General features: G+C 46.2%; 46 protein-coding genes (2 of these 46 cut by a window edge). 24 read left to right on the top strand and 22 right to left on the bottom strand.

The window, feature by feature from the left end; all coding sequences use genetic code 11:
- The 6 genes from ACKI3C_RS03565 to mce all read right to left on the bottom strand — a co-directional run.
- Window positions 1-1,307, bottom strand: the 5' portion of a protein-coding gene (locus tag ACKI3C_RS03565; RefSeq protein ID WP_407402110.1) for an alpha-amylase family glycosyl hydrolase. The gene continues 340 nt to the left of window position 1, outside the view; only the first 1,307 of its 1,647 coding nucleotides appear in the window; its start codon is at window positions 1,305-1,307; the stop codon falls past the left edge of the window.
- A gap of 73 nt (window positions 1,308-1,380) precedes the next feature.
- Window positions 1,381-2,607, bottom strand: coding sequence for a sodium ion-translocating decarboxylase subunit beta (locus ACKI3C_RS03560; RefSeq protein ID WP_407402128.1), 1,227 nt, complete (start codon window positions 2,605-2,607; stop codon window positions 1,381-1,383).
- A gap of 76 nt (window positions 2,608-2,683) precedes the next feature.
- A complete protein-coding gene (locus ACKI3C_RS03555) occupies window positions 2,684-3,394 on the bottom strand; it encodes a biotin/lipoyl-containing protein (protein ID WP_407402108.1) in 711 nt (236 codons plus the stop codon).
- A 32-nt stretch (window positions 3,395-3,426) separates the two neighbouring features.
- Window positions 3,427-3,747: an OadG family transporter subunit gene (locus ACKI3C_RS03550; protein ID WP_407402106.1), complete on the bottom strand. Its 321-nt coding sequence runs from the start codon at window positions 3,745-3,747 to the stop codon at window positions 3,427-3,429.
- Window positions 3,748-3,770: 23 nt separating this feature from the next.
- Window positions 3,771-5,342 (bottom strand): acyl-CoA carboxylase subunit beta, encoded by a 1,572-nt coding sequence (locus ACKI3C_RS03545; protein ID WP_407402104.1) that lies wholly within the window; start codon window positions 5,340-5,342, stop codon window positions 3,771-3,773.
- 35 nt (window positions 5,343-5,377) lie between these two features.
- Window positions 5,378-5,797 (bottom strand): methylmalonyl-CoA epimerase, encoded by a 420-nt coding sequence (gene mce / locus ACKI3C_RS03540; RefSeq protein WP_407402102.1) that lies wholly within the window; start codon window positions 5,795-5,797, stop codon window positions 5,378-5,380.
- A 313-nt stretch (window positions 5,798-6,110) separates the two neighbouring features.
- Here mce and dnaK point away from each other — a divergent pair, with 313 nt between their 5' ends.
- From dnaK to glgP, 3 genes are all read left to right on the top strand, one after another.
- Complete coding sequence (gene dnaK / locus ACKI3C_RS03535; protein ID WP_407402100.1) at window positions 6,111-8,033, top strand: molecular chaperone DnaK; 1,923 nt, start codon at window positions 6,111-6,113, stop codon at window positions 8,031-8,033.
- A gap of 323 nt (window positions 8,034-8,356) precedes the next feature.
- Window positions 8,357-10,036 (top strand): glycogen/starch synthase, encoded by a 1,680-nt coding sequence (locus tag ACKI3C_RS03530; protein WP_407402098.1) that lies wholly within the window; start codon window positions 8,357-8,359, stop codon window positions 10,034-10,036.
- Between the two features lie 22 nt (window positions 10,037-10,058).
- On the top strand, window positions 10,059-12,626 hold the full coding sequence (gene glgP, locus ACKI3C_RS03525) for an alpha-glucan family phosphorylase (protein ID WP_407402096.1): 2,568 nt from the start codon (window positions 10,059-10,061) through the stop codon (window positions 12,624-12,626).
- A 191-nt stretch (window positions 12,627-12,817) separates the two neighbouring features.
- Here the strand turns inward: glgP and ACKI3C_RS03520 are convergent, their stop codons facing one another.
- The 6 genes from ACKI3C_RS03520 to ACKI3C_RS03495 all read right to left on the bottom strand — a co-directional run bounded on the left by ACKI3C_RS03520 (window position 12,818) and on the right by ACKI3C_RS03495 (window position 21,513).
- Entirely contained in the window at window positions 12,818-13,369 is a 552-nt protein-coding gene (locus ACKI3C_RS03520; RefSeq protein WP_407402094.1) for a 5-formyltetrahydrofolate cyclo-ligase, read from the bottom strand.
- Window positions 13,369-14,850, bottom strand: a complete 1,482-nt coding sequence (locus tag ACKI3C_RS03515; protein ID WP_407402092.1) for a S41 family peptidase — start codon at window positions 14,848-14,850, stop codon at window positions 13,369-13,371. The genes ACKI3C_RS03520 and ACKI3C_RS03515 overlap by 1 nt, the downstream gene beginning before the upstream one ends.
- Window positions 14,851-15,027: 177 nt before the next feature.
- Window positions 15,028-15,486 (bottom strand): deoxycytidylate deaminase, encoded by a 459-nt coding sequence (locus tag ACKI3C_RS03510; protein ID WP_407402090.1) that lies wholly within the window; start codon window positions 15,484-15,486, stop codon window positions 15,028-15,030.
- A gap of 171 nt (window positions 15,487-15,657) precedes the next feature.
- A complete protein-coding gene (locus tag ACKI3C_RS03505) occupies window positions 15,658-17,697 on the bottom strand; it encodes a M3 family metallopeptidase (protein ID WP_407402088.1) in 2,040 nt (679 codons plus the stop codon).
- 27 nt (window positions 17,698-17,724) lie between these two features.
- Window positions 17,725-19,926 (bottom strand): tetratricopeptide repeat protein, encoded by a 2,202-nt coding sequence (locus ACKI3C_RS03500; protein WP_407402086.1) that lies wholly within the window; start codon window positions 19,924-19,926, stop codon window positions 17,725-17,727.
- A gap of 129 nt (window positions 19,927-20,055) precedes the next feature.
- On the bottom strand, window positions 20,056-21,513 hold the full coding sequence (locus tag ACKI3C_RS03495) for an aminoacyl-histidine dipeptidase (protein WP_407402084.1): 1,458 nt from the start codon (window positions 21,511-21,513) through the stop codon (window positions 20,056-20,058).
- Between the two features lie 162 nt (window positions 21,514-21,675).
- Between ACKI3C_RS03495 and ACKI3C_RS03490 the strand changes: the two genes are divergently transcribed.
- The 9 genes from ACKI3C_RS03490 to tatC all read left to right on the top strand — a co-directional run bounded on the left by ACKI3C_RS03490 (window position 21,676) and on the right by tatC (window position 28,700).
- A complete protein-coding gene (locus ACKI3C_RS03490) occupies window positions 21,676-21,846 on the top strand; it encodes a hypothetical protein (RefSeq protein ID WP_407402082.1) in 171 nt (56 codons plus the stop codon).
- A gap of 29 nt (window positions 21,847-21,875) precedes the next feature.
- Complete coding sequence (locus ACKI3C_RS03485; RefSeq protein ID WP_407402080.1) at window positions 21,876-22,472, top strand: OmpH family outer membrane protein; 597 nt, start codon at window positions 21,876-21,878, stop codon at window positions 22,470-22,472.
- Between the two features lie 315 nt (window positions 22,473-22,787).
- A complete protein-coding gene (gene hflX / locus ACKI3C_RS03480; protein ID WP_407402078.1) occupies window positions 22,788-24,020 on the top strand; it encodes a GTPase HflX in 1,233 nt (410 codons plus the stop codon).
- Between the two features lie 724 nt (window positions 24,021-24,744).
- Entirely contained in the window at window positions 24,745-25,014 is a 270-nt protein-coding gene (locus ACKI3C_RS03475; RefSeq protein WP_407402076.1) for a Cys-Xaa-Xaa-Xaa repeat radical SAM target protein, read from the top strand.
- A gap of 122 nt (window positions 25,015-25,136) precedes the next feature.
- Window positions 25,137-26,357, top strand: a complete 1,221-nt coding sequence (locus ACKI3C_RS03470) for a radical SAM peptide maturase, CXXX-repeat target family (protein WP_407402074.1) — start codon at window positions 25,137-25,139, stop codon at window positions 26,355-26,357.
- 2 nt (window positions 26,358-26,359) lie between these two features.
- Window positions 26,360-27,358 carry a CXXX repeat peptide maturase gene (locus ACKI3C_RS03465; RefSeq protein WP_407402072.1) on the top strand — a complete coding sequence of 333 codons (999 nt, stop codon included), beginning with the start codon at window positions 26,360-26,362 and terminating at the stop codon, window positions 27,356-27,358.
- A 14-nt stretch (window positions 27,359-27,372) separates the two neighbouring features.
- Window positions 27,373-27,648: a CXXX repeat peptide modification system protein gene (locus ACKI3C_RS03460; protein ID WP_407402070.1), complete on the top strand. Its 276-nt coding sequence runs from the start codon at window positions 27,373-27,375 to the stop codon at window positions 27,646-27,648.
- 7 nt (window positions 27,649-27,655) lie between these two features.
- Window positions 27,656-27,919 carry a twin-arginine translocase TatA/TatE family subunit gene (locus ACKI3C_RS03455; protein ID WP_407402068.1) on the top strand — a complete coding sequence of 88 codons (264 nt, stop codon included), beginning with the start codon at window positions 27,656-27,658 and terminating at the stop codon, window positions 27,917-27,919.
- A gap of 13 nt (window positions 27,920-27,932) precedes the next feature.
- Window positions 27,933-28,700 (top strand): twin-arginine translocase subunit TatC, encoded by a 768-nt coding sequence (tatC, locus tag ACKI3C_RS03450; RefSeq protein WP_407402066.1) that lies wholly within the window; start codon window positions 27,933-27,935, stop codon window positions 28,698-28,700.
- 2 nt (window positions 28,701-28,702) lie between these two features.
- Here the strand turns inward: tatC and ACKI3C_RS03445 are convergent, their stop codons facing one another.
- Window positions 28,703-31,003 carry an inorganic phosphate transporter gene (locus ACKI3C_RS03445; protein ID WP_407402064.1) on the bottom strand — a complete coding sequence of 767 codons (2,301 nt, stop codon included), beginning with the start codon at window positions 31,001-31,003 and terminating at the stop codon, window positions 28,703-28,705.
- A 276-nt stretch (window positions 31,004-31,279) separates the two neighbouring features.
- On the opposite strand from ACKI3C_RS03445, the gene ACKI3C_RS03440 reads away from it, so the two are divergent.
- From ACKI3C_RS03440 to ACKI3C_RS03425, 4 genes are all read left to right on the top strand, one after another.
- Window positions 31,280-32,965, top strand: coding sequence for a Na/Pi cotransporter family protein (locus tag ACKI3C_RS03440; RefSeq protein WP_407402062.1), 1,686 nt, complete (start codon window positions 31,280-31,282; stop codon window positions 32,963-32,965).
- 125 nt (window positions 32,966-33,090) lie between these two features.
- On the top strand, window positions 33,091-33,768 hold the full coding sequence (locus ACKI3C_RS03435; RefSeq protein ID WP_407402060.1) for a response regulator transcription factor: 678 nt from the start codon (window positions 33,091-33,093) through the stop codon (window positions 33,766-33,768).
- Window positions 33,769-33,846: 78 nt separating this feature from the next.
- A complete protein-coding gene (locus ACKI3C_RS03430; protein ID WP_407402126.1) occupies window positions 33,847-33,906 on the top strand; it encodes a hypothetical protein in 60 nt (19 codons plus the stop codon).
- Window positions 33,907-34,001: 95 nt separating this feature from the next.
- On the top strand, window positions 34,002-34,997 hold the full coding sequence (locus tag ACKI3C_RS03425; RefSeq protein ID WP_407402124.1) for a sensor histidine kinase: 996 nt from the start codon (window positions 34,002-34,004) through the stop codon (window positions 34,995-34,997).
- A gap of 128 nt (window positions 34,998-35,125) precedes the next feature.
- Here the strand turns inward: ACKI3C_RS03425 and ACKI3C_RS03420 are convergent, their stop codons facing one another.
- The 5 genes from ACKI3C_RS03420 to ACKI3C_RS03400 all read right to left on the bottom strand — a co-directional run bounded on the left by ACKI3C_RS03420 (window position 35,126) and on the right by ACKI3C_RS03400 (window position 44,164).
- Window positions 35,126-35,650: a hypothetical protein gene (locus tag ACKI3C_RS03420; RefSeq protein WP_407402058.1), complete on the bottom strand. Its 525-nt coding sequence runs from the start codon at window positions 35,648-35,650 to the stop codon at window positions 35,126-35,128.
- 179 nt (window positions 35,651-35,829) lie between these two features.
- On the bottom strand, window positions 35,830-38,442 hold the full coding sequence (alaS, locus tag ACKI3C_RS03415; RefSeq protein WP_407402056.1) for an alanine--tRNA ligase: 2,613 nt from the start codon (window positions 38,440-38,442) through the stop codon (window positions 35,830-35,832).
- Between the two features lie 86 nt (window positions 38,443-38,528).
- The gene (gene metF / locus ACKI3C_RS03410; protein WP_407402054.1) at window positions 38,529-39,488 is read right to left on the bottom strand and encodes a methylenetetrahydrofolate reductase [NAD(P)H]; all 960 of its coding nucleotides are present in this window, start codon (window positions 39,486-39,488) and stop codon (window positions 38,529-38,531) included.
- Window positions 39,476-42,952 carry a methionine synthase gene (metH, locus tag ACKI3C_RS03405; RefSeq protein ID WP_407402052.1) on the bottom strand — a complete coding sequence of 1,159 codons (3,477 nt, stop codon included), beginning with the start codon at window positions 42,950-42,952 and terminating at the stop codon, window positions 39,476-39,478. The genes metF and metH overlap by 13 nt, the downstream gene beginning before the upstream one ends.
- Before the next feature lie 9 nt (window positions 42,953-42,961).
- Window positions 42,962-44,164 (bottom strand): hypothetical protein, encoded by a 1,203-nt coding sequence (locus ACKI3C_RS03400; RefSeq protein WP_407402050.1) that lies wholly within the window; start codon window positions 44,162-44,164, stop codon window positions 42,962-42,964.
- A 132-nt stretch (window positions 44,165-44,296) separates the two neighbouring features.
- Here ACKI3C_RS03400 and ftsY point away from each other — a divergent pair, with 132 nt between their 5' ends.
- Both ftsY and rimO read left to right on the top strand, forming a co-directional pair.
- Window positions 44,297-45,250, top strand: coding sequence for a signal recognition particle-docking protein FtsY (gene ftsY / locus ACKI3C_RS03395; protein WP_407402048.1), 954 nt, complete (start codon window positions 44,297-44,299; stop codon window positions 45,248-45,250).
- Entirely contained in the window at window positions 45,247-46,545 is a 1,299-nt protein-coding gene (rimO, locus tag ACKI3C_RS03390; protein WP_407402046.1) for a 30S ribosomal protein S12 methylthiotransferase RimO, read from the top strand. The genes ftsY and rimO overlap by 4 nt, the downstream gene beginning before the upstream one ends.
- Before the next feature lie 3 nt (window positions 46,546-46,548).
- On the opposite strand, the gene ACKI3C_RS03385 is transcribed toward rimO, so the two are convergent.
- Both ACKI3C_RS03385 and ACKI3C_RS03380 read right to left on the bottom strand, forming a co-directional pair.
- A complete protein-coding gene (locus ACKI3C_RS03385; RefSeq protein WP_407402044.1) occupies window positions 46,549-46,842 on the bottom strand; it encodes a hypothetical protein in 294 nt (97 codons plus the stop codon).
- Window positions 46,826-47,455, bottom strand: a complete 630-nt coding sequence (locus ACKI3C_RS03380) for a 3'-5' exonuclease (protein WP_407402042.1) — start codon at window positions 47,453-47,455, stop codon at window positions 46,826-46,828. Before ACKI3C_RS03380 ends, ACKI3C_RS03385 begins: the two co-directional genes overlap by 17 nt.
- Window positions 47,456-47,643: 188 nt before the next feature.
- Here ACKI3C_RS03380 and ACKI3C_RS03375 point away from each other — a divergent pair, with 188 nt between their 5' ends.
- Complete coding sequence (locus tag ACKI3C_RS03375; protein ID WP_407402040.1) at window positions 47,644-47,985, top strand: MerR family transcriptional regulator; 342 nt, start codon at window positions 47,644-47,646, stop codon at window positions 47,983-47,985.
- Between the two features lie 55 nt (window positions 47,986-48,040).
- On the opposite strand, the gene ACKI3C_RS03370 is transcribed toward ACKI3C_RS03375, so the two are convergent.
- Entirely contained in the window at window positions 48,041-48,490 is a 450-nt protein-coding gene (locus tag ACKI3C_RS03370; RefSeq protein ID WP_407402038.1) for a DUF3127 domain-containing protein, read from the bottom strand.
- Window positions 48,491-48,740: 250 nt separating this feature from the next.
- Here ACKI3C_RS03370 and carA point away from each other — a divergent pair, with 250 nt between their 5' ends.
- The 3 genes from carA to ACKI3C_RS03355 are packed head-to-tail and all read left to right on the top strand — an operon-like array spanning window position 48,741 to window position 53,778.
- Window positions 48,741-49,820, top strand: coding sequence for a glutamine-hydrolyzing carbamoyl-phosphate synthase small subunit (gene carA / locus ACKI3C_RS03365; protein ID WP_407402036.1), 1,080 nt, complete (start codon window positions 48,741-48,743; stop codon window positions 49,818-49,820).
- Window positions 49,821-49,859: 39 nt separating this feature from the next.
- Window positions 49,860-53,081 (top strand): carbamoyl-phosphate synthase (glutamine-hydrolyzing) large subunit, encoded by a 3,222-nt coding sequence (gene carB, locus ACKI3C_RS03360; protein ID WP_407402034.1) that lies wholly within the window; start codon window positions 49,860-49,862, stop codon window positions 53,079-53,081.
- 1 nt (window position 53,082) lies between these two features.
- A complete protein-coding gene (locus ACKI3C_RS03355; RefSeq protein ID WP_407402032.1) occupies window positions 53,083-53,778 on the top strand; it encodes a tRNA1(Val) (adenine(37)-N6)-methyltransferase in 696 nt (231 codons plus the stop codon).
- On the opposite strand, the gene ACKI3C_RS03350 is transcribed toward ACKI3C_RS03355, so the two are convergent.
- Window positions 53,775-54,698 carry a tRNA-dihydrouridine synthase gene (locus tag ACKI3C_RS03350; RefSeq protein ID WP_407402030.1) on the bottom strand — a complete coding sequence of 308 codons (924 nt, stop codon included), beginning with the start codon at window positions 54,696-54,698 and terminating at the stop codon, window positions 53,775-53,777. The two genes, ACKI3C_RS03355 and ACKI3C_RS03350, sit on opposite strands and share 4 nt — an antisense overlap.
- Window positions 54,699-54,911: 213 nt before the next feature.
- On the opposite strand from ACKI3C_RS03350, the gene ACKI3C_RS03345 reads away from it, so the two are divergent.
- Both ACKI3C_RS03345 and ACKI3C_RS03340 read left to right on the top strand, forming a co-directional pair.
- Window positions 54,912-56,078 (top strand): hypothetical protein, encoded by a 1,167-nt coding sequence (locus tag ACKI3C_RS03345; RefSeq protein ID WP_407402028.1) that lies wholly within the window; start codon window positions 54,912-54,914, stop codon window positions 56,076-56,078.
- Between the two features lie 76 nt (window positions 56,079-56,154).
- Window positions 56,155-57,671, top strand: partial view of an OmpP1/FadL family transporter gene (locus ACKI3C_RS03340; protein ID WP_407402026.1) — the 5' portion only. Its footprint extends 67 nt past the window's final position; only the first 1,517 of its 1,584 coding nucleotides appear in the window; it begins with the start codon at window positions 56,155-56,157; its stop codon lies beyond the right edge, outside the window.

Below are 57,671 nucleotides of genomic sequence, written 5' to 3'. Positions count from 1 at the left end.
TATTCCCTAAGTTCGATGGCTTTGACCGAAGACTTTCCGGTGAGCCATTTGCGAAGCGAGGGGATGCTCCAAAAGTCGAATATCGTGGTGCGTCCGTCGAGTCCGCTGAACCCTTCGGCATCGGTGCCGCGCTCGCCAAGTTCTTGGCCAGCATAGACGAGGAACGGGCTCCGGTCGAGCATCGCACTCACCACGAGGGCCGGACGTCCTGCTAACGCGTCTCCACAGAACTGCGGTGAGGGCAGACGCAACTCATCGTGGTTTTCAAGGAAGTTGAGCATGTGGTCGCCCATGTGTTCTAGTTGCTGCCAGCAACGAGTAATCTCATGGGTTGATGATTTGTATTTCAATATATTGAACAGCGTGTCATAAAGTGTTACTTTATTGTATAGCAAGTCAAACAATCCATAGTTGACGTAGTTGTGATAAAGTGCGGTGTCGTAGATTTCGGCAATAAATATAATGCCAGGATACTTGTTCTTAACCCGAGAGATAGCCCAGTGCCAAAATTCGACTGGTACCATGTGAGCCATGTCGCACCTGAATCCGTCGATGCCCATGCTGGCCCAGTACATGAGAATGTGCAGCATCTTGTTCCATGTAGATGGCGTGGGGTCAAAATGACGGCTACCGTTCCATGGGTCAATGCCATAGTTTAATTTCACGGTTTCATACCAGTCGTTGATGCCAGGAGATGCATGGAAGCAGTCGTTGCCTGTGGCACGAGCGGGAAACTCAATGTACTCGTCCTTGCCGGTGCCAAGATCAACGCTGGGGCTAAACTGCTGGTCAGTTATATAGTAGAAATTATTGTTAGGAGTAAAGAACATGCCTTTGTCGTCGTTCTGTCCCAGACCGTCAACTCCTGGCAAGAACACATCGCTGTGATACTCGCGAGCCACGTGGTTAGGGACAAAATCCATAATCACCTTGAGTCCGGCACGGTGTGTGCGATTAACGAGTTTTTGCCATTCGTCGATGCGTTTGTCAACTTTCACGGCAATGTTAGGGTCAATGTCGTAATAGTCGCGTATGGCGTAAGGCGAGCCTGCTTTTCCCTTGACAATGTGAGCGTTGCAGGGACTTATGCCATTTTTTGTATATCCCACAGTGGTAGCATGCTCAATAACGCCTGTGTACCACACATGGGTTGCTCCAAGTGCTTTGATTTCTTTGAGCCTAGCACTTGTGATTTCGTTCATTTTGCCCACTCCGTTAGTCGCAATATCACCATTGGCAACACATGTCGTGCAAGTGTTAGTAAACAAGCGTGGGAGTAACTGATAGATAATGATTTTATCAGACATGTCTTTGATTTTTTTGAAAAAGGGCGAGACTATGATAGTAGCCTCGCCCTTATAATATAAGGTGTACTTTATATTATCCGAGGAAGCTCAGAAGAACACCGGCAGCAACAGCCGAGCCGATCACGCCAGCCACATTGGGACCCATAGCGTGCATGAGCAGGAAGTTGCGAGGATCAGCCTTTGCGCCTTCAACCTGGCTGACACGTGCAGCCATGGGCACAGCGCTCACGCCAGCCGAACCAATGAGGGGATTGATCTTCTCCTTGAGGAAAAGGTTCATCACCTTAGCCATGATAACGCCTGAAGCAGAACCGATACCGAATGCAACAATACCCACACACAGGATACCCAGAGTCTGGAAGTTCATGAACGAGCTTGCAGTTGCGGTTGCACCCACGGTGAGACCGAGGCAGATAACCACGATGTTGTTGAGCTCATTTTGTGCAGCCTTGCTCAGACGCTCAACCACGCCGCTTTCCTTCATCAGGTTACCAAGCATGAGGCAACCGATGAGTGTTGCAGCCGAGGGAACTACAAGAGACACGATGATAGCCACAACGATGGGGAAGATGATCTTTTCTTTCTTGCTCACTGTGCGAAGCTGTTTCATGCGGATCTTACGCTCCTTGTCAGATGTAAGCATTCTCATGATGGGCGGTTGAATTACGGGAACCAATGCCATGTAGCTGTAAGCAGCCACAGCAATGGGACCTAGCAATTCAGGAGCCAGCTTCGAAGTCAAGAAAATAGCAGTGGGGCCATCAGCACCACCGATGATGCCGATAGAAGCAGCCTGTGCGGGAGTGAAGCCGAAGATGGGGAGATCAAGCTGAGTCACAAGGAACGTAGCGAAGATGCCGATCTGTGCGGCAGCACCGAGCAAAAGGCTCTTGGGATTAGCAATAAGTGGACCGAAGTCGGTCATCGCACCCACGCCAAGGAAAATGAGACAGGGGTAGATACCGGCCTTGACACCGATGTAAAGGATGTCGAGCAGGCCACCGTGAGACATGATGTAACCATAGTCATGATAATGGTCTCCACCTTCCTTGAGGAACTCGTTGTTCCACATGTTAGAGTCAAACAAACCTGCTCCAGGCAAGTTTGTGAGAATCATACCGAAGGCGATGGGCAAGAGCAGCAGGGGCTCATATTCCTTCTTGATAGCCAGGTACAGCAGGAAACAGCCGATGCAAAGCATTACGAGGTTTTTCCAGCCTTCGCCCTGGAAGAATGAGGTGAACCCCATCTCGCTGGCAAAACTCGCCATGCTTGAGCCCAGGCTGAAGTCCTCGGCCATCATGGGGAAGGCACAAAGCAACAGAGCCGCAAATGCAAATAGTCTGAAATACTTTTTCTTTTGCATGACTTGTCAATTAATCAAGTTCAACCAATGCCTGGCCGCTTTGCACTTGCGCGCCAGCCTCGACGAGCACAGCCTTCACGGTGCCTGCAAATTCGGCAGTGATGCTGTTCTCCATCTTCATTGCCTCCATGAGGCATACTGTCTCACCGGCCTTTACAGCCTGTCCTGCCTTAACAAGCACTTTGGTGATGGTGCCGGGCAGGGGAGCCTCTACGACTTTAGCGCCGGGAGCGGCCTTGGGTGCTGCGGGGGCAGGTGCAGGAGCGGGAGCCGCTGCTGGTTTTGCTGCAGGCTTGGGAGCCGGTGCAGGAGTGCCAGCCACTGCGTCGGCAACCATTTCCACAAGCAGGTCGCCCTGGTTCACGCTCTGGCCTTGTGTGACAGCGATGCGCTGAACAGTACCGTCGCAATCGGCAACGATATCGTTAGCCATCTTCATTGCCTCGATCACGAGAAGCACTTCGCCTTTCTTTACGCGTTGTCCGTCGGCAGCAACGATCTTAGTCACTGTGCCAGGGAGTTCAGAGTTGATATTCTTGGGACCACCAGCCTGTGCGCCCGATGCAGAGTTACGGGCCATTGTGGGAGCAGCTGCCTTGGTCTGAGGCACCTCAACTTGATAGGCTTGGCCATTTACGGTAACTTCGAGTGTACCTGCGCCTTTTTCTTCAACTGTTGCGCTGTAGTCTTGGCCACCGAGTTTAAATTTGAATTCTTTCATTATTTTGATTTACAAAAGTTTTAATACTGAAATCACAATCTCTCATTGAGCACTGCATGCCAAGCCGATTGAGCCTTCTTTATGGTTAAGACGCCGCTTTCCTGATCGCCTTTGCTCTTTTGGTAAAGGTAAAGAGCGGTCGCTACGGCAGCCTTGTCCAGTTCGCTTGCTTCTTCGAGTGACTTGACAGGAAGTTCGGCGATACCTGCTTTTGGAGCATTGGTGCTTGATGCTTTCTTAGCCACAAGATTGAATACTTGAAGCACAAGCACGAGCACAACGAGAATGGCAAATACCACACCCACTCCGATGCATGTCATCAACCAAGTGCTGCTATCAATTGTTAAAAGCATATTCACTTAATTTTAATGTTTGATTACAAAGGTATGTTACCGTGCTTCTTGGCAGGGTTAGTAAGCTTCTTGTTTTCCAGTTGGGCAAGAGCGCGGATCACGCGGAAACGAGTGTTGCGGGGCTCGATAACATCATCAATGTAGCCATAGCGTGCTGCATTGTAGGGATTGGCGAACAAGTTGGTGTACTCGTCCTCTTTCTCCTTGATGAACGCCTTGGCCTCTTCAACCTTGCCTTCTTCCTTGAGAGCCTTGGCTTCCTTGGCATAGAGCACAGATGCGGCACCGCTAGCACCCATGACTGCAATTTCGGCTGAAGGCCATGCATAGTTGAGGTCGCCACGCAGCTGCTTGCAGCTCATCACGATGTGGCTGCCACCGTAGCTCTTGCGCAGTGTAACTGTCACCTTGGGCACTGTAGCCTCGCCGTAGGCGTAGAGCAGTTTAGCACCGTGGAGGATAACTGCGTTGTACTCTTGTGCAGTACCGGGAAGGAATCCGGGAACGTCAACGAGAGTGACGATGGGGATATTGAATGCATCGCAGAAACGAACGAAACGAGCACCCTTGCGTGAAGAGTTGCTGTCGAGCACACCTGCGAGCTGCTTGGGCTGGTTGGCTACGATACCTACGGTCTGGCCATTGAAGCGAGCGAAACCGATGATAAGGTTCTTTGCATAGCTGGGCTGTACCTCAAGGAACTCGCCGTTGTCAACGATGCCAGCGATAACCTGGTACATGTCGTAGGGCATGTTGGGGTTCTCGGGGATAATCTCGTTGAGGAAGTCCTCTGCACGGTTAATGGGGTCATTGCACTCGGCAAGAGGAGTCTTCTCCAGGTTGTTCTGGGGGATGTAGCTGAAGAGCTGCTTGATGAGGGCGATAGCCTCTTCCTCGTTAGAAGCAGTGAAATGAGTTACACCTGACTTGGTAGCGTGAACAGTTGCGCCACCGAGTTGCTCTTGTGTCACAACCTCGCCGAGCACTGCCTTGACCGGACCGGGGCCAGTGAGGAACATGTAGGAAGTGCCTTCGCACATGAGGGTGAAGTCGGTGAGGGCAGGAGAGTACACTGCACCGCCGGCACACGGGCCCATAATTGCTGAAATCTGGGGAATCACGCCCGAAGCAAGGATGTTGCGCTGGAAGATCTCGGCATAACCAGCAAGAGCGTTGATACCTTCTTGAAGACGTGCGCCGCCAGAGTCGTTAAGACCGATAACGGGTGCACCCACCTTCATCGCCATGTCCATGACCTTGCAGATCTTGGCAGCGAGCATCTCCGAGAGAGAACCTGCGCTCACTGTGAAATCTTGTGCAAACACATAAACGAGACGGCCGCTGATTGTACCAGAACCTGTTACAACACCGTCGCCCAGGTAGTGCTTCTTGTCCATGCCGAAGTTAGTGCAACGATGCTCAACGAACATGTCCATTTCCTCGAAACTGCCTTCGTCGAGCAGCATTGCGATACGCTCACGGGCAGTGAACTTGCCCTTGGCGTGCTGTTTTTCGATTGCTTTTTCGCCACCGCCTATGCGTGCTTTCTCACGCTTAGCGATAAGCTCTTGTATCTTTTCAATCTGACTACTCATTTTTGAATGATGAAATTTTTAATTTCTTAAGTGAATTATTTGTTGGGGTCCTCGCAAAGTTCTACCAGAGTGCCGCAAGTTGTTTTGGGGTGCAGGAAAGCGATGTTAAGTCCTTCAGCGCCCTTGCGGGGAGCCTGGTCAACAACGCGGCCACCCTTCTCCTGTACTTCAGCGAGAGCGTTGGCAACGCCGTCTTCAACTGCGAATGCGATGTGCTGGATACCTCCACGACCACCGTTCTTCTCGATAAACTTTGCGATAGCGCTGTCGGGGCTTGTTGCCTCAAGGAGCTCAAGTTTAGTCTGTCCCACTTTAAAGAAAGCGGTCTTTACGTGCTGGTCTGCTACCTCTTCAACTGCGAAGCATTTGAAACCCAGTAAGTTCTCGTAGAAAGGAATAGCCTCTTCCAAGCTGGTTACAGCTATACCCACGTGTTCAATGTGTGAAATTTGCATAATTTTGTTTTGTTATTAAAAATTTGGTTTAAAATAATTATCAATAAATAATGTGCAAATTTACAAATTTTTATTGTGACTAGGGCGTTATTTGCCGAAAAACTTTGCTAAAACGTACTATAAATGCCACATTTTTTGTTTTGACTGACCTTTAGTCGGAATGTTTTGCCGCTTTTATGACATAGTGTCAGTGTGGGTGTCATGCATTTTGCATTAATCTCTTTGGCACACGTTTTGCTAAACTATGGTTGTAACCTGCTTGTGCGGGTAAAATGAAATTGAATAATAACAAATAAAAAATATAATTAAGAAAATGGGAAAGATTATTGGTATCGACCTTGGAACCACCAACTCGTGTGTTTCAGTATTAGAGGGTAAAAACCCTGTTGTTATCCCTAACAGTGAGGGACGTAACACAACTCCTTCGGTTGTGGCATTTAAGGACAATGGCGAGCGCATCGTGGGCGACCCTGCTAAACGCCAGGCCATCATGAACCCCACCGGCACCGTTTTCTCAATCAAACGTTTCATGGGTGAGACTTATGACCATGTTACAAAGGATGTAGAACGCATGCCCTACAAGGTAGTTAACAACGGCAGCAACCAGCCTCGCGTTGAGATTGGCGGACGCCAGTACACTCCTCAAGAGATTTCGGCAATGGTTCTCCAAAAGATGAAAAAGACCGCCGAGGATTACCTGGGCACTACTGTTGACGAGGCAGTAATCACCGTTCCTGCTTACTTCAACGACGCACAGCGCAAGGCAACAAAGGAAGCCGGCGAGATTGCTGGCCTCAAGGTTCAGCGCATTGTAAACGAACCCACTGCTGCTGCACTTGCTTACGGTCTTGATAAGGACGCTAACGACAAGAAGATCGCGGTGTTTGACCTCGGTGGCGGCACATTTGATATCTCAATCCTTGAGCTCGGCGACGGCGTGTTTGAGGTTAAGTCAACCAATGGTGACACTCACCTCGGTGGTGATGACTTCGACCAGCGCATTATCACTTGGCTTGCCGAGGAGTTCCAGAAGCAGGAAGGCATCGACTTGCGCAAAGACCCCATGGCACTTCAACGCCTTAAAGAGGCTGCCGAGAAGGCTAAGATTGAACTCTCAAGCCAGTCTTCTACTGAGATTAACTTGCCTTACATCACCCAGCTTGATGGTATGCCCAAGCACTTGGTTAAGACCCTCACACGCGCTCAATTCGAGCAGTTGTGCGACGAACTTATCCAGGCAACTATTCGCCCCTGTGAGCAGGCACTTCGCGATGCTGGCATGTCAACCAGCGAGATTGACGAGGTTATCCTCGTGGGCGGTTCAACCCGTATCCCCGCTATCCAGCAAATCGTAGAGCGTTTCTTCGGCAAGGCTCCTTCTAAAGGCGTTAACCCCGACGAGGTCGTTGCTGTGGGCGCTGCAATCCAGGGCGGTGTGCTCAGCGGTGATGTTAAGGATGTGCTTCTTCTTGATGTTGTTCCCCTGTCAGTGGGTATCGAGACTCTGGGTGGCGTGATGACGAAGCTCATAGATGCCAACACTACAATCCCCACTCGCAAGAGCCAGGTGTTCTCAACAGCAGCCGACAATCAGCCTGAAGTTGAAATTCACGTTCTTCAGGGCGAGCGTCCCATGGCTAAGGACGACAAGACTCTCGGCCGTTTCCACCTCGATGGCATTGCTCCCGCTCCCCGCGGAATTCCTCAGATTGAGGTGACATTTGAGGTTGACGCTAACGGTATCATGAACGTGAGCGCCAAGGATAAGGCTACTGGCAAGGAACAGAGTATCCGCATTGAGGCTTCTAGCGGCCTGAGCGACGCTGAAATCCAGCGTATGAAGGACGAGGCAACTGCCAATGCTGCTGCCGATGCAAAGGAGAAGGAACGTATCGACAAGATCAACCAGGCCGACGCGTTGATTTTCCAAACAGAGAAGACTCTCAAAGATGCTGGCGACAAACTGCCCGCCGACACAAAGGCTCAGATTGAAACAGCCCTCAACAAACTCAAAGATGCACACAAGGCACAGGATCTTGCTGCTATCGACACTGCGAGCGCCGAACTCACAAAGCTCTTCGAGCAGATGTATCAGGCAGCAGGCGGTGCGCAGGCAGGCGGCCCTCAGGGTCCCCAGGATTTCAGTGGTTTCCAGGGCGGTGCACAGCAGCCTGGCAGCGGTAACAACGGTGGCAACAACGATGCCGAGGACGTTAGCTATGAAGAAGTGAAGTAAGAAGCTCTTTTCAAACGATTATATTGAGCACGCGAGATGGAATGTCTCGCGTGCTTTCGTTGTATTAAGCCGTCTTGCGTGCACGCACTGTGCACACGCACGCGCAAGGAAATTGTCGAGATATATTGAAATTAATGCAAAGTTGTTTAGTAAAACGATTGCATAAATGTGTAATATGTTGATTTTCATATGTGTTTTGTTGATATAGATTCCTTTTTGCCATTGTATGTATAAGGTTGGTTTAATTGCCTGTTTGTCAGTGATATAGTTATATTTGTCAATTTACGGTTCAGAAAAGTCGTGTAATACAAATATATTAAAGCATGACTAATCCAGATTTTTTTTGTAATTTTGCAAATAATTTTGAAAGAGTATATATGCTTGATTATTTGTTTGAAACGAGTTGGGAAGTGTGCAATAAAGTAGGAGGTATCTATGCTGTATTGTCCACAAAAGCCCACACACTTCAACAACTCTACAAAGATAAAGTAATTTTCATTGGTCCTGACTTGTGGAAGGAAGGCAATGAATCTCCATATTTCATTGAACGCAAAACGCTTATGGCATCATGGCGCAAGAAGCCATGCTTGCCATTTGGCATTAAAGTGAGGGTAGGACGCTGGAATGTTCCTGGTAGCCCCATTGCCATACTTGTTGATTACAAAGACCTCTTTGCTTCAAAGGATTTGTTTTATGGCAAGATGTGGGAACTCTATGGCGTGGACTCTCTTCATGCCTATGGCGACTATGACGAGTCGTGTATGTTTGGTCTTGCGTCGGCTATGGTGATTGAAAGTATAGTAAACTGGTCGAAGCCCAAGGGCAAAGTGATAGCACATTTCGACGAATGGACCACCGGCATGGGATTGCTTTATGTGAAGCATCATCTGCCCACGGTTGCAACCGTGTTTACAACTCATGCCACTAGTATAGGCCGCAGCATTTGTGGCAACGGCAAGCCGCTGTATGACTACATGGCAGGGTATAATGGCGACCAGATGGCAGGCGAGCTCAACATGCAATCGAAGCACTCGCTAGAAAAAGCCGCAGCACATCAGGCCGATTCGTTTACTACCGTGAGTGAGGTGACAGCCCGCGAAAGCATGCAGCTGCTGGAACGTGCCCCCTTTGTAACGCCAAACGCGTTTGAGCAAAATTTTGTTCCTGCCGGGAAGAAGTTCACCCAAGTGCGTGCTGCCGCCAGGAAAAAATTGCTCGACGTGGCACGTGCTCTGACGGGAGTGCGGTTGGGCGACGACACAATGCTCGTGGCAACTTCAGGCCGATGCGAGTTTCGCAATAAGGGCATTGACGCTTACCTTGATGCAGTGAACGTGTTGCGGTCAAAGGTGAACAATGACGGCAAGCGTCATGTGGTTGCATTTGTTTTGGTACCTGCATGGGTAGATGTGCCTAGAGAAGACTTGCTGAACGCAATGCAACGTGATAACGACTCGGAGCAAATGCCCAAGCCTGTCATCACGCACACGTTGCATAACCATGGTGCCGATCCCATAGAGAACAAAGTGCTTCAGCTAGGTTTCAACGGATCGAAGCAGGACAAGGTTTTTGTGGTGTATATTCCCTCATATCTGAATGGTACTGATGGAGTGCTCAATATGGCATACTACGACGTGCTTGCTGGGCTTGACTTGACGGTGTTCCCCTCTTATTATGAACCATGGGGCTACACACCCATGGAGAGCTCGGCATTTGCAGTGCCCACCATCACTACTGACCTTGCAGGATATGGGCAATGGATTCTTGATACCTATGGCAATGATAGTAGCAAGAGCGGTGTTCAAGTGATTCATCGCACCGACTCAAACTATGACGAGACTGTTCATTCAATAGCTAACAGCATGTACAGTTTCTATCAGAAACCAAGCGATGAGGTGAAAGCACTGAAAGAGGCCGCCCAGAATGTAGCGAAACAAGCGTCGTGGGAGAACTTCATCTCTTATTACCTTGATGCTTATAAGCATGCAGTAGAAAGAAAATAAAGTAATAATTAAATAAAGTTTTATGAAACTTCAAGTTAACAACACTAACGATTTTGTGTGGAGAACACTCACAGTAAAATCGGCTCTTCCTGGAAAATTAAAGAAACTGGAAGAACTTTCTAAAAACCTTTGGTGGGTATGGAATAGCGAAGGAAAGACTTTGTTCCATGACCTCGACCGCGACCTGTGGCGTGCTACAGGCGAAAACCCTGTGCTGTTGCTGCAACGCATCTCAAGCGATCGTCTTGACGAGATCCTTCAAGACAAGGAGATGATGGAACGCATTGACAGTGTCTATGACAGCTTCAAGGCTTATATGTCTGTTCCCATGCGTGATGACCTTCCCTCTATATCTTACTTCAGTATGGAGTATGGATTGTGCAACGCGCTCAAGATTTATTCAGGCGGTCTCGGTATTCTTGCCGGTGACTATATTAAAGAGGCAAGTGACCGTTGCGTCAACATGACAGCAATCGGTTTCTTGTATCGTTATGGCTATTTCACCCAGACACTGTCGATGGATGGCCAGCAGATTGCTAATTATGAGCCCCAGAACTTCAACCAGCTGCCTCTCGAACCGGTTGTCGATGAGAACGGCCGCCAGATGGTACTTGAAGTTCCTTATCCCGGACGCATCATATATGTGAACGTGTGGCGTGTAAATGTTGGTCGCATGAGTCTGTATCTCCTTGATACTGACCTTGATCCAAACAGTGAATTTGATCGCCCCATCACTCACAAGTTGTATGGCGGCGACTGGGAGAACCGCATCAAGCAAGAATATCTTCTCGGTATAGGCGGCGTGTTGCTTCTCAAGCGTCTGGGCATCAAGAATGACCTCTATCACTGCAACGAGGGTCACGCAGCGCTGCTCAACCTGCAACGCCTTGTTGACTATGTTCAGGAAGAAGGACTCAGCTTCAACGAAGCTCTCGAGGTTGTTCGCGCGACATCACTCTACACTGTCCACACTCCTGTGCCTGCTGGTCACGACTACTTTGAGGAGGGCCTCTTCGGCAAGTATATGGGCGAGTTCCCTGCTAAACTTGGTATTAGTTGGAACGACCTTATGAATATGGGCCGCGAGAATCCCGACACTAACGAGCGCTTCTCAATGAGCGTGTTTGCACTCAACACCACTCAAGAATCTAACGGTGTGAGCTGGCTGCACGGCGAAGTATCAAAGAAGATGTTCCAGGGCGTATGGAAAGGCTACGCTCCCGAGGAGTCTCACGTGGGTTATGTAACTAATGGTGTTCACATGCCTACATGGGCCGCTAGCGAGTGGAAGAAATATTACACCGAGACATTTGGTGCCGACTTCATGAACCATCAGGAAGACGAAAAGGCGTGGTCTCCCATCCTCAATGTACCCGACGAGGAGATTTGGGACCTGCGCATGCAACTCAAGAACAAGTTCATCAACTTTGTTAAGCGTGATTTCACTGCTAACTGGTTGAAGAACCAGGGTGATCCCACTCGCATCATGTCGATTGTGGACAAGATCAACCCCAACGCGCTTCTCATCGGTTTTGCCCGCCGCTTTGCAACATACAAGCGTGCATACCTCTTGTTCAACGACCTTGACCGTCTGTCACGCATCGTTAACAACGAGAAGTTCCCCGTTCAGTTCATCTATGCCGGCAAGGCTCACCCTGCCGATGGAGCTGGTCAGGACCTCATCAAGCGCATCATAGAGATCTCCAAGATGCCCCAGTTCCTTGGCAAGATCATCTTCCTTGAAAACTACGACATGACAGTGTCTAAACGTCTCATAACAGGTGTTGATATCTGGCTGAATACTCCCACACGTCCTCTTGAGGCATCTGGTACATCAGGCGAGAAGGCCGAGATGAACGGTCTGCTCAATTTCTCTGTACTAGACGGATGGTGGTATGAAGGTTACCGCAAGGGCGCAGGTTGGGCTCTCACTGCTAAACGCAGTTACACTGACCAGGGCCAGCAAGACAAACTTGACTCGGCAACTATCTACTCAATGCTTGAAAATGAGATCATTCCTCTGTACTTTGCCAAGAACAGCAAGGGTTATTCTCCCGAGTGGATACAGTACATCAAGAACTCTATTGCGCACATTGCCCCCAACTACACAATGTCTCGCATGATGCGTGACTACTTCGACCGCTTCTACAACCCCGAGGCAGCAAGAGCAAAGGAACTCATGGCTAACAACTATGCAGTGGCTCGTGAAATCGTTGAGTGGAAGGAAAATGTTGCCGCTCGTTGGAATGACGTTAATCTGGTTGGTGACATCGAAATGTCGGATGTACTGCTCAATGTTAACGCGGCATCTGATTCACAGATGCAACTTAACGCTACACTGCGTGTCAACACAGCAGGCTTGGGCCGTAGCATTAAGGTTGAGGTTGTTGCTTACAAAGATGAAGATGGCGACAGCAAGTTCTACAAGGCAATTCCTGCAACTGTTGTTGCTGAAGACGGTGATGTTCTCACTTTCAATGTGAAGTATGACTTGCGCAACTCTGGCGTATATCGCTACTCATTCCGTATCTTCCCCTGGAATGACAAGTTGGCACACCGTCAGGATTTCGCTTACATGAAGTGGGTATAATGTAGCCACCTCATAGAATATAGTTAAGGAGACATTTCACAACGAGATGTCTCCTTGGTTTATTTTACAAGCTGTTGTTTCCCTCACAGAAGAAAATACAGGAACGGATAAGATGAAATATGCCCAGTATTGTGCGATGTATGTAGGTGAAGCAAGAAAAAAGGGCGACTGCACCTAGCCCCCTTTTTTTATCAGACTGTAATAATATCGAATTGGTGTTTTGATGCAGTTACTACTGCATTCAGACGCTTGTCGTGTTCTTCAACAGGCACGTTTTCAACTAGTTGAAAATCTAATGCTACGCCGATGGTGTAGGCGCCAGTAGTATCTAATAGCCTGTCATAGTAACCTTTTCCTCGACCTAGTCTGTGGCCTTGCATGTCGAGGGCCACAGCCGGCACTATTATCAGGTCTATGATATCAGGATTTACCGTGGCTCCGGTGGGTTCGCTTATGTTGAACCGATTGTCATTTCTTAATTCCTTTCCTAGCGGAACTATATCAAGCACATCGCCATTAACGCGAGGAAGATAAATGTTCTTCATTTCTTTCCACCGGTCTATAACATCGTGAGTGGGAAGTTCATCGGGCAGGGAATGATATAGCAGGATATTGCGTGACGACTGAAATGGGACAGAGGCCTCTATGATTTCAAACACACGGTGTGACTGCACCTGCATGTATTGTTGCGATGCCTGTGCTTTGAGGTTTCTAATAACTGAACGAAGTTGCTTCTTGTCCATTATTTATCAGAGATGGGATAGGCCGCCTTGTGCTTATTGAATGCCTTGAGCGCCGCTTGAATTGTCTTGTCATCGCGATTGATAATAGAGTAGTAGGCTTCAGAGCCAAATACCGTTCTTGCCACAAGGGCTTTAATCTGAGTGACGATTACATCGCGTGATTGGTTGATATAATACCACCTAGCAGGCACGCCATTTTGGGCTGCATAGGTTACAAAGTCATTAAGCAATGCCTCGCTCGACGGCTCCATGCGCAAGAATTGCTTATAATCCTTCATTTTGTTGAGCGCTGCACGGTTTACTTCGACATACTTGAAGGCAAACTTCTGGATAAGCCCAGCATTGGCAACCTCGATGTAGTAACTTGTGATGCCTGAAGTGTCGCGAGGAACAAACACATCGGGAATAATACCGCCGCCACCATAAACTGTGCGTCCATGCAGTGTCTTGAATATCTGCGACTTATCCACTTTGATGCTGTCTTGGTTGTAGATTTCGCCATTAGAGTATCGGTCGAAGACCTCGAACTCATAGTTCGTTCCGCGCTTGTAGTCCTTCTGTATGCAGCGACCCGAAGGCGTATAGTAACGAGCAATAGTGAGACGGATTGCACTCTGGTCGGGGAGGTCGATTTGAGTTTGGACAAGTCCCTTGCCAAATGAACGCCGTCCCACAATGAGACCTCGGTCATTGTCCTGCATCGCGCCTGCAAAGATCTCGCTGGCACTGGCCGAGTATTCGTCCATAAGCACGATAACCTCGGCATCATGGAACTGACCCTCATTGTCGCTCCAGAACTCGGAGTCAAGTTTCTTCTCGCGACCTTTGGTGAAAAGGATTAACTGATTTTCATGCAGGAATTCATTAGCCATGCGAATGGCGATTTCCATATATCCGCCTCCGTTTCCTCTCAAATCGATGAGGTAACGCTTGGCGCCTTCTTCCTTGAGCAAGTTGAGGCCAGTGATGAACTCGCTGTGAGTGGTGCGACCAAACTGGTTGACTTTGAGGTAGCCTGTTGTGCGGTCGATCATGTAAACGGCATCGACCGAGTTAATGGGTATATCGCCGCGAGTAACCGTAAAATTAAGTATCTTGCTGCCGTTGCCACGCTTGATTCCCAGTTTTACCGAAGTGTCTTTCTTGCCCCTAAGAGTCTTCATTACCAAACCATTGTTGATTTTTGGACCCACAAAATTAGAGTCGTTGACAGTGACAATGCGGTCGCCAGCCTGTATTCCCACCTTCTCCGAAGGACCACCAGGAATCACTTCGCTGATGCTTATGGTGTCGTTAAGGATGAAAAATGAAATTCCTACGCCACAGAAACTGCCGTTCAGCTCATCATTGGCAGCTTGTAAGTCTTCCTTGGGCAAGTAAACCGAATGAGGGTCGAGGTTGCCTAGGATTTGAGGAATAGAACTCTCAATAAGGTCATTAAGATTAACGGTGTCAACATATTCGTTGGAAATGAGATTCAAAATGGTGTTAATCTTCCTGTCATTGTCAATAGGGTATTTGCCCCCTGTAAATTGACTGCCTATAATTATACCAATCACCGCTGAGATTGCCATTGCAAGGGGCAACCACAGTAGAGCGGGGCGAGTGGTCTGTTTGTTATTCATGTGTGTATTGTAAGATACTTGGGACATTATTAATTAGAGCTCTTTTCTTATATATTTTCCATCAACACATTCGAGTTGGATGCACTCGATACCTGCACGCTTGAGGAGTTCTACGCCATCGGTAATGCGATAATACTCGCCGAACACGACTCTCTTTATGCCAGATTGAATGATGAGCTTGGAGCATTCAATGCAAGGCGAAGTGGTCACATAAAGCGTTGCGCCGTAGCTGCTGTTGTTGCTTTGGGCCACTTTGGTTATGGCATTGGCCTCGGCATGCAACACATAGGCTTTGGTGTGGTCGTTCTCGTCCTCGCATACATTTTCAAAGCCGACAGGCGTTCCATTATAACCGTCGCTGATGATCATCTTGTCCTTGACGATTATTGCTCCCACTTGTCGTCGCTGGCAATAAGAATTCTCGGCCCAAATTTGAGCCATGCGCAGGTAGCGAGAATCAAGTAAATCTTTTTTAGTGACGGTTGAATCCATTGTTATTATATATGTGCAATTTGTTAAGTTTTAACGATTTACACATTTAAAGTGTGGCAAAAACATCTAGATGTGCAAAATCAGGTACAAATTTAATGAAAATTTTCAGATAAAAAGAAAAGGACAACATAAAATATTGCCCTTTTTAATGATTATTTTTTTTGAATGTGGTCAGTTTATTGCTATGCCATCTCGTGCCAGAAGTGCATCGATGCGAGGTTCACGTCCTCTAAATCTCTTATACAGTTCCATGGGCAACTCGGTTCCGCCCCTTGACAACACGTTGTCGAGAAGTGATTTTGCTGTTTCCTTGTTGAAAATTCCGTCTTCTTTGAACTTGGCGAAAGCATCAGCGTCAAGCACTTCGGCCCACTTGTAACCATAGTAACCTGCGGCATAACCTCCGGCGAAGATGTGTGCAAACTGCGGTGAAATCTGACAGCCATCGACTGCGTTAAAGACTTTAACTTCATTAAGTGCTTCGTTTTCAAACTCCACGACGTCGCCATCTACTGGAGATGAAATGGTGTGCCACGCCATGTCGAGGAATCCAAATCCCAGTTGTCGCATGCAGGCATAGCCAGCACCATACTGCGACGAGGCTATGATTTTGTCAATAATCTCCTGGGGAATACTCTCGCCTGTGACATAATGGCGTGCGAAACTATCCAGGAATTCATGCTCGCGCATGTAATTCTCGTTGAATTGAGACGGCATCTCTACAAAGTCGCGGTACACGTTGGTACCAGATGTTGACTCGTATTTGCATTGGGAGAGCAGGCTATGCAGTCCATGGCCGAATTCGTGCAAAAATGTTTCCACCTCGCGGTGAGTGAGCAACGACGGTTTGGTCTCGGTGGGGCGAGTAAAGTTCATCGTGAGGGTTACAAGCGGCCTGATATTAGTTCCTGACTCATCAAATGACTGCTCGCGGAAATTGGTCATCCATGCCCCGCCTTGCTTGGTGGCACGGGGGAAAAAGTCGTTATAAAGTGTTCCCACAGCATTGCCATGCTCGTCGGTAACGTCATAAACCTTTACTTCAGGATTAAACACCTGCGCATTCTTATTTTCAGTAAATTGCAGGCCGTAGAGTTTTGTTGCAAGACCGAAGACACCTGCTGTGACATTACTCAACTCGAAGTAAGGACGAAGCAGTTCGTCACTGATGTCAAAGAGTGATTCTTTTTCCTTGTTGGAGTAGTAAGCATAGTCCCATGGCATGATTTCCATTTCATGGCCTTCGAGTTTTCCTGCAAAGTCTTTTAGTCTTTTCAGTTCAGTTACTTGTGCCGGACGATAGGCATCCTTCAACTGGTTGAGCATGCTGTAAACGTTGCCGGGACATTGTGCCATTGTTTTCTTTAACTTGTAGTCGGCAAACGATTTGTATCCTAGCAAGTTGGCAATCTTCAATCTGATATTAGCAATTTCCTTGTATATGTCGCTATTGTCATATTGTCCTGCCATGCAGCGGCTGTTGTAGGCCTTGTAAAGAGTTTCCCGCAGGTCGCGTCTTGACGAATATTTCATGAATGCCATGTAACTGGGTGCCTGCAATGTGATGAGGTATTTGTCCTTGCTGCCGTGGGCCTTGGCATCGGCCACAGCTGCTTCAAGCGCGCTCTCGGGCAATCCTTCCACGTCGTCGTCACCGAGCCATAATTGGTATTCATGTGTGGCTTTAAGCAGGTTTTGCTCAAATTTGAGAGTGAGTTCAGTGAGTTTTCTTGTTAATTCCCTGTAAGTGGTTCTCGCGTCTCCGGCGAGGTCGGCCCCGCTGCGAACGAAGGAATCATAGGTCAACTGCAACAATCGGGCATCTTCGGTGTCAAGGGTTTCTTTCACAGGTGATTGATACACAACCTTTACGCGGTTCCACAATTGAGGGTTTAGCGTGATGTTGTTGCTGTGCTCTGACAGGATGGGTGCCATCTTGTCGGCCAGCGTCATCATCTGCTCGTCGGCACATGCCGATAGCATGGGGTAGAAAATGCCTAGCACTTGTGACAGTTTGCTGCCAGAGCGTTCAAGTGCAACGATTGTGTTATCGAAATCGGGCATCGATGTGTTATTTGTTATATTCTCTATCTCCTGATCATGCTCTTTGATTGCTTGCAGTATTGCTGGTTCATACTGGTCGATAGTGATTTTGTCGAAAGGTACTAGACCATTCTCCAAATACAGGTTGCTGAAAAATATATTTTCCATGAAAACCAAAGTTTTATATTATATAGTTTAAATAGTTTCTTTATTTAGCAGAGCATCTACAATCAGTGCCATGTCATCATCGCTCACACCTCGGTCATGAAGGTGTTTAGCGTCATTGAAAAAGGCATCGCGGAAGTCTTGCTTGTTGCTTTCCATTTCAAGCGACTTGTTATAGTTGTCAAAAGCCTCGGGGATGTGTTTGCTGCACAGCAGCACATGAGCTCGGTTCATGTAGTCCTGTGCCGAAGCCTTATCCTCATTGATTATTTTCTCATAATAGTTCAATGCACGCTCGTCGTTGCCTGTGATAAAAGAGCACCATGCTATGGGACGCCATGCGCGGTGTTTGGCTCCGTTCATGAAATCGGCTTTATAGTAGTATTTCAAGGCCTCGTCAACGCTTCCCAATTCAAGCAAGCAGTTGCCTATGCTTAATACGGTGGACACGGCATCGGGTTGCAGTTGTTCCACTTTCTTGTAGCACTCAATGGCTTTGACGTATCGGTTTGTGGCACGGTAACAAGCAGCCATGTGTTTTAAAGTCCACACGTCATCATCGTGAGCGAGCAGGTATCTCTTGTAGTATCGCAATGCCTCGGTGGTGTTGCCTAGGTTCTCGTGGCAGAATCCGAGTTTCTGGAATACATGCGGATCAACATTGCTGTTGCCTTCTAATATCAACATATAGTGATGAATAGCATCATCATAGAACTTGTTGTTGAAGTAGAATTCGGCTATTATCGAAATTGTTGATTCCTTGCTTGCATAGGGGTTGAGTACCTCGGTCTTGGTGATGTCCATATCTTGGTCAAAGATCGGGGCGAATTCCCTGCGTCGAGAGAAGAGCTTGAAAAACCTGTATAGATCCTGAAGGTGCAAGTTGGCTATGTATTCACGTTGTTTCTCGGTATCGGGCAACTCGGTGCTTTTCATTTCTTTCAGGTCGTGATACTGTGCTTGCACTTGATTCACCATCATCTGCCGTTGGCTTTCGGGTATCGATGCCATAGACAAGCAGAATGAGTAGCGGTCGCTGTTGCACAACGGAGCTTCGCTGATGATATCGGCAAGTGCGATGCCTGCAAAGGTTTCTTGCACGGTAGAGTGGTTACTGTGGAAGGGCAAGAACCAGTTAGACATCGTCTTGAAGAACGGGAAAGACTTGAGATGCGAGAAAGTGGAGATAAACACGTCGTTTCCAGCCATCTGCATTTCGTTGAATTCTTCCATTTTTTTCTGCAATCCCTTGTTCTCGAGCATGTCTTGCCATTCGGGGTTTGCCTCGAGGTCTGACATGTCGATGGGAGAGTTCTTGTCTTTGATTTTCCGCAAGAGGTCGGGCGACATGTTCATCAATCCCGGCATGAGGTCGTCGCGCACGCGGCGGGTGATGTTCTCGGTGTTGCGTGACCTGGCAAGCAAGAATTGCAGTGTGGCGAGGTCTCGTGAAAACAGTGGCATGTCGGCAACTTGGGCAACGTGCTGGCGTATGGCATGCGACTTGCGCACTCGATTGTTATATATATATAATGAGAGAACAAGATAAATCAGAGCCCTTATCTGGACTTCAGAATTATCATTCAAAACATAAGTTTGAGCCAAAACATCAACCTTGTTTTCATCATACACCGTCATCAATCCCAAAAACAAACCAGATAAAACAAGGCATTTCAAATGAATAGGAGTAGAGTTGTCATTGACCAATTCTTTCAGCAATGCCACGTCATCAAGGCTGATTGAGAACGAACTCCACAGTTTGTTGAACAATTTCGTCTCACATTGCTCGCATTCACGCAGTTGCAGCCTTATAGCCTCTTTGTTTTTCGGCTCATCGGGAACCGACTGCAACAAATCATACTTGTGCACGCATTGTTTCCATTGCTGTATTACAAGGGAAAGTGGTGTTCCATTGAGTTCGCGCCGCCGGGTGTGGAACAGCAACGGAGAGTCGTTTTCTTGATGCAAGACAATGCAGCGGTCGGTAATTGAATATAGAGATTCGATGATGTGAAGCAACACTGTGTCGCGTTGCGGATCCAGGATACCGCGCGAGAGATACTGAAGCATGAATTTGTAAGACATCTTCAGTTTTTCCACTTCTTCCTTAAGCAAGGTTGCGCCAGTGCCGTCAATCAAATCCAAGGTTTCGTTCAGTGCGTCATTGATGCGCGACTGCTCGAGCAACCCGTGTATCTTATCTTTTAGTTTTATTGCTTCTCTATAATCCATTATTATCAACTGTTTTATTGCATCTTTGCAAAAACTGTGCCAAATTGCGTGAGAGAAATACTATTATCCACCATATAGAAATAGACGGGAGTCCATAAATGAAATCCCGCCTATTATCTAAGATGTTACTTATTCTTTAGTCACTGCCTCGATGATGCCCAGAGTGAAGTCCCAAGACTTCTGCACTGCGGGGATGTGGCAACGCTCGCTAGGAGAGTGCACGCCCAGCAATGTGGGTCCATAAGAGATCATGTCAAGGGTGGGAAGCGCCTTCAGGAACAAACCACACTCAAGACCAGCGTGAATTGCTTCAACCTTGGGCTCTACGCCATAGAGGTCGGACCACACCTTCACAGCAGTTTTGAGGATCTTGCTGTTCTTGTTGGGAGCCCATCCCTGGTAGCCGTCGCTGTGGCGCACCTTGCCGCCACCCAGTTTGAATACAGTCTCAACGCGATGGCAAGCGTCATATTTGCGGCTCTCAACTGCACTGCGTTGTGAAGTGACAACCTCAATAACGCCTTCTTCCTTCATCTTGATGCTTGAGAGGTTGGTTGAAGTCTCGGTAAGTCCTTCAAGTTCGAGGCTCACTGAAAGCACACCGTGAGGAGCTGCATATACGGTGTTGATGATGCGTTCAGCATCTTCACGTGCAATCACCTTGGCGGGAGCGTCAACGCTCTCGATAGTGCCAAACAAGTTTGGCTCGCTGTTCTTGAATTCTTCCTTAACAGTTGCAACGAAAGTGTTGAAAGCAATCGACAGTTTTTCCTTATCGAAGTCCTTAACGCCAATCACAGCCTCGGCATCGCGTGCGATAGCATTGCGCAGGTTACCTGCATCTACATGTGCCAGCTCATACTCTACGCTGCTGCGCAGGTCCCAAAGCAGACGGGCAATGAGGCGAGTCGCGCAAGCGCGTTCAGTATTGATGTCGGTGCCGCTGTGACCACCATTCATGCCTGAAAGCTTGATCTCAAAGTAAACCAGGTCCTCGGGAGCTGCAAGGGGCTTGTAATCAAATGTTGCAAGAGTGTCGATACCACCGGCGCAGCTCATAGTGATGATGCCGTCGTCCTCGCTGTCGAGGTTGAGCAGGTAGTCGCCTTTGAGCATGCCTTCACCCACATTGCTTGCACCAGTGAGGCCAGTTTCTTCGTCAACAGTAAAGAAACCTTCGATGGGACCAGCTACGATAGCAGGGTCGGTGAGGACTGCAAGTGCGATAGCCATACCCATGCCGTCGTCAGCACCGAGTGTTGTGCCGTTAGCGCACACCCATTCGCCATCAATGATAGTCTCGATGGGGTCGTTGTCAAAGTCGTGCTTAGAATCTTTGTTCTTCTCGCACACCATGTCCATGTGAGCTTGCAGGATAATGCCCTTTACATTCTCCTTGCCGGGAGCGGCAGGACGGAACATAGCCACATTACCGATTGCGTCAACTTTGTGCTCAAGATTATGCTCCTGTGCAAAGCCGATTAGCCACTCACGAATTTTCGCCTCTTTCTTTGAAGGACGGGGCACTTTTGTGATCTGGTCAAAGATGTTCCAGACGAGTGCCGGTTGAAGGTCTTTAATTGTCATAAATCTTGAATTATTTAAGCGTTAAAAATGTTAGTTATCGTTTATGTCAATAAAATTTTGTTAAATTAACTATTTACAAGTGTAAAGTTACAAAAAAGTTTTGAAATAAATCGCAAAAAGTCGCAAACAATATATATATTTGCATATAATTTTAACGCAACAATGGAAACTTTAGTATTTACGGTAGCATTATTGGGTCTCGCAGTGGTGTTGCTGGGTGTAAAAATTTTCTTCGTTAAAGGCGGGAAATTTCCTAACACTCACATCCATGCTAACCCGGAAATGAAGAAACGTGGAATCACCTGTATGCGTGACAAAGAGTTTTATGAATAATAAAAAATTAAATAAACATATTAACTGAAATGAAATTTTATAAAATTACCCTATCAATCGCGATTGTGGCAGCAATGTTGTTTGGCGCCACTGCATGCAATGAGAAGCAAGACAATTCAGCCGCTAAATCGACAGCTGCAGCTGGTGGAATGAACATCCGCTATGTTGACGAGGACTCTATCATGGCAAACTACAACCTTGCAAAGGATTTCAACGAGGCAATGCTTCGTCGCCAGAACCAACTCGACGCTGCACAGCAGCAGCGTGGCAATGAAATCAACAAGTTCGGCACTGCAATGGAACAAAAATATAAAAACAACGGTTACCTCACCGAGGAGAGCCTTCGCGCTGACCAGGCAAAGCTCCAGAAGATGCAGAGCGATGCTCAAAGCTATCTGGGCAACCTCCAGCAGAGCATTGCTACCGAACTTGAGCAGAGCCGCACACAGGTGCTCGACTCTATCAACAACTTCATGAAAGAGTATGCAAAGCAGAAGGGCTATGATATGGTTATCTACAAATCAGCCGCTCTGTATGTAGATGAGAAGTTTGACGTTACCAAGGACGTTGTTGAAGGCCTTAACAAGCGCTACGTGAAAGTAGGCAAGGAAGAAGAGAAAAAGTAATTATTGATAATCAATAAACTATTTTTCAGAATTAATAGAACTCACCTATAGTCGTCGCGTGGAGTGAATGTCTCGCTTGAGGACAAGGACTGCATGCGACGACTTTTAGGTGAAAACACTTGTCACATAAGGTGGGTTCTATTAATTATGTCGAGGCGATTTTGAGAGATGTTTTGAGTAGGTTTTTGGTATGAAGAGGGAGCGAAGCGAGCTTCGTGACCGATTGAATGTCAAAAAGATACCATAACAGACTCAAAAGTGACCGAAATAATTAATTATCTTTTCTCATAATTAATAGAACCCACCATTACATCTATGGGACTTATTGATGATAGTAAAAGAGTAAACGATTTTGTTGAAGAGACGGCGGTTCTTGTGGGACTCATTACCCCACAGCAGAACGAGAGCAAAGCCAAGGAATATCTTGACGAACTCGAGTTCCTTGCCACGACCGCCGGAGCCACTACTGTGAAGAAATTCACACAGAGATGTGACTCGCCCAACAGCACATCATTTGTGGGCAAAGGCAAGTTGGAGGAAATCGCAAATTATGTGGAGGAAAACGAAATCGACCTCGTAGTGTTTGACGATGACCTTACCCCCAAGCAGACATATAATATAGAAAAGGTGGTAAAGGCCAAGGTTCTTGACCGTACAACGCTCATTCTTGACATCTTTGCAAAGCGTGCGCAGACCGCTAATGCCAAGATGCAGGTAGAACTTGCCCAGTATCAATACCTATTGCCCAGGCTTGCCGGCATGTGGACCCACCTTGAACGCCAACGAGGCGGTATCGGTATGCGTGGTCCAGGTGAAGCGCAGATTGAGACCGACCGTCGTATTATTAAGACAAAGATTTCCCTTCTCAAGGAAAAACTCGTGGCTTGGGACAAGCAGAAAACCATTCAGCGCAAGAACCGAGGCAAACTCACACGCATTGCGCTGGTGGGATACACTAATGTGGGCAAGTCAACATTGATGAATGTCCTCAGCAAGAGCGACGTTTTTGCCGAGAACAAACTCTTTGCAACCCTCGACACCACTTGCCGCAAGGTTGTGATAGAGAATCTGCCATTCCTGCTCACCGACACCGTAGGGTTCATTCGCAAATTGCCTCACCACCTGGTAGAGTCTTTCAAGACAACACTCGACGAGGTGCGTGACAGCGATATCCTTGTGCACGTCGTTGACATCTCGCATCCTCAATTTGAAGAACAGGTTGAAGTGGTGAACAAGACCTTGCAAGAGGTGTGTGATGCTGGCGACAAGGAAATGATCATGGTATTTAATAAGGTTGACCAGTTCTCTTATGTACCCAAAGATGAGGATGACCTGACGCCACGTCTGCGTGAAAACATACCTCTCGACGAACTCAAGGAAACCTGGATGGCACGCATGGCTGGTAACTGTGTATTCATCTCGGCCAAGTACAACCAGAACATGGAAGAGCTGAAAGACCTTGTTTACAAAAAAGCCAAGCAAGTGCATGCCCAGCGTTTCCCCTACAATGATTTCTTGTACCAGACCTACGAGGATCTAGAAGGATAATCAAAGCTATAATATAAAAGAAAACAATTAGAAGAGGGAGGATGAAATTGTCCTCCCTCATTCTGTCTAGATATGCTGCTGATAACTATTATTTGGAATTAAAAGCAGTCAAGAAGCATTATTTGGGCATAAAATTATTGATTCTTGTAAAGTTATTAGTGTTTTATTCTCTTAAGTTAATTTTTTTTGCTACTTTTGTAGCTAATTCCATTATCGTGACCTTTTTTGGGGAAATTTCTCCAGTGCCCCTACAGACACTAAAGGTTAGATTGAAGTCCGCGCCATGCCTAAACAGGCGATGGTAACACATCAAATGTAGAAGCGGGTATTGGGCGGGAATTACGACATAATGATAAGGCGTTCAATTGGCGCTTTGTTCTCGACGCTGAGAAACTTCGCAACTTTCATGTGCTGTCAGAACATTGCAACGATAGATGTCCTCGGGATGTGTCTATATGCGCATCCCTTATCCTGCGTATAGGGTACAAATTAACTTGTAAGGTTTTGTTGTATACTTACAAAGCGGGTTATAAGGGTGTACTATATTCATATTTGGCGTGGACTTTCGCGTTGCTCCGTTCAACAGCACAGGGCAATGCGAAGGCCTCTCAGCGTGGAACGAGCAACAATGAAAGTTCCACGTTTTATTTTTATAGCCGTTACACATTATTTTATTATAAACGACCGAATCTGGAACTATAGGTCAGTTCAAAATTCTAAAACTATGAATAAAAAAATGAACAACGAAGAACTCCAGTCACGTCGTGAGTTCTTCAAGAAAGCAGCAAAGGTTGCGTTACCTGTAGTAGCTGCAGTTGCACTTGCAAGTGCTCCCGCAATTGTTAATGCGGCTGAAGTAAACATGGGATGCGAATCTTGTCTTGGTAACTGCTCTGGTGGTTGCAAGAACACCTGTTCAGGATCATGCTCTTGCGGTTGTACTGGTTGTCGCAACTCATGCGTAGGCAGTTGCTCTTGTACTAGTCGCAAATGATGTGACAGTAATGTTTACTGAATATTAATTGACAAGTACAATTATCAAGACTCCACCATGAAAGCAATTGGCTAAAAAATAATGCCTTCTGCTTTCTTGGTGGATTCTAAAACTGATGAAAAATGAAAACAGTAAAAGGTATAGAAAAATCTTGGAAATCAAACATTGCAAAGTCTATTACATTTATTGTAACAAAAGATTGTCAGTTGGCATGTAAGTATTGCTACCTCGTTGGGAAAAACAACAAGGAACGCATGTCATGGGATACAGCCAAAAAGGCGATAGACTATATTCTTAGTCAAGAAAGTGAGATGTTAGAGGAAAGCGTTGTTTTTGATTTTATCGGAGGTGAGCCATTTCTTGAAGTTAAGTTGATGGATAAAATTTGCGATTACCTCAAGGTGGAGATGTATAATAGACAACACCATTGGTTTGATTCCTATCGTTTTAGCATTACAACAAATGGTTTAAACTATAACAATGAGGAGGTTCAACGTTTTATAAAGAAAAATAGAAATCACTTAAGTATCGCTATTACGATAGATGGTACAGAAAAAAAACATGACATAAATCGTATCTATAAAGGGTCTGGAGAAGGGTCGTATAAGGATGTTATAAAAAATATTCCGTTATGGCTAGAAGAATTTCCTTTAGAATCGACAAAAGTCACTATTAGCAGTGCGGATATTCCATACATTAAAGAAAGTGTTCTCCACTTATATAGTTTAGGAATTCATCAAGTCAACATTAATTGTGTATTTGAAGATCCATGGAAAGACGGGGATGATCTTTTATTTGAAAAACAGTTGATAGAATTGGCCGATGCTATTATTGACGGTAATCTTTACATTGATTTTGTAAATTCATTTTTTCAAGACTATATAGGGAAACCGCAAGATCCAATACGTCATAATGTTAACTGGTGCGGTGCAGGTATAATGTTAGCTGTTGACTCACAAGGATTATTTTATCCTTGCAATCGTTTTTCACAGTTCTCTTTGTCAAACAAAAAAGCATGGGTTATAGGTAATGTAAACGATGGTATTGACAAGAATAAACTTCGGCCATTCTTGACACTCAATCGTTGTACCCAGTCTCGACAAGAGTGTATAGACTGCGAAGTCGCTAGTGGATGCGGATGGTGTCAAGGTGAAAATTATGATTCTGCAGATACTCCAACCGCATATCAGCGTGCCACCGCCATCTGCAAGATGCACAAAGCACGAGTTCGCGCCAATAACTACTACTGGAACAAACTCTATCGCAAACTCGAACTTGAAGGTGTCAGCAAAATGGATATGCACAAGTTTATCAAGAAATCTAATATTCAACATACTTGTTAATTATGATACAGTACTTTGTAATATTACTTGACGATACTAGTACATCGTATTGTCATTATCAGAATCGCAAGAAAGAACATAAACTTATCTCCATAGATGATTTGAAGGCTGGTATCTTCTTTGCCATGAAGGAGAATCTAATGGTTCAGTATGTTCTTCCTGATTATGAGTTACCTATTGAATATAAAGAGGTGATGAATTCAATCGACAGCCATATCTTTGTCCCCTCTATATGTGAGGATAAGAATGCTATTGAGGTTGCCGATGTTATTGTATTTAATGAATGGTCATTACTCACGAATTGGAATTTCGATAATTCGCAGACTTGTGTTATTAGAACATCAAAGGAAGAGTACTTCAATAGTTATCTTGCATTAATGCTCGTTCTAGAAAAAACATCAAGGGTTAATATTATCTTTACGGATGTAGATACTTTTACCGATGCTGATTTTCAGAAATACAATCAGACGTTGGACACTCTTAGTTTAACCATTACTAAGGAATATGCCAAAGGACATTCTGTTCAGTTTAATTTGCTTACTGACAGAATGATGCTAAAGGAAATGAATAACTGTGGTGCAGGCGACACGAATATTACACTGGCACCCGATGGCAGGTTCTATATATGTCCTGCATTCTATTATGATGGCGTTTGTGACGGAAAGGAGATGTCTCTTGGTGATGTGTGCCAAAAAGGGTATGCTATTGGTTCGGTAAAAGACGGACTAGACATCAAGAATCCTCAACTTTATAAACTTGACTACGCTCCTTTGTGCCGTAGTTGCGATGCTTATCATTGCAAACGATGCATTTGGCTAAATCGCAGGACAACACTTGAAGTCAACACTCCAAGCCACGAGCAATGTGTTATGGCACACATTGAACGTAATGTTGCACGTCAGCTTCTTGCAGATATCCGCACTTTGGGAACATTCATTCCTGAAAACAACATAAAAGAAATCAATTATCTCGATCCATTCGATGTTCGCAAAGAGTGGTAAAAAATTAAATTGTTATGACAAAAAAACTAGTAGGACAGGTAACTATCGAAGAAAAGAATGAGATACAGGCACTATTTGAGCGCCGCAATGGTCTCAACGAATTGGCAATGATTCTCACCGCTGAGAATGAAGCGTTGTATGAGAAACTCGTAAAGGATATGGGCGAGACTGGTACAAAGTTCCAAAACTGGTGGGACACTATGGCACAAAAGTACCAGTGGGAGAGTACACCTAACGGTAACTGGGAAATCAATTTCGAAACTTGTGAGATTTATCTTGTAACAGAATAAAAACATTATGGTATTAAATACTATTACCCTTTTTATTGGAACAACTGAACTTCTTCTTATGGGAGGAATTGCCCTTCTTCTATTTGGTGGCAAGAAATTACCAGAGATGATGCGTGGACTCGGACAAGGTGTCAAAGAGTTCAAGCAAGGTATGAATGATATTAAGGGTGAAGGCGAGAACAATGAGCCAGAACGACCAACAGGAGAAGGTGAAAACGATCCTTCGAACGGTAGCGAGGAAACTCTAGAAAAGAAGGATGGCGACCAGTAACGATAACAGCTCTATGCTTACATTTGGCGGGCATCTTGAAGTGCTCCGCCAAATGTTGTTTCGCATTCTTGGTGTAACAGGTGTGCTTGCAGCAGTCGTGTTCTGTTTCAAAGATGAGACTTGGCATTTGTTGCTTGCTCCTAGTGAATGTGATTTCTGTACGTACCAATGGATAGAATCGGCAATGCAGGCAATCGGGTTTTCTGATTTTAAATTCGATAAGTTCTATGTGAATCTTATCGCAACAGATTTGTCCTCTCAGTTTATGACGCACATCATGACTGCTGTCTATTTGGGGTTGCTCGGAGCGTCGCCTTATATCCTGTTTGAGTTATTTCGATTTATTTCTCCTGCTTTATATGAAAGCGAAAAAAAGTACTCCGTGCAGGTAGCAGCTGTTATTTATCTGCTTTTTATCCTGGGAGTACTTATGAGTTATTTTATCCTATTTCCTATCTCGTTTCGTTTCCTTGGAACGTATAGTGTAGCCGAAAGGGTGCACAGTACCATCACGCTTGATAGTTATGTAGAAACATTCACAACGCTAACTCTGATTATGGGCATAGTATTCCAATTGCCGGTTATTGCTTTTGCCTTGGCAAAGATGGAATTAATTACCTCTAATATGCTTTCGGATTATCGAAAGCACGCATTCCTTGTCATAATGCTTGTGGCAGCTATTATTACACCGCCTGATCTCATGACACTGGTACTGGTAACAATTCCGCTATACTTGCTATTTGAGTTGAGCATTAGAGTGGTCAAGTGGGTAGAGAAATAGCCTTAATCATCCTCGCCTGCAAATTTGTTCATGCCTCGGATCATGTGTCGAAGCGAACTGAGTAGTTCTTGCGACTCTTGAAGGATGTGAACCGTGAGCAGGAGCGTGTTGATGTTTTGGTTATCGTCCTGAAGCGTGTCAAGCATGTCTTTGCGGTCCTTTGATATCTGTTCCTGGACGAGCATACAATCGTCACGCAGTTTCTCGGCATCGGTAAAGTCGCCTGATTGAAGCATTGAAAGCGTTGATATAAAGAGGCCAATGACGCGGTCACGGGTGTCGATGAAATGAGCATGATAAGCAACTGGAATGGGGGAGAAGTTGTTGCCTATGTGTTCGCGCAGGGGGTCGTTGATGCGTTTCATGCAGTATAGCATTTGCTGGCAAGAATTGATGCCAAGGAAATACCAGGTGTTACGCTGTATTATTGTGAGCGGGTCAAGTCGTCGCATCACAATGATCTCGCGGCGCCGCTGGCGTTTGAGTTCCTTGCGTTCGTCGTCGATAAGTCCGGAACCACGTTTCAACGTGCGGTATTCTTCATTGATGAAACTGTCGGTAGCACTACGGTAGTTTTCAATGACAAATTCCAGTCGAGAGGCGTTCCCCTTGCGAATGTGTTCACAAAGCAGTTGCCATACTTGTGACTTTTCGCGAGTTCTCATCATCTGCTTGAACAGCGTGTCTTCTTCGGTAACTGACTCCTTGAACTTCTTATTGCTGCGTATGAGCAGGAAAATAGCAAGGGCGATTGCACACAGCATGGCAATGTAACTGCCAAAGTGAAGAGCATTGGTAACAAGATAGCAAGCAATAAATGCTGCTCCTGCCGTGATAAACCATCCTCCAATCACGCTCAACACGCCAGTGATGCGGAACACAGCGCTCTCGCGGGTCCATGCACGGTCGGCAAGGCTAGTTCCCATTGCCACCATGAATGTGACGTAGGTTGTGGAGAGAGGCAATTTCATGCTTGTGCCCAGAGCCACGAGAAGTCCTGCAAGCACGAGATTGACTGCTGCTCGTATCTGGTCAAAGGCAGCCCCTTCGGGCAATATCATGGTGTCGCTATTGAAGCGAGAATCTATCCATTTGCCCACCGATGCTGGCACATACTTCACAATGCCTCCAGCCATTCTAGATGAGGTGCGCACAATGGTGCGGGCCACAGCTGATGAACCAAACATTTCGTCACCTTCGTCCTGACGGCTGAGGTCAACACTTGTCTTCACCACGTTTTGCGCTTTCTTGGAGTACACCAGCGACAATACCATCACTACACCGGCTGCCACTAAAAATATAGAGGGAGTGTGGGCACTCTCCATAAGTGATGTCATCATGTACCCGTCGGGGGTTCCGCTGCCATTAGCAGCATAGTCTTGATAAGCCTCCAGTCCTGTGAGTGGAACACCGATGAAGTTCACAAGGTCATTACCGGCAAACGCCATAGCGAGGGCAAAGGTACCAAGCAGAACAACAAATTTGAGTACTGGCAACTTGAAAGCACTGGCAATAGTCATTATCACTGAGAAAACAAGCATGCAGCCACCAATTATATACCAAGTGTAGGCATTAATGATCTCTTTCACTTCTGGCGTCATGAAATTGCTGCCTTTGAGTCCGTTTATAAGCAAGAACCAAATGATGCTTGTCACGGCAATTCCGCCGAAAATTCCGATTTTCAAAGAACTGCTGGTGAGTCCACCAGTATTATTATTTATAGATGTTGACTTGCCATTCACACGATATGTGAACGTGAACACCATTCGGGCAATCCACTGGACGACGGAACCAAGCACGAAGGCTATGGCAACGCTCAAGAATATACCCATGATAACGCTTATCGCCTTCTCGGTGTTGAGCAAGTCGCCTAATGACAAAAGAGTGCCGTCGGCCATGGTTGTGCCGTGAATAATCTTCAACAAAGCAATAGCAAAGGCACCTCCGAGCAATTCAAACACCATGCTGACGGTTGTCGATGTGGGCATGCCCAGCGTGTTGAACACGTCGAGCAGAACAACATCAGTCACCATCACGGCCAGGAAGACGCACATCACATCGAAAAACGAGAAATACTCGGGTGTCATGATTCCATGACGGGCCACGTCCATCATGCCATTGCTCATTGCCGCTCCTGCAAACACACCTATGGCAGCAATTAAGACAATCGTGCGGAACTTTGCTACCTTTGCTCCGATTGCAGAGTTTAAAAAGTTAACGGCATCATTGCTGACACCCACCACGAGATCAAATATCGCCAGCAGCATGAGGAATGCGACGATAATAATAAAAATAGTGTTCATACTGATTATTTTGCTAGATAATTTATGAGGAAGTAAATCATTACAATTACCAACACTCGAAAGCAGTTATAATACAACCTGATTTTCTTTGCTTTTTCAACGTCCATAGTCTCTTGTTTTTTTATGTGCAGCAAAGGTCGTTTTAAGGTGTTAAGTTCAGGTTACAAACGTGTGACAATATTATGACAAAAACTGATTTAACAGTATTTTGCAAGAATGTAATAACTTTGAAACATCTTCTTAATAACTTTGCAACAAATTTGTGAAACATCATTTATGGACACGTTTATCAACCTACTTAGTCTCATAGGCTCACTTGGATTGTTTCTCTTCGGTATGAAGATCATGAGCGAGGGACTTGAAAAGTTTGCAGGCGAGCGCTTGCGCAACATTCTCGCTGCAATGACCCGAAATCGCTTCATGGGAGTATTGACAGGTATTACCGTCACGGCACTCATCCAGTCGTCATCAGCCACAACCGTCATGGTGGTTTCGTTTGTCAACGCGGGATTAATGAACCTTACACAAGCCATCGGTGTCATCATGGGTGCCAATGTGGGAACCACAGTCACTGCATGGATTATTTCTGCAATAGGTTTCAAGGTGAACATCGCAGCCATGTCGTTGCCGTTGCTAGCGATAGGCGTTCCTCTGGTATTCTCGGGCAACAGCAAGCGCAAGTCGATAGGAGAGTTTGTTTTTGGTTTCTCATTCCTGTTCATGGGATTAAGTTTTCTCCAGCAGGCGGCTACCGATCTTAATATAGGTGCTATGGTAGCGACTATGCTGTCACATGTTGCCGATGGCGGATTTTTCACGATTATCTTATTCGTGATAGTGGGTGCTCTCGTCACTATGCTAGTTCAGGCATCGGCTGCTACAATGGCTATCACGCTTATGCTCTTTGACATGCACATTCCCGGATTTGGACTCGAGCAGGCCGCGGCCTTAGCGATGGGACAAAACATAGGCACAACTATCACGGCAGTTATGGCATCGATAACCGCTGGCACCCAGGCTCGTCGTGCAGCTCTTGCTCACATGTTCTTCAATGTGTTTGGCGTTATTGTGGTACTTGTGTTGTTTTATCCGTTCTGCAATGCTATCAGTTGGTTTGTGGAGGAATTCATGGGTGTAGCCAATAATGACCTGTTCAAACTATCGGCTTTCCATACAGCTTTCAACATTTTCAACACACTCTTGCTCATTGGCTTTGTGAAGCAGATAGAGCAATTTGTGTGTCGTGTTCTCCCTGTAAAGGAGGAAAAGGAAGACCATGGCTTGAAGTTCATCACAGGCGGTTTGCTCTCTACTGCCGAGTTATCTCTGCTTCAAGCACGCAAAGAAATTGTGCTATTCGGCGAGCGTTGTCAGAAGTCATTTAACTATGTCATTTCAATGCATGAAATTGAAAAAGAGTCGGAGTTCACCACTATGTTTAATAAGGTGGAAAAATATGAGACTATCACCGACAATATGGAATATGAAATTGCTCATTACCTGCAGCAAGTGAGTGAGGGGCGCTTGTCGGATGATGGTAAGCGCCAGGTACAACGCATGTTGCGCGAGGTTGACGATCTAGAAAGCATAGGTGACTGCTGTTACAACCTTGCACGCACGCTCAACCGCAAGCGCAAAAATTGTGAAGAGCATTTCACCAGCGGACAACTGCAGCAAATTAAGACCATGGAGCAGCTTGTGGGTAAGGCATTATCAATCATGGTTGACACATTGAATCAACCCGAGGGTGAAGGACATGATATATCGCGTAGTTATGAGCTTGAGAATGAAATAAATAATTTGCGCAAAAATCTGCGCAACGAGAATACGCAGAACATTGCTGCCGGACAATATGACTACAAGCTGGGCGCGTTTTACATTGACTTCATTAACGGGCTGGAATCTCTTGGCGATTATGTCCTCAATGTTGTGCAAAGCAAGGCAAGGCAAAAAGTTGCATAAAGGATTTATATTGAGTTCAACAATTTAAGTGTTGTTACAATATTGTTAAATATAGCACTAGAGTAATGATTTATATCATTTATTAGATTTTTAATGCCTATCTTTGCATTATAAATTTTTATCTCATGGCAAAGAAGATTCTTATAGTTGATGACGAACCTGATATACTGGAAATACTTCGTTTCAATCTAGAAACAGAAGGGTATGACATTGTCACAAGCGAAGCACCCTATGACCTCAAGTCCGAGTTGCCTGACTTGATTTTGCTTGATGTGATGATGACTCCCAAATCGGGGTTCGAGTGGGCAAAGGAATTGAAATCGGACGCGCTCACTGCACACATTCCCATCATTTTTTGCACGGCAAAGACCACCGAAGAGGATATGCTGACGGGCTTTGGGCTGGGAAGCGATGATTACATCTGCAAACCGTTTCGCATCAGTGAAGTAAAGGCACGTGTTGCAGCAGTGTTGCGTCGCACAGCTAGCGACAAGCCATCATTAGATGACCAGTCTATCATCAAATATGAAGGAATCCAGATGGACCTGAACCGAAAAGAATGTTTAGTGGATGGGGTAGAAGTGTCATTCACAAAACTCGAATTTGAAGTTCTGTCTTTGTTGCTCAGTTCTCCTGGCCAGGTTTTCTCCAGAGAGAAAATCCTGCACACCGTGTGGCCCGACGATACCATCGTGCTTGACCGAACGGTCGATGTGAACATTACCCGCATACGCAAGAAAATAGGACGATATGGCGAGTATTTAAGAACTAAGTTTGGATATGGTTATCTGTTTGAAAAATGACTAAATGGAATCTCGCTAACACAATATTTATGACAGCGACAACCTTAGTGGTTGTTTTTACTATCAGCTTTGGTGTCTATGAGTATAATCGTGAGCACGCCTTCCGTTGCGACATCCTGCATGCCCAACTGCAACTGAACAACTACACACGAGGCGACACATCAATACGTGTTACTGTGATTGATACCCTGGGTAATGTGAAGTATGACAGTCATGAACAGGACCTTGCAGGGATGGGGAATCACTTGAAACGCAAGGAAGTTCAGGAAGCATTGGCCCATGGCACAGGCTACGACATCAAGCGCAAATCCAATACTAATGGCGAGAAATATTTCTATTCGGCAACTTATTTTCCTGAGCGAGGCGAGATAGTGCGCTCGGCTGTTCCTTATTCGGCTCCACTGACAGCAAGCCTTGAACGTGATTACACATTCTTGTATTATACAGCAGGCATCCTCGCCCTAGTTGCAATAGTGCTGTATTTCCGTTCTCGCCTCACTTATAGTGAACAAGAAAAGCAACGCATAAAACGCCAACTCACCGAGAATGCTGCGCACGAACTGAAAACACCGGCAGCAACTATAAGCGGATACCTAGAAACTATTGTTGAAAATCCAACAATGCCAGAGTACAAACGCAATGAATACATCGAGCGATGCTATGCACAGAGTCAACGAATGAGCAGGTTGCTCTCAGACATGAGCACACTCACGCAGCTGGAGTCGTCACCCTCGTCGGTACCTGATAGAGCTGGAACTGTTGACATCACTAAAATACTCTATCAACTTGAAGAAGAAACCAAATTCCAGTTTGAGAGCAAAAACATTGAACTCAAGCTTGATATCCCTGAAAAAATACCTGTGCAAGCCGATGCAGCCTTGATGTACTCAATGTTGCAGAATATTTTTAGTAACACGCTTGCCTATGCCACCGGAGCAACATATTTTAGAGTGACTGCCGAGGAAGACAGCACCCCCTTTGGCAAGGGGCGTGGCAAGGATTGGGTCCTTCGTTTCATAGACAATGGGGTGGGAGTGTCAAGCGAACATCTTCCACATCTTTTCGAACGATTTTATCGCACTGACAAGGGTCGCTCGCGTCGTCTTGGTGGCACGGGACTGGGACTTGCTATCGTCAAGAATATCGCTGTGCGTTACGGTGGCTATGCCACGGCAGCAAACACAGTGGGCGGCGGCTTGACAATCGAAATAGGAATAAAAGATATGTAACAAATCATGCTTTCTCTTGAACAGTAAAAGCATGATTTCTAATCCAATTAGTCGAATAATACTGAATAAAAGAGGCGCGATGCTGCGGATATGTCCGTTGCATCGCGCCTGCGCTTATGCCGTATATTTTACTTCACTATTGTGATAAATTCTTCCTCGCTCTTGACTTTCTTGCCGTTGACATAATAGTCAGGATCCGAAAGGCTTCCCATTCCGTTGTCGATTTGCAATGAGTCGGTAAATTCGTCGGTCCAGTGGATTACAAAGACGGGGCATTGAGCAAGTTCGATGCCAATGGGGGCACTGGTGCTCACCCACAGGTGAGGACGGTCGAAGTTGCAGAACTTGATAATATAGGGGAACTGGTAGTTCTCGGGAGGTGTAACTTCATTGCCTGCAACCGTTGAGTCGGCTGCGGCAGTGTAATCCTCGTCGTAGGGGGTTATTGCCAGTGTGTCGCGGAATTCGCCTGCAATTACTTCAAACCACAGGTCGTTTACATTGATTTTACCGGGCCTTGACACTGTATCGAGCTTGTTGTTACCATTCTGATCCACTACTTTAATATAATATGAAATATAGGGATAGCGTTGACATGAATAAAGTATGCTTATAATTGCAGCTGCAAAAGCGATTGTGAGTAATTTCTTCATCTGTTAGTGATTTTTAGATTGTTGCAAAGGTAATGAAAATGTACCATTCGGCAAAATTTTACTAATAAGTGTACTCAATTATTTGTCGTGGTTGGTAAAGTACATGGCATGAGGTGATTGTGAAAAATGGGAGGCAGTCGTGAAACCACCTCCCATTGTAAAATGTAATTGTTCTAGGATTAGCCTAGGAGTTCTTTCATCTTGTCCATTGCGGCGCCCAGTCCCTCGGTATTGCGTCCGCCGGCTTGTGCAAGACCAGGTTGTCCTCCGCCACCGCCCTGGATGAGCTTGGCAGCTTCCTTGACAACATTGCCAGCTTTCATGCCTTCCTTCACGAGGTCGTCGGTAAACATGACCGTGAGCATGGGTTTGCCTGCGTCTTGTGTAGCAGCAAGGAAAGCAGTGCGCTGTGCACCGTCGGCCTTAATTGCGAGGGCGACACCACGCACTACGTCGGCCATGACATTACCGCTGAGTGTGGCAACATTGATTCCATTGATCTCCTCAGCTCTCTCCAGCAGGCTAGACTTGAGGTTGTTGATGCGATCCTGTACAAATCCTTCGATTTGTTTCTGCAATGCAACATTCTCGGCAAGCGATTTCTTGATAGCAACGAGGGCATCGGGAGCGTTGTTGAGCATAGCGCGTATTTCAAGCATTGTGTCCTGAAGGCCGTCGAGCATGTTCTCAACTTCCTTGCCAGTCACAGCCTCGATGCGACGAATGCCGGCAGCTACTGACCCTTCGCTAACGATTCTAATCATACCGATGTTACCAGTATTGACAACGTGTGTACCGCCGCAGAGTTCAACCGAGTTGCCATACTTGATGACACGCACTTTGTCGCCATATTTCTCGCCGAAGAGAGCCATAGCGCCCATTTCGCGTGCAGCATCGATGGCCATGTCGCGGTGTTCCTCTCGTGCAATCGCTCCACGAACCATCGCGTTAGCAACATGCTCAACTTCTCTTATCTCCTCGGGAGTAACTTTTTTGAAGTGAGAGAAGTCAAAACGCAGTGCATGAGCATCAACATAAGAGCCTTTCTGCTCTACATGTGTGCCCAGAACTTGACGCAGAGCCGAGTGAATGAGGTGAGTTGCAGTGTGATTGCACTCAATGGCGTGACGCATCTCCATGTCGATTGCTGCATGAACAGGCGCCGCAGGATTACTAGGCAGCTTCTTTGCTATGTGCACGGGAAGATTGTTCTCGCGTTTTGTGTTAGTGATTTCGATTACTTCATCGCCCACTGTGAGTGTGCCGTGGTCGCCAACCTGGCCACCCATTTCGGCATAGAACGGAGTTTTGCCGAGCACAATCTGATAGAACTCGTTGTTCTTTTGCTTCACTTTGCGATAACGCAAAATTGCAGTGTCGCACTCGGTGCTGTCATATCCCACAAACTCTGTGACGCCTTCTTGGAGTTCAACCCAGTCGGTTGCTTCTACTTGCGCGGCATTGCGAGCACGCTGTTTCTGCTTCTGCATTTCAGCATTAAAGTCTTCCTCGTTAACGGTCATGCCGTTCTCTTTAAGGATGAGTTGTGTGAGGTCGAGGGGGAAACCATAAGTATCATAGAGCACGAATGCTTCACGTCCTTCAATAGCGTTTTTACCACCAGCCTTGGCATCGGCTATCACCTTGTCGATGAGCTTCATGCCGGTTTCGAGGGTGCGCAGGAATGAATCTTCTTCCTCCTTTGTTACATGCTTGATGAGATCGGCTTGTGCGGGCAGTTCGGGGTAAGCATCGCCCATTGACTCAATGAGTGTATCAATCATCTGGTACATAAATGCTTCCTTAAGGCCGAGGAATGTGTAGCCATATCGCACGGCACGACGCAAGATGCGACGAATCACATAACCTGCCTTTGCATTGCTGGGCAACTGGCCGTCGGCGATAGAGAATGCAATGGTGCGCACATGGTCAGAAATGACGCGCATTGCCACGTCAACGTCGTTATCTTTGCCATAAGTTTTGCCAGAGATTTCACCCACTTTCTTAATGAGTGGCTGGAACACGTCGGTGTCATAGTTTGACTTTACGCCACTCAATGCCATACACAGGCGTTCAAATCCCATACCGGTGTCAATCACGTGGAGTGGGAGAGGCTCGAGCGAACTGTCGGCTTTGCGGTTATACTGCATGAACACGAGGTTCCAGATCTCAATTACCTGGGGATTATCTTTGTTTACTAGCTGTGCTCCAGGAACTTTGGCTTTTTCTTCCTCGCTACGCAAGTCGATGTGAATCTCCGAGCAAGGACCACAGGGGCCTGTATCGCCCATTTCCCAGAAGTTGTCTTTGCGGTTGCCGTTGATAATGTGGTCGGCGGGCAGATGTTTTTCCCAGTAGCCTGCAGCTTCGTTGTCGCGCTCAAGACCTTCGGCGGCATAGCCCTCAAATACTGTTGCATAGAGCAATTTCGGGTCAATCTTCATCACGTCAACAAGAAATTCCCAAGCATAGTCAATGGCTTTCTCCTTGAAATAATCGCCAAAAGACCAGTTGCCCAGCATCTCAAACATGGTGTGGTGGTAAGTGTCATGACCTACCTCTTCCAAGTCGTTGTGCTTACCGCTCACGCGCAGACATTTCTGTGAATCGGCAACAGTGCTCCATTGAGGTGCTTTGTTGCCAAGGATGATGTCCTTGAACTGGTTCATACCTGCATTAGTGAACATCAATGTGGGGTCATCTTTGATAACCATGGGAGCCGAAGGCACAATGTGATGGCCTTTCTCCTCAAAGAATTTCTTAAATGATTCGCGTATTTCTTTTGCTGTCATTGTGTTATGTTGTTTTATGTTTATTCTCTGAAATATATCTGCAAAGTTACTTGATAAAATCGGGTTATGCAAGTTTTTGCACTTAATTACATTACTGCCTTTACTATGCGACGCACATTATCGGCACGTCCCATAGTGTAGAAGTGCAATGCTGGCACGTCGTTTTGCAGCAAGTCATTGCACTGTGCTATGCACCATTCTACCCCTGCCTCATACTGGCTTTCTTTGTCGTTGTATTGCTGTATCTTGGCAACCAGCTCGTTGGGAATGTCGAGGTGGAATGCCTGTGGAATAGACTGAATTTGCTTTGCACTTGACAACGGTTTTAAGCCAGGTATAATGGGGACGTTAATGCCCGCTTTCCTGCAAAGATCTCGGAACTGGTAGAACTTCACGTTGTCAAAAAACATTTGAGTGACAACATAATGGGCACCGGCATCTACTTTTTGCTTCAAGTGCATGATGTCAATATCAATGTTTGCTGCCTCAAAGTGTTTCTCGGGGTATCCTGCAACACCAATACAGAAATCAGTGCTGATTCCATTCTTGATGCTGGGGTCTAGATACACACCATTATTCAGGTGGTCTATCATTTCAACCAGTTCGCTTGAATGTGAGAATCCATCGGGTTCGGGAATGAAACGGCGATAGCCCGGCTCGGCATCGCCACGCAGCGCAACGACATTGTTTATTCCCATAAAATGCAGGTCGAGCAATTCGCTCTCAATCTTTGCAGCCGAGGCGCCTCCACATATCACGTGAGGCACAATGCTGATGTCGAAACGCTGCATGATTGCTCCCACTATGGCAAGTGTGCTGGGACGCTTTGAGAGAGTCATCTTGTTGTAGGTGCCGTTATCGTTCAAGATATATTGGACCTCGTCACGATGGCATGTCACATTAATAAATGCCGGGTCGAGATCTACCAACGCCTCGATAGACTTGTGCAGCACGTTCACGTCGCTTCCCTTGAGTGGGGGAACTAGTTCAAAACTCACGAAGGGTTCACCCTTGCGTTGATTTATTATGTCAGTTACTTTAGGCATTTCCTTATTCTGGTTTCGTAATCATTATTTTGTTTATCATCAACATTCTCCACAGCAAAATAGTGAGCATCGGGGTGGGAGATGAGCATACCGCACACCGAGGTTGATGGATTGATTGAATAATTCTCGGTGAGAGAAATTCCCAACACATTATGAGCGTCGAGCAGGTCAAAAGCGATTTTCTTGAGACGGTGGTCGGGGCAGCAGGCATATCCAAAGGCAGGCCTGATGGATTGTGCCTTGCCGAATGCTGCATGCTCAATGTGTTGTGCTGCTGCTTCGACAAGTCTTGCCGAGAGCGCATGTAACATGATGTGCTCGTAGGACTTGCTGTCTGTCGCATGGTCATGAATCTTGGCAGTGACAGCAAATAGACCGATGGGCGTAACCTCTGTTTCACTGAAATAGTCGGAGAGACATTCGCATTTACCGCTCTGGCTGCGATGCATGGGCAAGGTGCCAACTCCCGGGAGTTCAATATCATTCCCGTTTTTCAGCGCCGGATAGAATTTTACAACCGATTCAAGTGAGATGAGCTTGTCATCAATGGCTTTGTCAAGAAGCCGTTTTGCTTCAAGCAGCGTTGAACGGGCCTCTTCGTTTTCCAATACGGTTTCTAACGACTCTCCCTTGAATCCCCAGAAAGCCAAAAGCATGCGCCAGTCAATTTTATCTTTAACACGCTTTATGTCGGCATTGAGATGTGCATTATTCAGTTCTTCGACATTGAAAATGGATTGCGTCTTGCGTTGTACTGCATGATTGTTTGCCTGGCTATAACTGTAGGCCGCGGTCTCCATCTGCTTTTTATTGTATGACTCAATTATGCACGATTGTTCTGCTCGATTCTTTTCAATGGTAGCATCATGGTCGCGAGCAAGTTCCTTGGCAATAATGGCACAATGCGAGGCATCTCGGCTATAGAAAACACCTGGTGAATATAATGGGGATAATTTCACCGCAGTGTGGACTGCCGATGTAGTGGCGCCACCCACCTGAATGGGCGTTTTAATTCCCTCTTTCTCAAAAAGCATGCACAAGTTTTCCATCTCTTTGAGTGATGGGGTGATCAGTCCGCTCACTGCCACCATGAGAGGATGTGTGCGCCGCACAGTTTCAAGAATACTCTGGTTATCAACCATCACGCCAAGGTCAACGACATCGAAGCCATTGCACGACAAGATGATAGACACGATGTTCTTGCCTATGTCGTGAACATCCCCTTTTACGGTTGCAAGTACAATCGTGTGCCTGTAGTTGGTGGCTGATGAGTTGTTTTGTGACTCAATGACAGGTTGTAATATTTCTACAGCCTCGCGCATCACACGAGCCGACTTTACCACTTGCGGCAGGAAGAGTTTGCCGCAAGCAAACATATCGCCCACGTCTTTCATGCCTTGCATCAATGGACCTTCAATAATCGCCAGGGCGTTTCCGTTGTTCTCTTCCAGGGAACGAGCCATGAGTGATTCCAAGTTGTCACTGCGGCCCTTGACCAAGGATTGGGAAATGAGTTGGGATACTGTTAAGTCTTTCTCGCTGCTTGTTGTGTCGGCTTGGTTGGTTGATGACTCGGCAAGCGAGGCTGCTATATCTACCATGTCCTGGGTCGCATTGTCCGAACGATTGAAAATAAGGTCTTCGGCTGATTTCAGCAGGCTTGGTTCTATTTCGTCGTAAGGAATAATCATGCCAGGATTCATGATAGCCATGTCAAGTCCTGCTTTTATTGCATGATACAAGAATACCGAATGCAATACTTTGCGCACTAGGTTATTACCTCTGAATGCGAACGATAAGTTTGACAGTCCGCCGCTAGTCTTTGCATGTGGAAGATTTGTTTTAATCCATTCAACCGCACGAATATAATCTAGGGCATATAGCGCATGTTCACTAATTCCTGTGCCTATCGACAAGATATTTGGGTCAAAAATCATATCCTCGCATGGGAACCCGTTAGAAACAAGAAGGTTATATGCTCGCTGGCATATTTCGACCTTCCTGTCGTAGGTTGTCGCTTGGCCTTTCTCGTCAAATGCCATTACAATCACGGCGGCTCCCAATCGCTTGAGTTCATCGGCTTTGGCAAGGAACGCTTCCTCGCCGTCTTTAAGGCTTATGGAATTGACTATGCACTTGCCCTGCGAGTTTTTTAGTGCTGTCACGATTGTATCCCATGAGGATGAGTCGATCACAAGAGCGGCCCGTGCTACCATAGGCTCGGCCGAGATATATCTTACGAACGTGCGCATTTCTTGAACCGAATCAAGCATTGCGTCGTCCATGTTGATATCAATTATGGGACTGCCATTCTCAATCTGGTCAGATGCAATAGTCAGTGCCTCGTCATATTTTTTTTCGGCAATCAAACGCGCAAATTTGCGAGATCCTGCCACATTGTTTCGTTCGCCTATATTGATAAAATTGGTAACCTCTCGGTCAATTACCACATTTTCCAGACCTGCTACTGCGCAGCGCTTGTCGTAGGCAGGAATGACTCGAGGTGGGAGGTTGCGCATTGATGTCGCTATTGCCTTGATGTGTGCAGGTGTGGTGCCGCAGCAACCGCCCGCAATGTTGATGCATCCCTGTCGTGCCAAACCGCTTAACTGCTCGGCCATGTAGGCAGGAGTGTCACAGTAGTTGCCCATCTCGTCGGGCAAACCGGCATTGGGGTGTAGGCTGAATGCAACTGGCAATGACGGCGCAAGTTGCTCGACGGCGTATTTTAGGTCGGCAATGCCAAAAGAGCAGTTAAACCCAAAAGAAAGAATGGGGTAGTGCTTTATGCTTGTGAAAAACGCTTGTGCGCTTTGCCCTGTAAGCGTGTGGGCATTGCGGTCATTAATGGTGATTGACACCATGACAGGCATGATAGAACCTCGCTTGTTGTTTGTCTTGTCGATTGCATAAAGTGCGGCTTTGGCATTAAGCGTGTCATAACAGGTCTCAATGAGAATCACGTCCACGCCACCGTCGATGAGCGCCTGCGCCTGGGTGCGGTAAGCGTCAGATAAAGTGTCAAAGTCAATTGCTCTTGATACGGGATCATTCACGTCGTGAGGCATAGTCAGAGATTTGCTGGTGGGTCCCATCGAACCTGCTACCCATATCTTACGGTCCACAACGGCATCGGCTGCCTCACGGGCTATTCTTGCACCTTCGAAATTCAATCTATACACATATTCCTCTAAACAGTAATCGCTTTGGGACACCACGTTAGACGAAAATGTATTAGTGGTGATAATATCGGCTCCGGCTTCGATATAAGCATCGTGAATTGACCTCACTGCTTGTGGTGCTGTGAGATTGAGAACATCGTTGTTGCCTTTTAAATCGACAGCATGAGTAACAAACATCTTGCCTCTGAATTGACTCTCGTCAAGATTTAGAGACTGCACCATCGTGCCGAAGGCTCCATCAAGTATGACAACGCGTTGAGAGAGAACGTCTTTTAAATTCATTGTGGTTGCTTATTTAAACCATTCGTCAATTAAATTCTTGCAGTGTCCTGGAATGACAATGTGATGGTTGCCTATGGGACGAGTCAAGAAATACTTGGAGTCGTGTCTGTTGTCAAGAGCAATTAATTGTTGCGTGCGGCACAGGCCGGGTTCATTCTGGCATTTGACCAGCGTTCCCTCGGCAGCGAAATATCTGGTCAAGTCTCCAGAAATCTTGAACACGGTGATGGGGCCAGCTGGCGAAAATCCCACAATACCCACTCCAAGTCCTGATTCAAAGTGCGTGTCAAGTTTGAAACTATCTACCATGTCAAATGGTATCGTGCAATGCGCCATCAGCATTTGGCCGGTGTCAGGGTTGATAGTCGAGGCGTTACATTGAAATCCTGACAGGCCTGTGAGCGCGTGTGCAACAAGCATTGACAGCATGGCAGGCACATCGCCCTCGCATGTGGCAACTACGCCCTCGCTGTTAAACCTTGCCAGAGCTACACACCCTGTGTTCTTGACAGCAGTGAGCAGGTCAAAGCACCTTATTGTGAAACCATTAAGCCCATGCCTTTTTACTATTGCTTTAAGAGCGATATAAATGCGCTCGGCACCGATAAGATTCTTGCTGATGACTGCGTCCTGGGTGTGATGAGCCAAAGGGCTGTTAATGTCCATTTTCTCGAGTGCATTGTATTCATCAATGACTTCGCTCATGGGAATGTCGATAATCTCAACGCCCAGTTTGCTTTTTACTTCAGCATAGTCGGCCTGACTAGAAATCAGCCAGTCTGACGGAGCGCCTATCACGCCTAGTTTCTTGCCAGCAACAGTCCTTTGAGCACGTCCCACTTGCACTAATGTGGTCAATCGGTCGTGTATATAAGCAGCATCGCCGTGTATGATTTCGCCCGATAATGAATTGTTGTTAAGGAAAGACAAGATTTCCATTGATGCGGCTAGCGAATTGTTGTGTCCCGAAGTTAATAAGTAAAACTTGCGGGTGCTGTGAAGCAATTCGGGCAACAGGCTCTTGAAAATTCCTTCGGTCCCGCCTGTGCGCACAAAGATGACATCAAGATCATGAGTCCCATAGTCTTCAAAAGAATCTAACTTCAACGTATAGTCACAATTCAATGATGAAAGAAAGGTTTTAGATGTCTCATCAATGACCTGCGCATTGTGTAAACTCGAAGTGAGAGTGTATATATAAATGCCTTTCATAACCGTAATTTCTAATAATTAGTACAAAGATAGCACATTTCGCTGTGATAATTACCATGTTTTTATAAAAAAATAAATTATTCATTTTGTATTGAGCACTATTTGCAGTAAATTTGCAAAAAAATTGAACGAATGGGATTTTTTAGTTTTTTCAGCAAAGAGAAAAAGGAGACGCTTGACAAAGGCTTGTCTAAAACCAAAGAAGGTGTATTTGCCAAACTGGCCCGTGTGGTAGCAGGCAAATCAACCATTGACGATGATGTCCTTGACGACCTGGAAGAGGTATTTGTGACCTCCGACGTGGGCGTGAAGACTACCGTCAAGATTTTAGACCGTATTCAAGCCCGAGTGAAGAAGGACAAATATGTCAACACTGCCGAGTTGAATGACTTGTTGTGTGACGAAATTACCCAGATGCTGGTTGATAACAACAATGCCGGCATGGAAGATTTCACTGTTGCCGAGGATAAGAAACCTTATGTGATCATGGTGGTGGGTGTTAATGGCGTGGGTAAAACCACAACCATCGGCAAACTTGCTTACCAGTTCAAGAAGGCTGGCAATAAAGTTGTCCTTGGGGCTGCCGACACTTATCGTGCAGCTGCCGATGAGCAGCTTGAGATATGGGGACAGCGTGTTGACGTGAAAGTAATCAAGCATAACATGGGCACCGATCCTGCATCAGTTGCGTTTGACTCTGTTTCGTCGGCCAAAGCCCAAGGTGCCGATGTGGTTATCATCGACACCGCAGGACGCCTCCACAACAACGTGGGCCTCATGCGCGAGTTGACCAAAATCAAGGATGTGATGCGCAAGGTCGTGCCTGATGCTCCTCACGAAGTACTGCTCGTGCTTGACGGATCTACAGGACAGAACGCCTTTGAACAGGCAAAACAGTTTGTGGCTGCAACCGAGGTTAACGCTCTGGCTATCACTAAACTTGACGGAACAGCCAAGGGCGGTGTCGTGATTGGTATCAGCGACCAGTTCCAGATACCCGTCAAGTATATAGGCCTAGGCGAGGGTATGGAAGACCTACAGATTTTCCGCAAAGAAGAATTTGTAAAATCATTATTCGGCAAGTGAGAAAAAACAAAATCGACATAATCTCATTGGGATGCTCAAAGAATCTTGTTGATTCAGAGCATCTCATTCGTCAGTTCCAGGCATCAGGTTACACGATAGAGCACAATCCCTCTAGAGTCACTGGCGAGATTGTGGTTGTCAACACATGCGGCTTCATACGCGATGCCCAGGAAGAGTCTATCAATACTATCCTTGAACTAGGCGAAGCAAAGCGTCAGGGCAAGTTTAAGAAACTCATTGTGATGGGTTGTCTTGCCGAGCGTTTCATGGCCGACTTGATTGACGCATTGCCCGAGGTTGACCATTTCTATGGTAAGTTCAACTGGACCAAGATGCTGGAAGACCTAGGTAAGTCTTACCGGGAGGACATCGCTAGCGAACGTTACCTAACAACGCCGCCTCACTATGCTTACCTCAAAATCTCGGAAGGTTGCAACCGGTTCTGTGCTTTCTGCGCGATTCCTCTTATCACTGGCAGGCACAAGTCGGTGCCCATGGAGCAGCTGCTTGATGAGGTGCGCAACCTAGTGAAGCAAGGCGTGAAAGAATTCAATGTCATTGCCCAGGATCTTTCTTCTTATGGTTTAGATCTTTATGGAGAAATGAAACTGCCCGAGTTGATTGACCGCATGGCGCAGATTGACGGAGTGGAATGGATTAGGTTGCACTATGCCTATCCCACGCAATTCCCCTACGACATCCTCCCCGTGATGTCACGCCACGACAATGTGTGCAAGTATCTAGACATTGCATTGCAGCATGTCAGTGACACGGTGCTTGACAACATGCGTCGTCACATAGGCAAGCAGGAAACGTTGGAGCTAATAGCGCGCATCAGGCGTGAAGTGCCGGGAATACACATTCGCACTACGCTCATGGTGGGATTTCCTGGCGAAGGCGACGATGAGTTCAATGAACTTGTTGATTTCGTGAAGAAAGCACGGTTTGAACGCATGGGAGCATTTGCTTACAGCGAAGAGGCGGGCACCTATGCCGAGAAAAACTACGACGACATAATTCCGCAAGACGTGAAAGACGAGCGCCTCCAGATTATCATGGATGTGCAAGAAAGCATCTCTCAAGACCTGCAAGACTCTAAAGTGGGAGAGGTTTTCAAAGTGATTATTGACCGCGAGGACGAAGACTACTACGTGGGACGAACGCAATGGGATTCGCCCGAAGTCGATCCCGAAGTGCTGATTGAAAAGAAACTGCAAATGAAAGTGGGAGAGTTCTATAATGTGAGAATCACTCAGGCTCTGCCATTTGAACTCATGGGCGAAGTTGAAGGTTAATCTTCAGCTTCGTTTTTTTTCTTCCTCTGTTTTAGGCTCTGATAATTCTTCGACGTCATGTTTTCTATATTTGTCGGAGTAAGTCCTTGACAGTTGCTGGTCGTGCTCGCGTCTCACCTTGTCGCGCTTGCGCAAAATCACATATACCAGCAGTATGATGCACAGGCTCACACCTATCACGCCGAAGTAGAACAGATAATCTCCATTCAGAAAATGCTCTCGCCCCATGTAAGCAATAACGCCTAGATAGGCCAGCAGGGCTAGCGGCACAATAGTAACTTTATTGGATTTCTTCATCTTCAATTTCGCTGTAATATTTTGAATTTTCGGCAACAAACTGCCCAGAGTTCAAGTGTTTGTATATATTGATGCAAGCCCATGCATCGATTGATGCATATTTTTGTTGCGCCTCGCTCAACTGATCGGCTTCCCAGTTGCTGAGCTGCTGACCTTTAGAGATTCGCTCATCAAAGAGGATGGCATAGATCTTCTGCAAACTGATGTCGCTTATGTGGTGTTGCTTTGCGAGGTCTTGCACATCGATAAAACCATCGGGGTCGATGTCAACGAGTCGTTTGAGCGCGTTAATGTCATCGTGGACTGACAAACCAACCTTTAACAGTGTGCTGTCTTCAAGGTAGTCTTGCAGCATCGCGGGCATACCTATCTTGTTCAAGCGGAAAAGGAAGCACTCGTGTGGGGTTGAGAGTTGAAGTAGCGACACCTTGTGCATGCGACCTTTCTTGAATGAAGGACGCGTTTCGGTGTCAAAACCTATTATGTCATATTTGCATAGAAGCCTCACTGCGCTGTTGACCATAGACATCTTGTCTATAATGTAAATGTCCCCAGGAAACATGACCTGGGGTAATGCACCAAGTTCTTCTTTCGATATCGATACTTTTACCATTGTCTATAGAGCGGAACGTAATGTTCAAATTCCAATGCAAAGTTAGTGCAATATCGCTTAATCGCAAAATTATTAACCTAACATTTTTATGACCTACTTGAAAATTTATTCTATTTTTCTGTCATATTTTTTTGTAAATTAGTTCGATTAGCAGTAACTTTGCAACTGTTACTTTAACATGTGAAGTCATGCAGGAACTGGATAAAAAATATTATAAGATAGGCGATGTTGCCACTATATTAGGAATCCCGATGAGCACATTGCGTTACTGGGAGTCACAATTTACCATCATCAAGCCCAAACGCAATGCCAAGAATATCAGGTTCTACACGCCTAATGATATCGAAACTATTCGCAAAGTATATTATCTGGTTAAAGAGAAGGGCCTTAAACTAGATGCTGCTCAAGAGCAAATCAAAGTGAATCGTGACGGCATTGACAAGAGGTTTGAGGTCGTTGAGAAACTCAAGTCTATTAAAGCCGATTTGCAAGAACTGCAACGGGCAATGGAATTAATCAATTATGACTAAATAGAATAAGGTGGGTCAAGCCCACCTTATTTCATAATATTTATACCTTTTATTATTAGAAGGGAAGGTCATCTGTTGAACCATTGCCGAAATCGGCAGCAGGGGCAACGATTCCTGTCTGGGGAGCATAGGGAGCTGCGGGTGCAGGAGCGGGAGCGGCACCTTGCATTGGCGCGGGAGCAGCCATCTGGACGGGAGCAGCAGCAACAGTAGCACCAGCAACGGGTGCATTGGGATCAGCAGGCTCGGCTTTCCAACCTCTGATGCTTGTGTACCAGCGGCCATTGAACGGACGGCTCTCGATGTCGAAATAGAGCTTGATGAACTGACCCACCTCTAAATTGTACTGATTGATACGATCCTCGCCGAAGAAGTCGAAATGAACTTTCTTGGGGTATGATTCCACGGTTTCCAATACATATTCTTGCTTGCTCCAGTTGTTACCTTGCTTAGACACACCAGTTTGGAGTGGCAACTTCTCAATAATTCTACCTTGAATTTCCATCTATTTATTGTTTATTTTTAATACTATGATTTATTTGTAACTGCAAAGGTATAAAATCATTTTCATTTTACAAAGAATATTGCGCATCATTTTCGGGTGCTAATATTAATAATTGTTGTACGATATAAATTATCTAAAAAACTTTAAAACCAGATAGTGCGATGTTGCTATTCTGCAATAATTTCATTAATTTTGCATGGTTTTCTCTACAAAGGGTAGCCAACAAATTAATTTCATACAATTTGTACACATGAGAGAAACAAGAAAAGCGGTTCTCATCCTTGAGGACGGAACACAGTTTGAGGGTTTTTCTTTTGGCGCAACTAAACCTTGTGCCGGAGAAGTTGTTTTTAACACTGCAATGACAGCTTACCCCGAAAGTCTCACTGACCCTTCCTATTTAGGTCAAATCTTGGTTTCAACTTACCCCATCATTGGTAACTATGGCGTGCCGCCCCGCACTATGCGAGACGGCATGAATGATTTTCTAGAGAGCGATAAGATTCACCCTCAAGCCATTATTTGCCAAGATTATTCATGGGACTATAGCCACTGGAATGCGGCAAGCAGTCTGGCTGAATGGTTGGTCGAAGAGAATGTCGTGGGTGTTTATGGCATTGATACGCGAGCCCTCACAAAACTTTTGCGTGAAAAAGGATCAATGCTCGGCAAAATCATTGTGGAAGGCTCTGGCGAAATTGAGTTCTATGACCCCAATGCCGAGAATCTTGTTGCCCAGGCAAGTTGTGATGAGGTTATCGAATATGGCAAGGGAAATGCCAAGCGCGTGGTTCTTGTGGATTGCGGCGTGAAGAACAATATAATTAGATGTCTCGTTAATCGCGGAGCTCACGTGATCAGGGTGCCATGGGACTACGATTTCACGACCATCGACTATGACGGGTTGTTTATAGCCAATGGCCCAGGCAACCCCGATTTTGCTGAAGCAACAGTCGAAAATATCAAGAAAGCCCTTGAGGGCGATAAACCAATATGTGGCATTTGCATGGGCAACCAGTTGTTGAGCAAGGCGGCTGGAGCAAGGGTGTATAAACTCAAGTATGGTCACCGCAGTCACAACCAACCAGTTATGGAGGTTGGAACTACACGTTGTTTCATCACGTCGCAGAATCATGGATTTGCGGTAGATACAACTACTCTTTCGCCCGAATGGGAACCTTTGTTCATCAATATGAATGACGGAACAAACGAAGGAATTAGGCACAAGACGAAACCGTTTTTCTCTACGCAATTCCACCCCGAGGCCTGCGGCGGTCCCACCGACACCGAATTCGTCTTTGACAAATTCATGGATAGCATCAACAAGTAAGCATTAATCACTTTCATTCTTAAAAGTTAGTTTATAGTCATGACAAAGAAATATAATAAAGTGCTGATATTGGGTTCGGGTGCTCTCAAGATAGGCGAAGCTGGTGAGTTTGACTATTCGGGCTCGCAGGCATTGAAGGCTCTTAAAGAAGAGGGAATCACAACGGTACTCATCAATCCGAATATCGCTACTGTGCAAACTAGCGAGGAGTTTGCCGACAAGATTTATTTCTTGCCGGTTACACCGCAATATGTTGAGAGAGTGATTGACAAGGAGCGACCTGATGGCATCTTGCTCTCGTTCGGAGGACAGACAGCTCTGAACTGCGGAGTTGAGTTGTATCAGAGCTGTGTCCTTGAGAAATACAACGTTGAGGTGCTAGGTACCCAGGTTGACGTGATCATGAACACCGAGGATCGCGAGCTGTTTAACAACAAACTAGACGAAATCAACGTAAAAACAATTAAAAGCGAGGCTGTGGAATCGCTCGATGCTGCCGTTGTTGCTGCCGAGAAGGTGGGATATCCTGTCATTGTCAGGGCTGCCTATGCACTGGGAGGCTTGGGTAGCGGATTTTGCGATAACGAGCAAGAACTCCGCGCTCTTGTAGAGAAGGCCTTGTCTTTTGCGCCGCAGGTTCTTGTGGAGAAGTCGCTCAAAGGATGGAAAGAGATAGAGTATGAGGTGGTGCGTGATAAGTATAACAACTGTATCACAGTGTGCAACATGGAGAATTTTGACCCTCTGGGCATTCACACTGGCGAAAGTATTGTTGTTGCGCCTTCGCAAACTCTTTCTAATGACGACTACCACTATTTGAGAGAACTTGCAATAAAGATAATTCGTCACCTGGGCATTGTGGGCGAGTGCAACATACAGTATGCCTTTGACCCCAAGTCGATGGACTATCGCGTGATTGAAGTCAATGCGCGATTGAGCCGCAGTTCGGCACTTGCTTCTAAAGCGACCGGATATCCGCTGGCGTTTGTCGCTGCTAAATTGGGTTTGGGATATGGTCTGTTTGATTTAAAGAATTCTGTAACAAAGGTTACATCGGCATTCTTTGAACCTGCGCTTGACTATATCGTTTGTAAAATTCCGCGTTGGGACCTTGGCAAATTCCATGGTGTGAAGCGCGAGATTGGTTCCTCGATGAAATCAGTGGGCGAGGTCATGTCAATAGGCCGCACATTTGAGGAAGTGATTCAGAAGGGTTTACGCATGATAGGCCAGGGCAAGCATGGTTTCATTGAAAACCAGCCGCTTCGCATTGACGACCTTGACAAGGCTCTCAGAGAACCTACCGACCGTCGTATATTTGCCATTGAAACAGCATTCCGGCGCGGGTATAGCGTGGATCAGATTCATGAACTTACTAAGATTGACAAGTGGTTCCTTCACAAGTTAGAGAACCTTTATAACACGGCAGTCGCGCTTGAACAGTGCGAGTCTATTAACAAGATACCGTCAGAACTCTTGCTTTTAGCCAAACAACAGGGATTCAGTGATTTCCAGATTGCGAAGGCAGTGCTTAAAACCGACATGGACAGCGGTGATGATGCCAACCTTGATGTGCGCCGTCGCCGCAAGGAACTTGGCATTACTCCTGTTGTGAAGCAGATTGACACGCTGGGTGCTGAATATCCCGCAATGACTAACTACCTTTATATGACCTACAATGGCAGCAGCCATGACATTAGCTATGAGAACGACAAGCGCTCAATAGTGGTGCTTGGCTCTGGCGCTTATCGCATAGGTAGTTCGGTTGAATTTGACTGGTGTAGCGTCAACGCATTGCTCACGGTCAAGAAAGAAGGCTATCGCTCGGTGATGATTAACTATAACCCTGAAACGGTTTCTACCGACTACGATATGTGTGACCGCCTGTATTTCGACGAGCTTACATTTGAACGCGTGATGGATATCCTTGACCTTGAACAGCCTCATGGAACGATTTTATCTACTGGTGGTCAGATACCTAACAACTTGGCAATGAGGCTCGATGCTCAGGGTGTAAACATTCTGGGCACATCGGCACGCAGCATTGACAACGCCGAGGACCGTCACAAGTTTTCGGCAATGCTTGATGAACTGGGCATCGACCAGCCCGCATGGAGAGAACTCACTTCGCTCGATGATATTCACGACTTTGTTGCCGAAGTCGGCTACCCAGTTCTCGTCCGTCCAAGTTATGTGCTGTCGGGTGCTGCGATGAACATTTGTTCTAACGATGAGGAACTCGAGCGTTTTCTCCAACTTGCTGCCAATGTGTCAAAAACTCACCCCGTGGTGGTAAGCTCGTTTATCCAGAATGCAAAGGAGATAGAGTGGGACTGTGTGGCACAGAATGGTGAAATCAAATTGTACGCAATTAGTGAGCACATAGAATTTGCAGGTGTTCACTCTGGTGACGCGACAATCCAATTCCCGCCGCAGAAATTGTATGTTGAGACCATACGTCGCATCAAGAAAATCAGCAGCAAGATTGCCAAGGCTTTGAATATCAGCGGTCCGTTCAACATCCAATACCTTGCCAAGAATAATGATATCAAGGTTATTGAGTGTAACTTGCGCGCTTCTCGTAGTTTCCCCTTTGTGTCGAAAGTCCTTAAAATCAATTTCATAGACCTTGCAACAAAAGTTATGCTAGGCATACCCGTCGAGAAACCTAGCAAGAGTGCCTTTGATCTTGATTATGTGGGTATTAAAGCGTCACAGTTCTCGTTTTCGAGATTGCAAGGTGCCGACCCCGTGCTTGGTGTTGACATGTCGTCGACAGGCGAAGTGGGTTGCATAGGAGACAGTTCCAGCGAAGCATTGCTCAAGTCAATGCTGTCGGTGGGTCAGCGTGTTCCGCAGAAGGGCATTTTGCTCAGCACCGGTACGGCCAAGATGAAAGCCGACATGCTTGACTCTGCCATCAAACTGCATAAAAAGGGATATCAACTGTATGCGACTGGTGGCACACATCAGTATCTCAACGACAACGGCGTGCCTGCTATCAGGGCTTATTGGCCTAGCGAGCCCGACCGCACTCCCCAATGTGTTGATTTGCTTCACGATCATCTCGTTGATCTCGTTGTGAATATTCCCAAGAACCTCACTTCAACCGAGTTGACCAATGGTTACAAGATAAGACGTGCTGCTGTTGACCTTAATGTGCCGTTGATCACCAATGCTCGTCTTGCTGCCGCATTTATCGATGCATTCTGCGACTTGACGATCGATGACATGGAGATCAAGTCTTGGGACGAATATTAATATGTTTAGATTCAAGCAATTCGATGTAGAACATGATCGGTCCTCAATGAAAGTGGGGACCGATGGTGTTTTGCTGGGTGCTTGGTGTGATATACAAGGTGCGAAACGTGCGCTTGACGTGGGCACGGGCAGCGGACTGATAGCCTTGATGATGGCACAGCGTAACCTCGCGCTGGATGTTGACGCTATCGACATAGACCACGACAGCGTAGTCCAGGCATCGTCCAACTTTGAAAACTGCCAGTGGGGCGAAAGATTACGTGCCATAGAGGGTGATTATGTCACGTTCCAGTTGGCGAAAAAATACGATATCATCGTTTCAAATCCTCCGTTTTTCAATAACGGGGTTCTGCCTCCTGCTACATCTCGCATGAACGCAAGGCACACGGTGACGCTTACCTACGACCAGTTGCTCGCTAAATCAAAATCGTTGCTTGCTGATTCGGGAAAAATTGCGATTGTTTCGCCTGCCGATTGTGCTGATGTAATACTTGAGGCTTGCGGTGATAACAAACTGTATGTTAGTAAAATGGTTAAAGTATTTCCTATTGACGGGAAACCTGCAAAAAGAATCTTATGGGAGATTATGTCGGTTAGCGTTACAACTACACAATCTAGTATTGTAATCAGGAACCACAAGAACGAATTTACCGAAGAATATCGCGAATTGTGCAAGGATTTCTATTTGGAATTTTAAGTATCTATTACACTCTTTATTGCCTCGGTTGAAGCATGCACATACTGGTCTAGATTTCTGCTTTTTGATATCGCTTTTCGCAGTTTGTGATTTGCTTGGGGGAGAAACATAGTCCAGAGAGATTTCATCTTGTTAAGTATCTGCATGTCACCTCCAGAGAGATGAATCGAATATTGCCCTAACAATTCGGCATGGAATTTCATTAAGTTACCCCTTTGCTCCGTTGACAGCATGAAAGGAGTTGCTACTAACCCGCGTCCCACCATGACGCCTTCGATACATGGGAACAGGCTCTTTATTTGCATGATATGCTCGGCCGACAAGATCTCACCATTATATATGATAGGGCAGTGGCATGAGTGATAAAACTCGGTGAAACCGTCCATTAGCAGTTCTCCTTTATACTGCTGCTTGCCTATGCGCGGGTGCACTGCGACATGTTTCGGTTTGATTATATCAAAGCAATCAAGCACTTCTTTCCATTGGTTGCAGTCGTCCCACCCCAATCTCATTTTCACTGTGTACTCGATTCCCTCAATAGTAGCCAGCTTTTCCAGCATCTGTGCCACTTCGATTGGGTATTTCAACATTCCTGATCCTTTGTGTTTAAGAGCGATGGGTGGGTGAGGGCAGCCCAGGTTAATGTCAATGATTGTGTATCCTGATTCCTTTATCTTGTTTGCAAGCATCAATGCGTCATCAGGGGCGCATGCGAGGATTTGCGGGCGCATGCATTCTACCTTGTTGTTCTCTTGTGCGATGTCTCTGATGTCGCGCGACTTGATTTCTCCATGCTCAACTCGTGCAAACGGAGCACAATAAACGTCCACGCCGCCGAAGTGTTTGGCATGGGCATTACGCCAGATGTGATCAGTATATCCTTGCAATGGTGCGCTGTAAATCTTTATGCCTTCAATCATGATACAAATTTAGTAATATTATTCCATATCGCTCTGTTTTTATGAGACAAATGGCATTAATCTGTTAAAAAACTGCCTTTTTTGCAATTTTTTTGAGAAAAAGAGTGAATTATGTAAAAATATATCACTAAATTGCAAACCGATTAAACTTTTCACTGCAAGTGCAGTCTAAAAGTACAAATAAATTGAATATAAATTTAAAAATATCAGGTTATGATGTACAGAGTTTTTGCATTGTTTGGCGTGCTTGCGATAGGGGCAAGCGCCATGGTTCAGGCTCAAGATTATGATGACATTTACTATGACTCATCGAAATCAAAGAAGCCTGTGGTAAAGGCAAAGATTGTCACTTCTTCAACCCCTGCAACCGTTAGTTATTCATCAAGCGCTAGCGCTTCTTACAATAATGGTGATTGGGATGTCGATGCTTACAACCGTCGTGGAAGAGAATTTGAATCTTCTTATGAGCAAGTTAACGACACTACCGTTAATGGGGAAATTGACAATTCAACATTTGCCAACACACAGAAGATAGAACGTTTTTACAACCCCGATATCGTTGTTAAGAGCAACGATTCCGATCTTCTTGAGTTATACTTTGAGACAACTCCTCAAATCAACTTGATTGTTGCCAATCCTGTAGCTGTGTGGAACACAACTTGGTACAGCTGGAATGATCCTTTCTATTACGATCCTTGGTATCGTCCTTATTGGGGCTGGGGATATAATTGGGGATGGCGCCATTCTTCATGGTATTGGGGCTGGCATTGCGACCCATGGTATTGGCACCACGGAGGTTGGAGCTGGCATCACGATCCTTGGTATTGGCACCATGGCGGATGGAGCTGGCATCACGATCGCTACAACCGCTGGGATCGTCCAGGACATCACTACTATGGTTACAACACTCCCGCTCGCCGTCCTTCAACAATCGGCAGAAACACTTATGGCGGAAACGATTCTCGCCGCGGCGTTTTTGGAGGAAACAACCGCACTGGCAACCGCACTCCTGGCGGAATGACCAACGGACGCGTGCGTCCCAACGTAGATGGAGGAATGAACAATGGACGTCGTCCGGCTTCTTCAATCGGAAACTTGGGCACCAATCGGTCTACTCGCGACATCGCTACACGCAGCGTGTCACCCACACAGCGTTCAGTAACACGCTCTGATTCGCATATGGATTCTCGCACACCCTCTCGTTCATCGGAGAGCCGCTCTTACACACCTTCACGTAGTTACGATTCTGGATCTCGCGGCAGTTACGGCGGCGGATCTCGCGGAGGCGGCGGATTCAGCGGTGGCGGTAGCCGCGGCGGCGGTGGATTCAGCGGTGGTGGCAGTCACGGAGGTGGCGGCGGAGGAGGTCGTCGACACTAAACCAAGTCACAATTTAACGAGGATGTGCTTGAGTACATCCTCGTTATAAAAAAATAATCGATAATTTCAATATATTATGAAAAAAATAACTATAGCATTAGCAATTATGGCATTGCCTCTTGCAGTTAATGCACAATATGCATTTGATGCTTTGAAATATTCTCAGACACAGTTGCGCGGTACGTCGCGTTTCATTTCAATGGGTGGAGCATTTGGTGCCTTGGGCGGCGACATCTCTGTGCTGGGCCAGAACCCTGCAGGTATAGGCGTTTACCGCAGCTCGGACGTCAATGTTACCGCTAGCTTAGATCTCAATTCAAGCACTGCTACTGGCCAGAAGTGCACCAACAACCAGTTCCTGCTGTCGAATGCCGGTTATGTGGGAGCAATCAAACTCAAAAGCGATGTGATGCCCAACGTCAACTTCGGTATCAGTTATAACCGAGTTAATTCTTTCCGTCGTCATTATACAGGTGCAATGGAAAACATCCCTACTTCGGTAACTAACTACATTGCTGAAAAGATGATGCAAGATGGTATTACAACAAACGACCTGTATCAACGCTCAGGCTTTAACCCTTATTATAATGGGAATGCACGCTGGGACCAAATCGCGGCTTATCAGACTTATCTAGTTAATCTCTCTGATGCTAGTGGCAAAAAATTTGCTGGTCTTGGTTATGATGGCGTTTACGGCAGCAATGAGTTTGAAGTAGAGGAATGGGGACACACCGACGAATATAACCTCTCATTTGGCGGCAACATCTACAACAAATTTTATTGGGGAGTTTCAATGGGATTCACCGAACTACTGTATGAGAGTTACAAATATTATGGTGAAGTACTCATGAACACAGTTGTCTATGATCGTGCCGACATGTCATCGGCAAAGCTCGTTAATGGTAATACTGCATTTGGCATCGTTAACTCATCACGCACTGTGGGAACAGGATTAAATGGCAAGCTAGGTGTAATTTTTAAACCCGTGAACGAACTTCGTTTTGGTCTTGCTGTGCACACTCCCACATTCTATAACATGAAAGATGTATATAGCGGTAATATCAGCGCAGAATACTATGGAGATGAGGTAAAAAAATCTTATGTTGTAGAAGAACGTTATCCGGAGAATGTTGTTTATTACGACATAAAAACCCCGTGGAAACTAATTGGAAGCGTTGCAGCAGTTGTAGGAGGTAAGGGTATCATAAGTGCCGACTATGAATACACTGGTAATGATGCAATGCGCATCTGCGATGATAGTGGACGTGAATTTGCTGACGCGACCTACGAAATCAAGAACTACATGCAACCCTCGCACACTCTGAGACTGGGTGCTGAATATCGTGTTACACCCAACTTCAGCCTGCGTGCTGGTTACTCTTATCAGACATCAACCACTAGTGATGATGTGAAGAACGATAAGGTTGGGGTGGAAGTAGCAGGTACCGATCCCTCTTACTCATACGACACCAGCAACCAGCACATCACAGCAGGTTTGGGTTATCACCAGGGCAGCTTCTACTGTGACCTTGCCTATGTGAACCAGCAGCGCAAGAGCAATTATCATGCATTCTCTGGCATCGTTGACCTGCC

The sequence above is a fragment of the Sodaliphilus sp. genome (genome assembly GCF_045598405.1).
Classification (GTDB): domain Bacteria; phylum Bacteroidota; class Bacteroidia; order Bacteroidales; family Muribaculaceae; genus Sodaliphilus; species Sodaliphilus limicaballi.
Note: the sequence above shows the minus strand (reverse complement) of the source record. Positions and strands in the feature narration are given on the sequence as shown.

Excerpts from the sequence above, each read along its gene's own strand:
- ACKI3C_RS03560 (WP_407402128.1), bottom strand. The coding sequence starts at position 2,607 with ATGGCCGAGGACTTCAGCCTGGGCTCAAGCATGGCGAGTTTTGCCAGC.
- ACKI3C_RS03555 (WP_407402108.1), bottom strand. The coding sequence starts at position 3,394 with ATGAAAGAATTCAAATTTAAACTCGGTGGCCAAGACTACAGCGCAACA.
- ACKI3C_RS03550 (WP_407402106.1), bottom strand. The coding sequence starts at position 3,747 with ATGCTTTTAACAATTGATAGCAGCACTTGGTTGATGACATGCATCGGA.
- ACKI3C_RS03545 (WP_407402104.1), bottom strand. The coding sequence starts at position 5,342 with ATGAGTAGTCAGATTGAAAAGATACAAGAGCTTATCGCTAAGCGTGAG.
- mce (WP_407402102.1), bottom strand. The coding sequence starts at position 5,797 with ATGCAAATTTCACACATTGAACACGTGGGTATAGCTGTAACCAGCTTG.
- dnaK (WP_407402100.1), top strand. The coding sequence starts at position 6,111 with ATGGGAAAGATTATTGGTATCGACCTTGGAACCACCAACTCGTGTGTT.
- ACKI3C_RS03530 (WP_407402098.1), top strand. The coding sequence starts at position 8,357 with ATGACTAATCCAGATTTTTTTTGTAATTTTGCAAATAATTTTGAAAGA.
- glgP (WP_407402096.1), top strand. The coding sequence starts at position 10,059 with ATGAAACTTCAAGTTAACAACACTAACGATTTTGTGTGGAGAACACTC.
- ACKI3C_RS03520 (WP_407402094.1), bottom strand. The coding sequence starts at position 13,369 with ATGGACAAGAAGCAACTTCGTTCAGTTATTAGAAACCTCAAAGCACAG.
- ACKI3C_RS03510 (WP_407402090.1), bottom strand. The coding sequence starts at position 15,486 with ATGGATTCAACCGTCACTAAAAAAGATTTACTTGATTCTCGCTACCTG.
- ACKI3C_RS03505 (WP_407402088.1), bottom strand. The coding sequence starts at position 17,697 with ATGGAAAATATATTTTTCAGCAACCTGTATTTGGAGAATGGTCTAGTA.
- ACKI3C_RS03500 (WP_407402086.1), bottom strand. The coding sequence starts at position 19,926 with ATGGATTATAGAGAAGCAATAAAACTAAAAGATAAGATACACGGGTTG.
- ACKI3C_RS03495 (WP_407402084.1), bottom strand. The coding sequence starts at position 21,513 with ATGACAATTAAAGACCTTCAACCGGCACTCGTCTGGAACATCTTTGAC.
- ACKI3C_RS03490 (WP_407402082.1), top strand. The coding sequence starts at position 21,676 with ATGGAAACTTTAGTATTTACGGTAGCATTATTGGGTCTCGCAGTGGTG.
- ACKI3C_RS03485 (WP_407402080.1), top strand. The coding sequence starts at position 21,876 with ATGAAATTTTATAAAATTACCCTATCAATCGCGATTGTGGCAGCAATG.
- hflX (WP_407402078.1), top strand. The coding sequence starts at position 22,788 with ATGGGACTTATTGATGATAGTAAAAGAGTAAACGATTTTGTTGAAGAG.
- ACKI3C_RS03475 (WP_407402076.1), top strand. The coding sequence starts at position 24,745 with ATGAATAAAAAAATGAACAACGAAGAACTCCAGTCACGTCGTGAGTTC.
- ACKI3C_RS03470 (WP_407402074.1), top strand. The coding sequence starts at position 25,137 with ATGAAAACAGTAAAAGGTATAGAAAAATCTTGGAAATCAAACATTGCA.
- ACKI3C_RS03465 (WP_407402072.1), top strand. The coding sequence starts at position 26,360 with ATGATACAGTACTTTGTAATATTACTTGACGATACTAGTACATCGTAT.
- ACKI3C_RS03460 (WP_407402070.1), top strand. The coding sequence starts at position 27,373 with ATGACAAAAAAACTAGTAGGACAGGTAACTATCGAAGAAAAGAATGAG.
- ACKI3C_RS03455 (WP_407402068.1), top strand. The coding sequence starts at position 27,656 with ATGGTATTAAATACTATTACCCTTTTTATTGGAACAACTGAACTTCTT.
- tatC (WP_407402066.1), top strand. The coding sequence starts at position 27,933 with ATGCTTACATTTGGCGGGCATCTTGAAGTGCTCCGCCAAATGTTGTTT.
- ACKI3C_RS03445 (WP_407402064.1), bottom strand. The coding sequence starts at position 31,003 with ATGAACACTATTTTTATTATTATCGTCGCATTCCTCATGCTGCTGGCG.
- ACKI3C_RS03440 (WP_407402062.1), top strand. The coding sequence starts at position 31,280 with ATGGACACGTTTATCAACCTACTTAGTCTCATAGGCTCACTTGGATTG.
- ACKI3C_RS03435 (WP_407402060.1), top strand. The coding sequence starts at position 33,091 with ATGGCAAAGAAGATTCTTATAGTTGATGACGAACCTGATATACTGGAA.
- ACKI3C_RS03425 (WP_407402124.1), top strand. The coding sequence starts at position 34,002 with ATGGGGAATCACTTGAAACGCAAGGAAGTTCAGGAAGCATTGGCCCAT.
- ACKI3C_RS03420 (WP_407402058.1), bottom strand. The coding sequence starts at position 35,650 with ATGAAGAAATTACTCACAATCGCTTTTGCAGCTGCAATTATAAGCATA.
- alaS (WP_407402056.1), bottom strand. The coding sequence starts at position 38,442 with ATGACAGCAAAAGAAATACGCGAATCATTTAAGAAATTCTTTGAGGAG.
- metF (WP_407402054.1), bottom strand. The coding sequence starts at position 39,488 with ATGCCTAAAGTAACTGACATAATAAATCAACGCAAGGGTGAACCCTTC.
- metH (WP_407402052.1), bottom strand. The coding sequence starts at position 42,952 with ATGAATTTAAAAGACGTTCTCTCTCAACGCGTTGTCATACTTGATGGA.
- ACKI3C_RS03400 (WP_407402050.1), bottom strand. The coding sequence starts at position 44,164 with ATGAAAGGCATTTATATATACACTCTCACTTCGAGTTTACACAATGCG.
- ftsY (WP_407402048.1), top strand. The coding sequence starts at position 44,297 with ATGGGATTTTTTAGTTTTTTCAGCAAAGAGAAAAAGGAGACGCTTGAC.
- ACKI3C_RS03385 (WP_407402044.1), bottom strand. The coding sequence starts at position 46,842 with ATGAAGAAATCCAATAAAGTTACTATTGTGCCGCTAGCCCTGCTGGCC.
- ACKI3C_RS03380 (WP_407402042.1), bottom strand. The coding sequence starts at position 47,455 with ATGGTAAAAGTATCGATATCGAAAGAAGAACTTGGTGCATTACCCCAG.
- ACKI3C_RS03375 (WP_407402040.1), top strand. The coding sequence starts at position 47,644 with ATGCAGGAACTGGATAAAAAATATTATAAGATAGGCGATGTTGCCACT.
- ACKI3C_RS03370 (WP_407402038.1), bottom strand. The coding sequence starts at position 48,490 with ATGGAAATTCAAGGTAGAATTATTGAGAAGTTGCCACTCCAAACTGGT.
- carA (WP_407402036.1), top strand. The coding sequence starts at position 48,741 with ATGAGAGAAACAAGAAAAGCGGTTCTCATCCTTGAGGACGGAACACAG.
- carB (WP_407402034.1), top strand. The coding sequence starts at position 49,860 with ATGACAAAGAAATATAATAAAGTGCTGATATTGGGTTCGGGTGCTCTC.
- ACKI3C_RS03355 (WP_407402032.1), top strand. The coding sequence starts at position 53,083 with ATGTTTAGATTCAAGCAATTCGATGTAGAACATGATCGGTCCTCAATG.
- ACKI3C_RS03350 (WP_407402030.1), bottom strand. The coding sequence starts at position 54,698 with ATGATTGAAGGCATAAAGATTTACAGCGCACCATTGCAAGGATATACT.
- ACKI3C_RS03345 (WP_407402028.1), top strand. The coding sequence starts at position 54,912 with ATGATGTACAGAGTTTTTGCATTGTTTGGCGTGCTTGCGATAGGGGCA.